The 57,671-nt window shown below is 65.6% G+C and carries 47 protein-coding genes (2 of these 47 cut by a window edge); 28 read left to right on the top strand and 19 right to left on the bottom strand.

Annotation, left to right across the window (positions count from 1 at the left end):
• From pabB to grpE, 4 genes are all read right to left on the bottom strand, one after another.
• A protein-coding gene (gene pabB / locus HDG32_RS12990; protein ID WP_184067313.1) for an aminodeoxychorismate synthase component I crosses the window boundary here: on the bottom strand, positions 1 to 897 show its 5' portion. 990 nt of this gene lie to the left of the window's left edge; the window shows 897 of its 1,887 coding nt (coding positions 1–897); its start codon is at positions 895 to 897; its stop codon lies off the left edge, out of view.
• Positions 898 to 915: 18 nt separating this feature from the next.
• Entirely contained in the window at positions 916 to 2,055 is a 1,140-nt protein-coding gene (gene dnaJ / locus HDG32_RS12985; protein WP_184067310.1) for a molecular chaperone DnaJ, read from the bottom strand.
• Between the two features lie 269 nt (positions 2,056 to 2,324).
• Positions 2,325 to 4,274 carry a molecular chaperone DnaK gene (gene dnaK / locus HDG32_RS12980; protein ID WP_184067307.1) on the bottom strand — a complete coding sequence of 650 codons (1,950 nt, stop codon included), beginning with the start codon at positions 4,272 to 4,274 and terminating at the stop codon, positions 2,325 to 2,327.
• 332 nt (positions 4,275 to 4,606) lie between these two features.
• Positions 4,607 to 5,194 (bottom strand): nucleotide exchange factor GrpE, encoded by a 588-nt coding sequence (gene grpE, locus HDG32_RS12975; protein ID WP_184067305.1) that lies wholly within the window; start codon positions 5,192 to 5,194, stop codon positions 4,607 to 4,609.
• 365 nt (positions 5,195 to 5,559) lie between these two features.
• Between grpE and HDG32_RS12970 the strand changes: the two genes are divergently transcribed.
• The gene (locus tag HDG32_RS12970) at positions 5,560 to 5,721 is read left to right on the top strand and encodes a hypothetical protein (protein ID WP_167368620.1); all 162 of its coding nucleotides are present in this window, start codon (positions 5,560 to 5,562) and stop codon (positions 5,719 to 5,721) included.
• Here HDG32_RS12970 and HDG32_RS12965 read toward each other — a convergent pair.
• From HDG32_RS12965 to hrcA, 3 genes are all read right to left on the bottom strand, one after another.
• The gene (locus HDG32_RS12965; protein ID WP_018419480.1) at positions 5,693 to 6,100 is read right to left on the bottom strand and encodes an RNA-binding S4 domain-containing protein; all 408 of its coding nucleotides are present in this window, start codon (positions 6,098 to 6,100) and stop codon (positions 5,693 to 5,695) included. The genes HDG32_RS12970 and HDG32_RS12965 overlap by 29 nt on opposite strands.
• An 8-nt stretch (positions 6,101 to 6,108) precedes the next feature.
• A complete protein-coding gene (gene hemH, locus HDG32_RS12960) occupies positions 6,109 to 7,179 on the bottom strand; it encodes a ferrochelatase (RefSeq protein WP_184067302.1) in 1,071 nt (356 codons plus the stop codon).
• Between the two features lie 181 nt (positions 7,180 to 7,360).
• Positions 7,361 to 8,380, bottom strand: coding sequence for a heat-inducible transcriptional repressor HrcA (gene hrcA, locus HDG32_RS12955; RefSeq protein ID WP_090803113.1), 1,020 nt, complete (start codon positions 8,378 to 8,380; stop codon positions 7,361 to 7,363).
• A 210-nt stretch (positions 8,381 to 8,590) separates the two neighbouring features.
• Here hrcA and HDG32_RS12950 point away from each other — a divergent pair, with 210 nt between their 5' ends.
• Both HDG32_RS12950 and recN read left to right on the top strand, forming a co-directional pair.
• On the top strand, positions 8,591 to 9,493 hold the full coding sequence (locus tag HDG32_RS12950; protein ID WP_184067299.1) for an NAD kinase: 903 nt from the start codon (positions 8,591 to 8,593) through the stop codon (positions 9,491 to 9,493).
• Between the two features lie 66 nt (positions 9,494 to 9,559).
• Positions 9,560 to 11,227, top strand: coding sequence for a DNA repair protein RecN (gene recN, locus HDG32_RS12945; protein ID WP_184067296.1), 1,668 nt, complete (start codon positions 9,560 to 9,562; stop codon positions 11,225 to 11,227).
• A 105-nt stretch (positions 11,228 to 11,332) separates the two neighbouring features.
• Here the strand turns inward: recN and glnE are convergent, their stop codons facing one another.
• Positions 11,333 to 14,128 (bottom strand): bifunctional [glutamate--ammonia ligase]-adenylyl-L-tyrosine phosphorylase/[glutamate--ammonia-ligase] adenylyltransferase, encoded by a 2,796-nt coding sequence (gene glnE / locus HDG32_RS12940; RefSeq protein WP_409340026.1) that lies wholly within the window; start codon positions 14,126 to 14,128, stop codon positions 11,333 to 11,335.
• Between the two features lie 263 nt (positions 14,129 to 14,391).
• Here glnE and HDG32_RS12935 point away from each other — a divergent pair, with 263 nt between their 5' ends.
• The 6 genes from HDG32_RS12935 (at position 14,392) to HDG32_RS12910 (ending at position 23,593) form a co-directional block, all read left to right on the top strand.
• On the top strand, positions 14,392 to 18,654 hold the full coding sequence (locus HDG32_RS12935) for a YhdP family protein (protein ID WP_184067290.1): 4,263 nt from the start codon (positions 14,392 to 14,394) through the stop codon (positions 18,652 to 18,654).
• 153 nt (positions 18,655 to 18,807) lie between these two features.
• Positions 18,808 to 19,671, top strand: a complete 864-nt coding sequence (locus HDG32_RS12930; protein WP_184067287.1) for a carbon-nitrogen hydrolase family protein — start codon at positions 18,808 to 18,810, stop codon at positions 19,669 to 19,671.
• Between the two features lie 87 nt (positions 19,672 to 19,758).
• Positions 19,759 to 21,225, top strand: a complete 1,467-nt coding sequence (gene tldD, locus HDG32_RS12925) for a metalloprotease TldD (RefSeq protein ID WP_018419472.1) — start codon at positions 19,759 to 19,761, stop codon at positions 21,223 to 21,225.
• 416 nt (positions 21,226 to 21,641) lie between these two features.
• A complete protein-coding gene (gene aroG / locus HDG32_RS12920) occupies positions 21,642 to 22,715 on the top strand; it encodes a 3-deoxy-7-phosphoheptulonate synthase AroG (protein WP_090805593.1) in 1,074 nt (357 codons plus the stop codon).
• A gap of 204 nt (positions 22,716 to 22,919) precedes the next feature.
• On the top strand, positions 22,920 to 23,264 hold the full coding sequence (locus HDG32_RS12915; RefSeq protein WP_184067284.1) for a type II toxin-antitoxin system RelE/ParE family toxin: 345 nt from the start codon (positions 22,920 to 22,922) through the stop codon (positions 23,262 to 23,264).
• The gene (locus HDG32_RS12910; protein WP_184067281.1) at positions 23,261 to 23,593 is read left to right on the top strand and encodes a helix-turn-helix domain-containing protein; all 333 of its coding nucleotides are present in this window, start codon (positions 23,261 to 23,263) and stop codon (positions 23,591 to 23,593) included. Before HDG32_RS12915 ends, HDG32_RS12910 begins: the two co-directional genes overlap by 4 nt.
• Positions 23,594 to 23,647: 54 nt before the next feature.
• On the opposite strand, the gene HDG32_RS12905 is transcribed toward HDG32_RS12910, so the two are convergent.
• The gene (locus HDG32_RS12905) at positions 23,648 to 24,202 is read right to left on the bottom strand and encodes a cob(I)yrinic acid a,c-diamide adenosyltransferase (RefSeq protein WP_184067278.1); all 555 of its coding nucleotides are present in this window, start codon (positions 24,200 to 24,202) and stop codon (positions 23,648 to 23,650) included.
• Between the two features lie 223 nt (positions 24,203 to 24,425).
• On the opposite strand from HDG32_RS12905, the gene HDG32_RS12900 reads away from it, so the two are divergent.
• The 6 genes from HDG32_RS12900 (at position 24,426) to proC (ending at position 31,624) form a co-directional block, all read left to right on the top strand.
• Positions 24,426 to 25,844: an FAD-linked oxidase C-terminal domain-containing protein gene (locus HDG32_RS12900; protein ID WP_184067275.1), complete on the top strand. Its 1,419-nt coding sequence runs from the start codon at positions 24,426 to 24,428 to the stop codon at positions 25,842 to 25,844.
• Positions 25,845 to 25,997: 153 nt separating this feature from the next.
• Entirely contained in the window at positions 25,998 to 27,491 is a 1,494-nt protein-coding gene (locus HDG32_RS12895; RefSeq protein WP_184067271.1) for an FAD-linked oxidase C-terminal domain-containing protein, read from the top strand.
• 182 nt (positions 27,492 to 27,673) lie between these two features.
• Positions 27,674 to 28,762 carry a glycolate oxidase subunit GlcE gene (gene glcE / locus HDG32_RS12890; RefSeq protein WP_184067268.1) on the top strand — a complete coding sequence of 363 codons (1,089 nt, stop codon included), beginning with the start codon at positions 27,674 to 27,676 and terminating at the stop codon, positions 28,760 to 28,762.
• An 8-nt stretch (positions 28,763 to 28,770) separates the two neighbouring features.
• Positions 28,771 to 29,997 carry a glycolate oxidase subunit GlcF gene (gene glcF, locus HDG32_RS12885; RefSeq protein WP_184067265.1) on the top strand — a complete coding sequence of 409 codons (1,227 nt, stop codon included), beginning with the start codon at positions 28,771 to 28,773 and terminating at the stop codon, positions 29,995 to 29,997.
• A gap of 36 nt (positions 29,998 to 30,033) precedes the next feature.
• Positions 30,034 to 30,732 carry a YggS family pyridoxal phosphate-dependent enzyme gene (locus tag HDG32_RS12880; RefSeq protein ID WP_184067262.1) on the top strand — a complete coding sequence of 233 codons (699 nt, stop codon included), beginning with the start codon at positions 30,034 to 30,036 and terminating at the stop codon, positions 30,730 to 30,732.
• 76 nt (positions 30,733 to 30,808) lie between these two features.
• The gene (proC, locus tag HDG32_RS12875; protein ID WP_184067259.1) at positions 30,809 to 31,624 is read left to right on the top strand and encodes a pyrroline-5-carboxylate reductase; all 816 of its coding nucleotides are present in this window, start codon (positions 30,809 to 30,811) and stop codon (positions 31,622 to 31,624) included.
• Positions 31,625 to 31,755: 131 nt separating this feature from the next.
• Here the strand turns inward: proC and ubiA are convergent, their stop codons facing one another.
• The 6 genes from ubiA to recG all read right to left on the bottom strand — a co-directional run bounded on the left by ubiA (position 31,756) and on the right by recG (position 39,028).
• On the bottom strand, positions 31,756 to 32,619 hold the full coding sequence (gene ubiA / locus HDG32_RS12870) for a 4-hydroxybenzoate octaprenyltransferase (RefSeq protein ID WP_184067256.1): 864 nt from the start codon (positions 32,617 to 32,619) through the stop codon (positions 31,756 to 31,758).
• 233 nt (positions 32,620 to 32,852) lie between these two features.
• Complete coding sequence (locus HDG32_RS12865; protein ID WP_184034504.1) at positions 32,853 to 33,350, bottom strand: Dps family protein; 498 nt, start codon at positions 33,348 to 33,350, stop codon at positions 32,853 to 32,855.
• A gap of 153 nt (positions 33,351 to 33,503) precedes the next feature.
• A complete protein-coding gene (locus tag HDG32_RS12860; RefSeq protein WP_184034506.1) occupies positions 33,504 to 33,668 on the bottom strand; it encodes a hypothetical protein in 165 nt (54 codons plus the stop codon).
• A gap of 96 nt (positions 33,669 to 33,764) precedes the next feature.
• Entirely contained in the window at positions 33,765 to 35,219 is a 1,455-nt protein-coding gene (locus HDG32_RS12855; RefSeq protein ID WP_184067253.1) for a catalase, read from the bottom strand.
• A gap of 410 nt (positions 35,220 to 35,629) precedes the next feature.
• Positions 35,630 to 36,589: a LysR substrate-binding domain-containing protein gene (locus HDG32_RS12850; RefSeq protein ID WP_184067250.1), complete on the bottom strand. Its 960-nt coding sequence runs from the start codon at positions 36,587 to 36,589 to the stop codon at positions 35,630 to 35,632.
• 102 nt (positions 36,590 to 36,691) lie between these two features.
• Complete coding sequence (gene recG / locus HDG32_RS12845; RefSeq protein ID WP_184067247.1) at positions 36,692 to 39,028, bottom strand: ATP-dependent DNA helicase RecG; 2,337 nt, start codon at positions 39,026 to 39,028, stop codon at positions 36,692 to 36,694.
• A 189-nt stretch (positions 39,029 to 39,217) separates the two neighbouring features.
• On the opposite strand from recG, the gene queA reads away from it, so the two are divergent.
• The 5 genes from queA to secF all read left to right on the top strand — a co-directional run bounded on the left by queA (position 39,218) and on the right by secF (position 45,285).
• Positions 39,218 to 40,276, top strand: a complete 1,059-nt coding sequence (gene queA / locus HDG32_RS12840; protein ID WP_184067244.1) for a tRNA preQ1(34) S-adenosylmethionine ribosyltransferase-isomerase QueA — start codon at positions 39,218 to 39,220, stop codon at positions 40,274 to 40,276.
• A 114-nt stretch (positions 40,277 to 40,390) separates the two neighbouring features.
• Entirely contained in the window at positions 40,391 to 41,581 is a 1,191-nt protein-coding gene (gene tgt, locus HDG32_RS12835) for a tRNA guanosine(34) transglycosylase Tgt (RefSeq protein WP_184067240.1), read from the top strand.
• Between the two features lie 195 nt (positions 41,582 to 41,776).
• The gene (gene yajC, locus HDG32_RS12830) at positions 41,777 to 42,106 is read left to right on the top strand and encodes a preprotein translocase subunit YajC (protein ID WP_184034524.1); all 330 of its coding nucleotides are present in this window, start codon (positions 41,777 to 41,779) and stop codon (positions 42,104 to 42,106) included.
• Between the two features lie 116 nt (positions 42,107 to 42,222).
• Positions 42,223 to 44,316 carry a protein translocase subunit SecD gene (gene secD, locus HDG32_RS12825; RefSeq protein WP_184067237.1) on the top strand — a complete coding sequence of 698 codons (2,094 nt, stop codon included), beginning with the start codon at positions 42,223 to 42,225 and terminating at the stop codon, positions 44,314 to 44,316.
• Positions 44,317 to 44,334: 18 nt separating this feature from the next.
• Positions 44,335 to 45,285 (top strand): protein translocase subunit SecF, encoded by a 951-nt coding sequence (gene secF / locus HDG32_RS12820; protein ID WP_184034530.1) that lies wholly within the window; start codon positions 44,335 to 44,337, stop codon positions 45,283 to 45,285.
• A 114-nt stretch (positions 45,286 to 45,399) separates the two neighbouring features.
• Here the strand turns inward: secF and HDG32_RS12815 are convergent, their stop codons facing one another.
• The 4 genes from HDG32_RS12815 to HDG32_RS12800 all read right to left on the bottom strand — a co-directional run bounded on the left by HDG32_RS12815 (position 45,400) and on the right by HDG32_RS12800 (position 48,760).
• Positions 45,400 to 46,677 carry an MFS transporter gene (locus HDG32_RS12815; protein WP_184067234.1) on the bottom strand — a complete coding sequence of 426 codons (1,278 nt, stop codon included), beginning with the start codon at positions 46,675 to 46,677 and terminating at the stop codon, positions 45,400 to 45,402.
• Between the two features lie 269 nt (positions 46,678 to 46,946).
• Positions 46,947 to 47,516 carry a YceI family protein gene (locus HDG32_RS12810; RefSeq protein WP_184034536.1) on the bottom strand — a complete coding sequence of 190 codons (570 nt, stop codon included), beginning with the start codon at positions 47,514 to 47,516 and terminating at the stop codon, positions 46,947 to 46,949.
• A gap of 111 nt (positions 47,517 to 47,627) precedes the next feature.
• A complete protein-coding gene (locus HDG32_RS12805; protein ID WP_184067231.1) occupies positions 47,628 to 48,191 on the bottom strand; it encodes a YceI family protein in 564 nt (187 codons plus the stop codon).
• A gap of 8 nt (positions 48,192 to 48,199) precedes the next feature.
• Positions 48,200 to 48,760, bottom strand: coding sequence for a cytochrome b (locus HDG32_RS12800; RefSeq protein WP_184067228.1), 561 nt, complete (start codon positions 48,758 to 48,760; stop codon positions 48,200 to 48,202).
• Between the two features lie 450 nt (positions 48,761 to 49,210).
• Between HDG32_RS12800 and HDG32_RS12795 the strand changes: the two genes are divergently transcribed.
• The 8 genes from HDG32_RS12795 to HDG32_RS12760 all read left to right on the top strand — a co-directional run.
• Positions 49,211 to 49,999 carry a paraquat-inducible protein A gene (locus tag HDG32_RS12795; RefSeq protein ID WP_184067225.1) on the top strand — a complete coding sequence of 263 codons (789 nt, stop codon included), beginning with the start codon at positions 49,211 to 49,213 and terminating at the stop codon, positions 49,997 to 49,999.
• 7 nt (positions 50,000 to 50,006) lie between these two features.
• Entirely contained in the window at positions 50,007 to 50,657 is a 651-nt protein-coding gene (locus tag HDG32_RS12790) for a paraquat-inducible protein A (protein WP_184034548.1), read from the top strand.
• The gene (locus HDG32_RS12785) at positions 50,650 to 52,311 is read left to right on the top strand and encodes an intermembrane transport protein PqiB (RefSeq protein WP_184067222.1); all 1,662 of its coding nucleotides are present in this window, start codon (positions 50,650 to 50,652) and stop codon (positions 52,309 to 52,311) included. The genes HDG32_RS12790 and HDG32_RS12785 overlap by 8 nt, the downstream gene beginning before the upstream one ends.
• A complete protein-coding gene (locus tag HDG32_RS12780; protein WP_184067219.1) occupies positions 52,308 to 53,081 on the top strand; it encodes a PqiC family protein in 774 nt (257 codons plus the stop codon). Before HDG32_RS12785 ends, HDG32_RS12780 begins: the two co-directional genes overlap by 4 nt.
• Before the next feature lie 145 nt (positions 53,082 to 53,226).
• Positions 53,227 to 55,401, top strand: coding sequence for a site-specific recombinase (locus HDG32_RS12775; protein WP_184067216.1), 2,175 nt, complete (start codon positions 53,227 to 53,229; stop codon positions 55,399 to 55,401).
• A gap of 97 nt (positions 55,402 to 55,498) precedes the next feature.
• Positions 55,499 to 56,785, top strand: a complete 1,287-nt coding sequence (locus tag HDG32_RS12770; RefSeq protein WP_184067212.1) for a class I SAM-dependent RNA methyltransferase — start codon at positions 55,499 to 55,501, stop codon at positions 56,783 to 56,785.
• A 228-nt stretch (positions 56,786 to 57,013) separates the two neighbouring features.
• The gene (locus tag HDG32_RS12765; RefSeq protein WP_184034560.1) at positions 57,014 to 57,397 is read left to right on the top strand and encodes a VOC family protein; all 384 of its coding nucleotides are present in this window, start codon (positions 57,014 to 57,016) and stop codon (positions 57,395 to 57,397) included.
• Between the two features lie 40 nt (positions 57,398 to 57,437).
• A protein-coding gene (locus tag HDG32_RS12760) for a YafY family protein (protein ID WP_184067209.1) crosses the window boundary here: on the top strand, positions 57,438 to 57,671 show its 5' end (the start). The gene runs 510 nt beyond the window's last position; the window shows 234 of its 744 coding nt (coding positions 1–234); it begins with the start codon at positions 57,438 to 57,440; its stop codon lies off the right edge, out of view.

Here is a 57,671-nt window from a genome sequence, read left to right as displayed (position 1 = left end):
GAAGGAGGTGCCGTCGAGCAACGTCGCCTCGACAGTCGACGTCATCTGCCACACCGACGCATACGGCTCGACCGAAAACAACGCCGGCACGCTGACCGAGCCGATCCGCGCGACTCGCGACAGATCGTTGCGCAACAGATCGACGATCATGACGTTCTCGGCGCGGTTCTTCGGATCGGTCGCGAGGAACTCGGCGTTACCCCGGTCGACGGCAGGATCTTGCGAGCGCGGCGCCGTGCCCTTCATCGGCCGCGCGCGCAACGTCGGGCCGTGCTTTTCGACGAATAGTTCGGGCGAACACGACAGCACCCACGCATCGTCCGGCAACGCGATCAGCGCGCCGAACGACACGGGCTGGCGCGCGCGCAACCGCCGATAGAACGCGAGCGGCGAGCCGAACACGTCGAAGCCGAGGCGGTACGTGTAGTTGACCTGATAGGAATCGCCCGCGCGCAGGGCGGCGTGAATCGCGTCGATCGCCGCGTCGAACTCGGCGCGATCGACGCTCTCGCGCACGTTCGCGGTGCCCGCGACCGACGGCTCGAAAGCGCCGTTGTCCCGCGCCGTCAGCCACGCGTCGACCTCGTCGCGCGAAAGCTTCGCACAACGTTCGAACAATAAAAAACGCAGCGTGGCATTGCCACGCTGCGTTTCAGAAGATCGGCGCGCATCGAAACCCATCAGCGCGCGGCCAAATTCATAATCGGCGAGCACGACCGCGTGCAAACCGCTCCGGGTATCCGCCGCGACGCTGTCGCACACGGCTTCGAGCTGCGCCGCCTCCGTGCAGACCCGCTCGCGCACGAAACCCGTGTACAAGCGGCTCGACGGAAGCGCCGCCGTTGCACCGCAATCGTCGAGCAGCGCGAACGCCGCGCCGCGACTGACCACCGTCATACTGACCGCCGAATCAAATCAATCGAAAAAGCTCTTTACCCGATCGAACCAGCTCTTGCTTTGCGGACTATGCCGCGAACCGCCTTCCACGAGCGCCTTTTCGAACTGCTTGAGCAGATCGCGCTGCGCTTCGGTGAGCTTGACCGGCGTTTCAACCTGCACGTGTACGTACAGATCGCCGGCGATGCTCGAACGCAGCCCCTTGATGCCCTTGCCGCGCAAACGGAACGTCTTGCCGGACTGCGTGCCTTCCGGCACCGTGAAGCTGGCGCGACCGGCGAGCGTCGGCACCTCGATATCGCCGCCGAGCGCCGCGGTAGTGAACGGGATCGGCATCTGGCAATGCAGATCGTCGCCGTCACGCTCGAACACCGAGTGCTGCTTGATATGAATCTCGACGTACAGATCGCCCGCCGGACCGCCGTTGATGCCCGGTTCGCCGTTGCCGGCCGAGCGGATGCGCATGCCGTCGTCGATACCGGCCGGGATCTTCACTTCGAGCGTCTTGGTTTCCTTCACCTTACCCGCGCCGTGGCAGTGATTGCACGGCTCGGGGATGTAGGTACCGGTGCCGTGGCACTTCGGGCAAGTCTGCTGGATGCTGAAGAAGCCCTGCGACATGCGCACCGAACCCGAGCCGCTACAGGTCGGGCAGGTTTCCGGCTTGGTGCCCGGCTTCGCGCCCGAGCCATGGCAGACTTCGCACGAAACCCAGCTCGGCACGCGAATCTGCGTGTCGTAGCCGTGTGCGGCCTGCTCGAGCGTGATTTCCATGCTGTAGCGCAGATCGGCGCCGCGATACACCTGCGGGCCCGCGCGGCCGCCTCCGCGTGCGCCGCCGCCGGCCGCCTGGCCGAAGATGTCGCCGAAGATGTCGCCGAATGCATCGGCAAAGCCGCCGAAACCTTGCGCGCCGGCCCCACCCATGTTCGGATCGACGCCCGCGTGACCGTACTGATCGTACGCGGCGCGCTTTTGCGAATCCGACAGCATTTCATAGGCTTCCTTCACTTCCTTGAAATGCTCTTCCGCATCCTTGTGACCCGGATTGCGGTCGGGGTGGTGCTTCATCGCGAGCTTGCGATAAGCCTTCTTGATTTCGTCGTCGCTCGCGTTCTTTGCGACGCCCAGAACCTCGTAGTAATCCCGTTTCGCCATATCGGTTCAACGCCGCCGCGCAAAGCGACGCGGTAGCTCCTTGTGAATGCTGTGGAGTCTCACGACTCGTCCGGCCGCTGTCTGCGCCGCGCCAGGGCACGGTTCAAAACAACGCCCTCCATAAAACGAACGTGCCCGGAGAGCCCCAAAAAGGCTCGCCAGGCGCGAAAACCGCTCTTGCACTTTGGGCGCCCCGGGGGCGCCGTTCTCGTGCAGCCGGGCCGCGCACATTGCTGTGCACGGCTTTACGGTCGGATGCCGACCTGGCTTTAGTCTTTCTTCACTTCCTTGAAGTCAGCGTCGACCACATCGTCGGCCTGCTGGCTCGCACCCGCCGATGCACCGGCACCGCCCGCCGCGCCCGCCGCCGCTTCGGCACCTTGCGCAGCCTGCATGTCGGCGTACATCTTCTCGCCCATCTTCTGCGAGGCCGTGGCCACCGCTTCGATCTTCGCTTCGATCGCGGCTTTGTCGCTCGAGTTGCTCTTCAGCGCGTCTTCGAGGTCCTTCAACGCGGCTTCGATCTTGTCCTTCTCGCCAGCTTCGAGCTTGTCGCCGTACTCGGTCAGCGCCTTCTTCGTGCTGTGGACGAGGGCGTCACCCTGGTTGCGGGCGTCGGCCAGCTCACGCAGCTTGTGATCTTCTTCCGCGTTCGCTTCGGCGTCCTTCACCATCTTCTCGATTTCGGCTTCGGACAGACCCGAGTTCGCCTTGATCGTGATGCGGTTCTCCTTGCCGGTCGCCTTGTCCTTCGCGCCGACGTGCAGAATGCCGTTCGCGTCGATGTCGAAGCTCACTTCGATCTGCGGCACGCCGCGCGGTGCCGGCGGAATGCCTTCGAGGTTGAACTCGCCGAGCAGCTTGTTGCCCGCTGCCATTTCGCGTTCGCCCTGGAACACCTTGATCGTCACGGCGCCTTGATTATCATCAGCCGTCGAGTAGACCTGCGCGTGCTTGGTCGGGATCGTCGTGTTCTTGTTGATCATCTTCGTCATCACGCCGCCGAGCGTTTCGATGCCGAGCGACAACGGGGTCACGTCGAGCAGCAGCACGTCCTTGCGGTCGCCCGACAGAACCTGGCCCTGGATCGCGGCACCAACGGCCACGGCTTCGTCCGGGTTCACGTCACGGCGCGGATCCTTGCCGAAGAACTCCTTCACCTTTTCCTGCACCTTCGGCATACGGGTCATACCGCCGACCAGGATCACGTCGTCGACTTCGCCGACCTTCACGCCCGCATCCTTGATCGCGACGCGGCACGGCTCGATGGTGCGTTCGATCAGGTCTTCGACCAGCGCTTCCAGCTTGGCGCGCGTGATCTTCAGGTTCAGGTGCTTCGGACCCGATGCGTCCGCCGTGATGTACGGCAGGTTGATTTCGGTCTGCTGGCTCGACGACAGCTCGATCTTGGCCTTTTCAGCCGATTCCTTCAGGCGCTGCAGCGCGAGCACGTCTTTCGACAGATCGACGCCCTGCTCCTTCTTGAACTCGCCGATGATGTAGTCGATGATGCGCTGGTCGAAGTCTTCGCCGCCGAGGAACGTATCGCCGTTCGTGGACAGCACTTCGAACTGCATTTCACCGTCGACGTCCGCGATTTCGATGATCGACACGTCGAACGTACCGCCGCCCAGGTCGTACACCGCGATCTTGCGATCGCCCTTTTCAGCTTTGTCCAGACCGAACGCGAGAGCCGCGGCGGTCGGTTCGTTGATGATCCGCTTGACTTCCAGACCGGCGATGCGGCCGGCGTCCTTGGTTGCCTGACGCTGGCTGTCGTTGAAGTACGCCGGCACCGTGATCACGGCTTCCGTGACGGTCTCGCCAAGGTAGTCCTCAGCGGTCTTCTTCATCTTGCGCAGGACTTCGGCGGAGATTTGCGGCGGCGCGAGCTTCTGGTCGCGCACTTCGACCCACGCGTCACCGTTGTCGGCCTTGATGATCTTGTAGGGCATCAGGCCGATGTCCTTCTGCACTTCCTTCTCTTCGAAGCGGCGGCCGATCAGGCGCTTGACCGCGAACAGCGTGTTCTTCGGGTTCGTGACCGACTGACGCTTGGCCGGCGCGCCGACCAGGATCTCGCTGTCATCCATGTAAGCGATGATCGACGGCGTGGTGCGCGCGCCTTCCGAGTTCTCGATGACCTTGACCGAGTTGCCTTCCATGATCGCCACGCACGAGTTGGTCGTGCCGAGGTCGATACCGATGATTTTGCCCATTTTTACAAATCTCCTGACTTTGATCGCTGCGGAAAGCGCCCGGTTGACCCATCTGGCGGCGGGACGATCCGCTCTCAATTCATACCTGCACTCAAAATAAGTGCGGCCACATCGTTTTCAAGACCTCTTTTGCGATGCGGTCTTTAATTTTTTTCAATCACGGGGCGAGGCGCCTGAATCTTCGCTGCGAGCCCGCTCCGTCAGTCTGCGCGGCGCCCCCGGCGTGGTTCGCCGGAGGTGCCTGAATCGATCGGACCTTTGCGGCACGTAGCGATGCGAAGCGACGCAGCAGACGCCACCGGCGCAAACGCCCTGAGCGAGTGTCGACGTGATTACTTCGGCGCCGCGACGGTCACGAGCGCGGGACGCAGTACGCGATCCGCGATCACAAAGCCCTTTTGCAGCACCGCGACGACGGTGTTCGGCTCCTGGTCGGCCGGCACCATCGAAATGGCCTGATGACGATGCGGATCGAACTTTTCGCCGACCGGATTGATCGCCACGACTCGACCCTTCTCGAGCGCGCCGCTCAACTGCCGCAGCGTGAGCTCGACGCCTTCGCGGACCTTCTGCAAGTCGTCGGACGAATGGGCGACGGCCGCCTCGAGACTGTCGACCACCGGCAGCAGATGCTCGGCGAAGCTCTCGATCGCAAACTTGTGCGCCTTGGCGACGTCTTCCTGAGCGCGCCGACGCACGTTTTCGGTTTCGGCCTTCGCGCGCAGGAAGCTTTCCTGCAACTCGGCGATCTTCGCCTGAGCGTCGGCCAGCGCCTGCTCGGCGGCACCCTGGGCCGGTTCCGGGGCGGCGCCGGTGTCCGGCTGTTGAGCAGCGGCCCCGGCCGCCTCGGCGGCCTGGCGCGCGGCTTCGTCGGCGGGCGTGGGATTCTGGCTCGTCGGGTTCTCTTGCGTGTTTTCCATGTCGCTGAAAGTCGTTAAAAAGTAAAAGCCAAAGGCGGTGCAAGCCGTTCCGACACAGTACGATTCATGCTTTGCAAAATCGCGACTCGCGTCTTCGCGCCGATCCGCCAGACCGGACCCCAGATGGGGCCTGAAAAAGCCGTTTCAAGCGGGTCGAGGGTTTTTTCGCACCACCGACGTGCAGGCGAAATGCGCCGTAACAAGCCTCAACGTGGCGCAATCAGATAGAGATTGAGTGCAGCCCGCAACTGACCTATTCTCCAGTCATGGAGCGGCAACGCCACGTTAACCCTAATCTGACGTAAGCGTTACCGACACCTGACAGTCGTTCCGATAGCCTGTTTCAGCCCATCAAGGGGAGTACCGTGAAACTGACCTTTGCAATCGGGGTGGTCGCACTGGTACTGATCGCGGGCACCACGACCATCTGCATGTCCGGTGCGGTCAACGACCACACCACCGAGTACGGCGGCGCACACGCCACCGTGGAGCAGTTTCTCAATCCCCACCTGAAAATCTGTCGATAGTGCGCCGGTCGCGTTTGGTCGGTCGGCCGTGCAGCGCGGCGGCCGGCTCGTGGTAGACCTTGCGCCGTTCCTGCTCGACCTGCCGCTTCGCCTTGCTCTGCGCGGTTTCCACATAAAGCGTCTGCGCGACGCTCGCCGGACCGCGTACGTCGCATACGCCCAGCACCTCCACCTGCCACACGTAGCGCTCGATCTCGATTTCGACCAGATCGCCGACACGCACGTCCTTCGCCGGCTTCACGGCGACGCCGCCGATACGCACCCGCCCCTTGTCGACCGCCTCCGCGGCCAGCGAACGCGTCTTGAAGAAGCGCGCGGCCCACAGCCATTTGTCGATGCGCAGTTTCGCGCCCGGTTCGGTTGAAATGCGGTAGTTCATCTGCGTATTCAAGCTCCTGTCGTGTGCGGCACCGGCACCGCCTGCACGGGCCAGCCCTGCAGATGCTGCGCAACGATTTCGCCAAGCGCGGCAACCCACGGCTGCGACGCGTTCAGACAGGCGATCCGGTGAAACTCCTTGCCACCCGCCTGCAGAAATTCGCCGCGCACTTCCATGCCGATTTCCTCGATCGTTTCGAGGCAGTCGGCGGTGAAACCCGGGCAAAACACGTCAGCACGCCGCACGCCTGCCGCGCCGAGTTCCTTCAACGTCGGCGCCGTGTAGGGCTGCAGCCATTCGGCATTGCCGAAGCGCGACTGGAACGTGATGCGGCATTCGACCGACGTCAAATCGAGCGCCTGCATCAGCAGCGCGCCGGTCTGCTGGCATTGCTCGTGGTACGGGTCGCCGAGGTCGAGCGTGCGCTTGGGCACGCCGTGGAAACTGAGCACGAGCTTGTCGCCCGCCGCGAAATCGGGGCGGCCGTGCAGATGCCAGTAGTGGTGCACCTGTGCGGCGAGCGCCGCGATGTACGCCGGATGATCGGCGTACTGGCGCACGGTGCGGATTTCCGGCTGGTTGCGCATGCGCTTGAGCGCGGAAAAGGCTTCGTCGAACGCGGTCGCAGTGGTCGACGCCGAATACTGCGGATACATCGGCATCAGCAACACGCGCTCGGCGCCCGCGAGCTTCAGCTGGTTCAGCATTGCCGGAATGCCGGGCGTGCCGTAGCGCATCGCGTAGTCGACCAGCACCGTGTAGTCGTTCAGTTGCAGCAGATGGCGCAGGCCCTCGACCTGCTTTTCGGTGTGGACGCGCAGCGGTGAGCCCTCGGGCATCCACACCGCCGCATACTTCTTCGCAGAGCTGCGGCCGCGAAACGGCAGAATCAGCAGACGCAGAATGAGCTGCCACAGCAGCGCCGGAATTTCGACCACGCGAGGATCGGACAGGAACTGCGCGAGGTAGCGGCGCACCGCGCGCGGCGTCGGCGCGTCGGGCGTGCCGAGATTGATCAGCAACACGGCGACGCGATGCGACGTGGCGTTCTGTGAAGGCCGCTCGAGGTCGAAGCGCATAGGTAGCAGAAATCACCGCATTTTGCGGCGAGTCGATTCAATGGAGATTCATTATAGCGGTGCGGGTTCTGCCCGGCGCCGCCAGAGACCCCTGGCCATTCGGACGATTGGCAGACACCGCGCGTTCGCGCATCATGATCGCCACGGACTGCGATGACGACAGTTCCGCGGAGCCCGAGGACTACTGCTGGCTGAGCGTCATGGACAACAGCCGCGCGGTGATGTCCACGATCGGAATCACGCGGTTGTAGGCCATGCGGGTCGGTCCGATCACACCGAGCGTGCCGACGATCTTGCCGTTCACCTCGTACGGCGCGGTGACGACGCTCATTTCCTCGATCGGTACCAGATTCGATTCGCCGCCAATGAATATTTGCACGCCCGCCGCGTGACTCGACACGTCGAGCAACTGAAGGAGGCTGGTCTTCTGGTCGAACACATCGAACAGCTTGCGCAGGCGCGCCATGTCCGACGAAAGATCGGCGACCTCGAGCAGATTGCGCTCGCCCGAGATCAACACGGTCTCGCCGGTGTCGGATTCGTCGGTGCTGGCGGTGACGGCCGCGTGCATCAGCGAGGTCATGTCGCCACGCAGCTCGTCGATTTCCTCGCGCAGGCGGCGGCGCACCTCGTCGAACGAGAGGCCCGCGAAGTGCGCGTTGATGTAATTGGAGGCTTCCACCAGCTGCGAAGGCGAAAAGTCGCGCTGGGTGGCGAGGATGCGGTTTTGCACGTCGCCTTCGGGCGTCACGATGATCAGCAGAATGCGCTGGTCGGACAGGCGCATGAATTCGATCTGCTTGAACACATGGCTGCGACGCGGCGTGAGCACGACGCCGGCGAACTGCGACAGATTTGAGAGCACGCTCGCCGCCGCGGCGACGATCTTCTGCGGCTCGCCCACCTGCAGCGTGGTCTTGACGGTGCGCGTCACCGCCTCCTCGTCGGCGGCGGATTCGACGGTCAGCATCGTGTCGACGAACAGGCGGTAGCCGCGTGGCGTCGGAATGCGCCCTGCCGACGTATGCGGACTGATCACGAGCCCCAGATCCTCGAGGTCCGACATCACGTTGCGGATCGTGGCCGGACTCAGTTCGAGGCCCGAATAACGTGACAGCGTGCGCGAGCCGACCGGCTGACCTTCGGCGATGTAGCGCTCAATCAGCGTTTTGAGGAGGGTTTGTGCGCGAGGATCTAGCATGACGAAAAATTTTAGCTCATTGGCATCGCAGCCGAGAGCGCCCGCGGCGCCCGCTCCCGGCGAATGCACCGCCGTCGGCGGGCTCGCATGTCATCGGGTCTTCACCATTCTAACGATAATCGCGACATACGCAGACGCCCTGCGTGCGCCGCCCCACAACCGGGTTGGTCTGCGGTTCTTTTCAGGCCCTACCTATGGTGTAATGCCGGCATGCAAGTGACCAGCCAGTTCAAGACCGTCGCGCTCGTCGGGCGCAGCAATACGCCAGGCATCGGCGAGCCGCTGACCGCGCTCGCCGCCTGCATCGCGAAGCTCGGCCTCGAAGTCGTGTTCGAAGCAGACACCGCCGCCGAAATCGGCGTGACCGACTATCCGGCGCTGCGTCTCGCCGAGATCGGCGCGCGCGCCGACGTCGCCGTGGTGCTCGGCGGCGACGGCACGATGCTCGGCATCGGCCGCCAGCTCGCGCCGTATCGCACGCCCTTGATCGGCATCAACCACGGGCGGCTCGGCTTCATCACGGACATTCCGATCTCCGACATGCGCGAGATCGTGCCGCAGATGCTGTCCGGCAATTTCGAGCGCGAGGAGCGCTTGCTGCTCGAAGCGCGCATCGTGCGCGACGGCACGCCGATCTACCACGCGCTCGCGTTCAACGACGTGGTGGTCAACCGCAGCGGCTTCTCGGGCATGGCGGAGTTGCGCGTGTCGGTCGATGGCCGCTTCATGTACAACCAGCGCTCGGACGGCCTGATCGTCGCGACGCCGACCGGCTCGACCGCGTATTCGCTGTCCTCGCAGGGGCCGATCCTGCATCCGCAACTACAGGGCATCGTGCTCGTGCCGATCGCGCCGCACGCGCTGTCGAACCGGCCGATCGTGCTGCCGGACGAATCGAAGGTCAGCATCCAGATCGTTTCCGGGCGCGAGGTGAACGTCAATTTCGACATGCAGTCGTTCACGTCGCTGGAGCTCGGTGACACGATCGAGGTGCGCCGTTCGCGTCACACGGTGCCGATGCTGCATCCGGTCGGCTACAGCTACTATGCGACGCTACGCAAGAAGCTGCACTGGCACGAGTACCCGTCGCACGAAGAAGACCCGAGGCCGTAAGCGGCACTTTGATTTCGCACGCCGCCGCGGCCGCCACCCGAATCCCAAGCTCACCCGACGACCTCCATGCTTCGCCACCTCTCGATACGCGACTTCGTCATCGTCGCCGCGCTCGACCTCGAATTCGACAGCGGCTTTACCGTTTTCTCGGGCGAAACCGGCGCCGGCAAATCGATCCTGATCGACGCGCTCGCGCTGGCACTAGGCGCGCGCGCCGAGGCGAGCGTCGTGCGCACCGGCGAGAGCCGCGCCGACATCACCGCGGAGTTCGAGACGCACGCACAGGTCGATCAATGGCTCGACACGCAGGCGCTCGGCGCGGCCGACAACGGCCAGCACGGCGGCACCGTGATGCTGCGGCGGGTGGTCGACGCGAACGGCCGCTCGCGCGCGTTCATCAACGGTACGGCGGCCACGCTCGCGCAGCTGCGCGAGGTCGGCGAGATGCTCGTCGATATTCACGGCCAGCACGCGCACCAGTTGCTGATGCGCCCCGACGCGCAGCGCGAGCTGTTCGACACGCACGCGGGCCTGTCCGACCTGGCCGCCGCCGTCACGCGCGCGTGGCGCACGTGGCGCGACAAGGCGCAGGTCGTCGAGCACGCGCAAACGCGCGATCGCGAGCTGCAACTCGAACGCGAGCGACTCGCGTGGCAACTCACCGAACTCGACAAGCTCGCGCCACAGCCGGGCGAATGGGAAGAAGTCAACACCGAGCATCGGCGGCTGTCGCATTCCGCGAATCTGATCGACGGCGTGCAGGGAGCGCTCGGCGCGCTGTCCGAATCGGACGACGCGATGATCACGCATCTCGGCTCGATCGTGTCGAAGGTGCGCGACCTCGCGGAGATCGACCCCGCGCTGAACGACGTGCTCGCCGCGCTCGAACCGGCCGAAATCCAGTTGCAGGAAGCCGCGTATTCGCTGAGCCACTACGCGCAGAAGCTCGAGCTCGATCCGGAGCGGCTCGCGCAGGTCGAAAAACGCCTCGACGCGCTGCACTCGGCCGCGCGCAAGTTCCGCCTGCGGCCTGAGACGCTGCCGGAAGAACACGCCGAGCGGCGCAAGCAACTGGCCGCGCTCGACGCCGCCGCCGACCTCGACGGCCTGCGCGCCGCCGAAGCGCAAGCGAAGGAAGTGTTCGTCGCCGAGGCGAAAAAGCTGTCGAAGGCACGCGCGAAAGCAGGCAAGGCGCTCGGCGAGGCGGTCACGACCGGCATGCAGGAACTGTCGATGAAAGGCGGCAGCTTCGACGTCGCGCTGGTGCCGCTGCCCGAAGGTGGCGCGCACGGGCTCGAGCAGATCGAGTTCCGCGTCGCCGGTCATGCCGGCGTGCCGCTGCGGCCGCTCGCGAAGGTTGCGTCAGGCGGCGAACTCGCGCGTATCAGTCTCGCGCTCGCAGTGATCGCGAGCGCGGCCAGCCCGACACCGACCCTGATCTTCGACGAAGTGGATACGGGCATCGGCGGCGGCGTGGCCGAAGTGGTCGGACGGCTATTGCATCAGCTCGGCGAGGCGCGCCAGGTGCTGTGCGTGACCCATCTGCCGCAGGTCGCCGCGCGCGGCGATCATCATTTCCAGGTCGCAAAGATGAGCAACGGCACCGGCGGCACGCTCAGCAGCGTGAGCGCGCTCGACAAGGCGAGCCGCATCGAGGAAGTCGCGCGCATGCTCGGCGGCCTCGAAATCACGGCGACCACGCGCAAGCACGCGAAGGAAATGCTGGCCGCCTGAAATTGCGCCGCGCATAGGCGGCCGCACACGGCAGAGTCGGCCTGGCCGGGACGTCACACCGATCCCGGCCGCGCATGATGCGCTACGCGAAGTGCATGAGCGCCCTTACCCAAACACCCTCTTCCACAACGCCAGCACCGCCTCGCGCTCGGCCGCGACCAGCGCCGGATCGACCCGCGCCTTCTCCATCCCATCGAGCCGCAGCGTGTGCTGCAGCTTGCGATAGCGCCGATAGGCGGCGCCGACCGTCTCCGCTTCCGCTTCGCTCATCAGCCCGAAACGCGACACCTCACGCAGCAGCGCGATATTGCCGGTATTGCGGATCAGCTCGGGATCGCGCGCCGCATGCAGCAGCACCCAGTACTGCACGGTGAACTCGATATCGACCATGCCGCCGCGGTCGTGCTTCAGGTCGAACAGCGCCGGCGTATGGTTCGGGTGTCCCGCCTCGACACGCGCGCGCATCTCGACGATCTCTTTCGCGAGCGGCGCCGCTTCGCGCGGCGTCGTCAGCACCTGTTCGCGGATCGCCTCGAACTTCCCGCCGATCTCCGGATCGCCCGCGCAGTAGCGCGCACGCGTCAGCGCCTGATGCTCCCACACCCACGCGGTATTCGCCGCGTCGCCCTCGCGCAGCTGGTAGCGACGGAACGCATCGAGGTCGGTGATGAGCAGGCCCGACTCGCCGTTGGGTCGCAGCCGCAGGTCGATGTCGAACAATGTGCCGGCGCCGGTCGCGGTGGTCAGCCATGTGATCAGACGCCGTGTGTAGGTTGCGTAGACGTCGGCGGCGGCATCGCCGGGATCGTCGTACAGAAAGATCACGTCGAGGTCCGACGCGTAGCCGAGCTCCTTGCCACCGAGCTTGCCGTAGGCGATCACCGCGAAGCGCGGCACGTCGCGATGACGTTTGGCCAACTGCTTCCACACGGCTTCGATCGTCACGTCGAGCACTGCGTCGGCGAGCTCGGACAGCCTGTCGCTGACGTGCTCGACGGACAGCTTGCCGGCAAGCTCGATCAGCAGAATGCGGAACACCTCGGCCTGATGCGCGTGACGCAGCAGATCCATCTGCTGCTCGACGCCATCGGCGGCGGCGAGCCGCAAACGCAACGTACGCTTGAATTCAGCCCAGTCGAACGGACTGTTGATCGCCTCGACGTCGAGCAGCTCGTCGAGCAGCTGCGGATGGCGGATCAGATAACCGGCCGCCCAGCGCGAGCCGCCCAGCACCGACAGCACCTGGTGCAGCGCCTGCGGATACTCGGTCAGAAGCGCCAGATACGCGCCGCGCCGGCTCACCGCTTCGAGCAGATCGAACAGGCGCGCGACCGTATCGCCGCGCCGCCCGGCCGGCTCCAGCGTGCGCGCGGCTTCGAGCGCGCGCTGCGCGACGATGTCGAAACGCTGCCGGCTGCGCTCGTTCAGGCCCGTGTAGCGCGACGAGCGCCACACCGCCTGCAGCCGGGCGAGCAGCTCACCGGGCTCGGCCACCCCCAGTTCGACGAGGCGCGCGCGCAGTGCGTCGTCGGCGCTATCGTCGGCGAGCGCGCTGCTCCACACCCACGCGGCCGCGCCGTCCTCGGGTGCGCCGCAACCGTCGCGGCCGCCCACCTTGTCGGCGAAAATCTGGTCGAACTGCTGTTCGACGAACTCGCGATGCGCGTCGAGCTTCGTCATCAATTGCGGGTAGTCGTCGCAGCCCATCACGCGCGCGAGCGCCATGCGGTCTTCGGCATCGACGGGCATCGCGTGGGTCTGCGCGTCGTTGCGATATTGCAAACGATGCTCGAGCTCCCGCAGAAAGCGATACGCCTGCGACAGCTTCACGCACACCGACGGGTCCATCAACCCATTCGTGGCCGCGTGGCGCAGCACGGCGAGCGTCGGCCGCACGCGAAAGCCGGCGTCCTGGCCGCCGCGGATCAGCTGGAACACCTGCGCGCTGAATTCGATTTCACGGATGCCGCCACGGCCGAGCTTGATGTCGTCGGCCTTGTCGGGGCGCATCGACGCGCGGCGCTGCGCCTCCTGGCGGATCTGCAGATGCAGCGCGCGAATCGCGCTGATCACGCCGAAATCCAGATAGCGTCGATAGACGAACGGCGTGACGATCGCCCCGAGCTGCTTCTGCAGCCGCTGCGCCGAGGCGCTCGCGCCCTCGGACACGAGCCGGCCCTTGATCCACGCGTAGCGCTCCCACTCGCGGCCCTGCACATAGAAATACTCTTCGAGCATGCCGAGGCTGCATACGAGCGGCCCCGAATCGCCGTTCGGCCGCAGACGCATATCGACGCGAAACACGTAGCCGTCGGCGGTGACTTCGGCGAGCGCGCCGATCAGCCGCTTGCCGAGCCGCGTGAAGAACTCCTGGGTCGCGAGCGGCGAGCGCTGGCCGCCGGCGGTCTCGCCGTCGTCCTCATAGACGAAGATCAGGTCGATATCCGACGACACGTTCAGCTCGCGCCCGCCGAGCTTGCCCATACCGACCACGCCGAGCGTGAGCCGTTCGCCCTGCTGGTCGCGCGGCTCGCCATACAGCGCTTCGAGCTCGGCGCTCAGCACCGTCAGCGCGCGCTGGATCGTCGTTTCCGCGAGATCGGTCATCGCGCCGGTGACTTCGGCGATATCGGCCTCACCGGCCAGGTCGCGCTCCATCACCGCGCAGAATACTTCGGTGCGCAGCTGGCGCAGCGCGCGCTTCAGCGCATCTTCGTTGACCGGCGCACCGGCTGGGCCCGCCGCCTCGGCGCACAGTTCGTCGAGACGCGCGTCGATGCGCTCGCGCGTCAGCGGTTCGTCGGCCAGCGCGCCGACATGCGCGACCAGTTGCGGGCGGGCCGCGGCGGCGCGCGCGGCATAGTGCGAATAGCTGGAACTCAGGAGGGTGGCGTCAGTCATCAAAAATCTGGCTCGCTCGTTGCTTGATCGAATTTGTCCGGCGGTATTCTGACGTTGTACGGTGTCGTTCCGGGGTCGTTGTCGTGTCGTTCCGTCGTGCCATCGGCATGCGGCGACAAGCGTGCCGGCCCCCGTGCCGGACGGCCTCGCCAATCGCCGTCACGGGCCGTCGGACAGGGTTTGCAGGAGGTCCGCCGACGCTTTCCCGTGTGATACATTTCGTCGTTAACACGCAAAACTACCATACGCCCAGCCGCCGCAGCATGTCCGAGCGAAACGAATCCGCCGACCCGCAAACCCCACCGCAGGTCCGGCATGTGAGCGGAAGCGACCACATCGTGCTGCGTCGGACGTTGCGCGTGCTCGCCGCGCTCGCGCTCGTCCTCTATTTCATCGCGGGCGGACTGTTTCTGGGTTTGCGCTACGTGGTGCTGCCGCGCGCCGACATGTTCCGGCCGCGCATCGAAGCCGCGGTCTCCGACAAGCTGCGCACCCAATTCACGATCGGCCGGCTCGCGCCGCACTGGAGCGGCTTCCAGCCAGGGCTCGATGTCACGAATCTCGTCATCCGCGATCACGACGGCCAACCCGCGCTGACGATTCCGCACGCCACCGCGTCGGTGTCCTGGCGCTCGCTGTGGGAGTTTCATCTGGCGCTGTCGAGCCTGATCGTCGATCAGCCGGACGTGCTGGTGTCGCGCAGCGAGGACGGCGTGCTGTCGGTCGCGGGCGTGCCGGTGCCGACGCGCCACAGCGGCAACGACGCGCTGTCCACCTGGTTGTTGCGTCAGCAGGCGATCGTCGTGCGCGGCGGCGTGCTGCGCTGGCGCGACGCGACGCGCAACGAACCCGAACTGGCGCTGCGCGACATCCGCATCGCGATCCTCAATGACGGCCGCGACCACCGCATGGCGCTGCAGGCGCCACCCGACGGCCAGGTGCTGAAAGGCCCGCTCGACTTCCGCACGCACTTCCGCCACGCGCCGCTCTCGGCGCTCGGCAAGCCGATCAACTGGAGCGGGCAGGTGTACATGTCGACGGGCCCGGTCGATCTGCCGACGCTCGCGCGCTACGTCCAGTTCCCGATCGAGACGTTCGCCGGCCGCATCGACAATGCAATCTGGATCGACTTCAGCGAAGGCCGCATGACCCAGGCGACCGGCCAGTTGAGCGGTTACGACGTCGCGATGCGCGTGCGCCCGACCCAGCCAAAGCTGCTCGTGCCGATCGCCCACTTTCTGTGGCGCGTCGAGGCAAACGAAGGCGAGTACCGGCTGCAGCTGTCGGACCTGCGTGCCGAGCTCGGCCAGCCGCCGCTCGAAGACGGCACGCCGCTCACGCGCATCCTGCGCTTCCGGACCCTCGACAGCCGCTACCGGATGGCGTCGCAGCAGCATGGGCAGCTTTTGAGCGTCAGCGGCGATCGCGTCGATCTCGGCATCCTCGCCGAATTCAGCCGCGCGCTGCCGCTGCCGCGGCACTTTCTCAATGAACTCGTACGCATCAATCCGCGCGGGCGCGTCGCGAACTACGTGATCGAGCTCGAGCGCGGCAAGCCGGAATCCGGAGAAGTGGGCAGCGACCATCGGCCGACGGGTGCCGAACCGATCGAGCGTTATCGCTTCAAGGGCGATTTGCAGGGCATCAGCTTTGCCGCCCAGGAGCCGGGGCCGGGCCTGACGCCGCGCGGCCACCCGCGCGCCGGCGTTCCCGGCATCGAAAACCTGTGGGGCAACGTCGACGCCGATGAAAAAGGCGGCCACGCGAACTTCGATACGACCAACGTGGCGATCACGCTGCCGGGCGTGTTCGACGATCCGCGTCTCACGCTTGCGCGTCTGCACGGCCGCGCCGACTGGACGATGGGCACGAAGGCACCGGGCGACACGCGTCCCGCGTTCGCGCTCAAGCTCAACGATTTCAGCGTATCGAACCCTGACGTCGAGGCGAGCGCGACTGCGAGCTACAGCAATCCCGGCCACGGCCGCGGCTCGCTCGACCTGAAAGCCGACTTCCAGCGCGCGCAGGTGACGCACATCGCCCGCTATCTGCCGACCGCGGTCAGCGAAAAGCTGCGCATTTACCTCGGCCACGGCTTGCAGGCTGGCGTGTCGCATGGCGGCACGATCGAAGTGCACGGCGACCTGACCAAGTTCCCCTACGCGCGCGACCCCGACGCCGGCATCTTCCACATCGTCGCGCCGTTCACGGGCGGCAAGTTCGATCCGACGCCGTTCCCGCCGCGCAACATGCGCAACGGCACGCCAAACGTTTGGCCGCCGCTCGACGGCATCGACGGCGTGTTCGAGCTCAAGCAGAACGTGCTGCGCTTCGACATCGACCGTGGCCGTTACAAGCGCGTCGCGCTGACCGGCGTGAACGGCCGCATCGACGACCTCGGCACCAAAGGCTCGAACCTCACCATAGAGGGCAACGGCCGCGGCCCGCTCGCCGATATGCTCGACTACGTGAACGGCAGCTCGCTCGGCATCATGGCCCGGCACCAGACCGAAAAGATTCGCGCGGAAGGGCCCGCGTCGCTCGCGTTGAAGCTGACGATCCCGCGTACGCCGAAGCCGCATATCGGCGTGGAAGGTGCACTCGGCTTCCGGAACAATCGCCTGAGCGTGAGCAATGCGCCGTCGCTGTCGCAGCTGAACGGCCGGGTGCGCTTCACCGAACGCACGGCCGAGGTCGAGCGGCTCTCCGGCCAGTTCCTCGGCGGTGACGTGCATGCGAACGGCGGCTTGCGGCAAGACGGCACGTACGCGCTCGCGCTCAACGGCCACATCGCCGTCGATGCCGCGCGCGAACTGCATCTGCATGGCCCGGCCGCACAGGTGCTCACGCATATGAGCGGCAGCGCGCCTTATGCATTGCGCGTCACCGGCGCGAAGGGCCGCCTGCCGGAGGTCAGCGCCAACTCTGATCTGAGCGGCCTCGGGCTCGATTTTCCAGCGCCGTTCAAAAAGACTGCCGGCACGCCGATGCCGCTGCACTTCTCGGTCAATCCGTCGACGTTGCCGGGCGAAGCCGGCCTCGAACGCGCCGACCTGACGTTGGGGCCGGTCGCCGCCGCGTATCTGCTGCGCTATCGGCCGAACGCGCAGCCGCGTACGTCACCGACCGTCGTGCGCGGCGCGATCGGCGTGAACCGGCCGGTCGACCTGCCGTCCGAGGGCGTGGTCGCCGCGGCGGACATCAAGGAGATCGATGCCGACGCCTGGCGCGCGCTCGCCGCGCAGCTGCGCGCGGGCGTGAGCGCGGGCGGGGCGAATGGCGTGAACGGCGGTGCGAACGGCGGCAATACCGCCAGCAGCGCGGCCACACCCGCGGCCGCGCCTACGGCCGTGCCGAATCCCATGCTCACGCAGTTCCTGCCGAACCGCTTCGCGCTGCACATCGACATGCTTACGCTGCTCAAGCGTCACTGGGACAACGTGATCGTCGGCGCATCGCACACGGACCGCACGTGGCAGGCGAACATCGCGTCGAATCAGGTGTCAGGCCACGTGTCGTGGCTGCCGGGAGCGACCCGCGAATCGCCGGGCGAACTGCAGGCGCGCTTCGCGCGCGTCGTGATTCCGTCGGTCGCGGACAAGGACCTGCTCGGTCCGGCGATGTCGGCGCCCGCGCTGAACATGCCGTCGATCGATCTGGTCGTCGACGAGCTGATCGTGCACGATCGCAACGTCGGCCGGCTCGAGGTCGACGCGCACAACTTCGAAGAAAACGGCGTGCCGGTCTGGCAGCTCGACAAGCTCGACGTGACGAACCCCACCGCGACGCTGACCGCGACCGCGAACTGGCGCACCTCGACCGAACTGCCCATCTCGGCCGACGAAGCCATGCCGCGCCGCACCGTGTTCGATTTCAAGCTCGACATCAAGGATGCCGGCGCGATGCTCGAGCGCTTCGGTCTGCCGAGGACGCTCAGGGGCGGCACCGGCTCGATTCAGGGCAAGGCCGTGTGGCAAGGCGGCCCGACCACGATCGACTATTCGACGCTGAACGGCAACCTCGCGCTGGATCTACGCCACGGTCAGATCCTGAAGGTCGATCCGGGCGTCGCGACGCTGCTCGGCGTGCTGAGCCTGCAAAGCCTCGCGCGCATCGCCACACTCAATTTCCGCGATGTGATCGGCGAGGGCCTGCCGTTCTCGAGCGTGACGGGTACCGCGCAGATTCATGACGGCATCGCCCGCACCGACAACTTCAGGATGGTGACCGCGCCGGCCCGCGCCGAGATGGTGGGCTCGGTCGACATCGCGCAGAAGAGCCAGGACCTGCACCTGCACGTAGTGCCGACCGTCAGCGCCGGCTCCGCGGTGATCGCCGCGACGGTCATCAATCCGCTGATCGGCCTCGGCGCACTGATCGCCGATATCGCGTTCACACATGGGGTGTCGCACGTATTCGCGCGCGACTACGCGATCACCGGCTCGTGGTCGAAACCGCACGTCGAGCGGGTGACGGGCGAAGGGGGTAAGATTGACGCTCCGGCTTCGACCGTGGAAGCGCACTGAGCTCCGGTTTCCCTGGCGCCGCCGTCTCGAACCACGCGGCCGCTCGTGCCGCTCTATCGACTCAATGCGCCAACGGGGCCGAGCCAGCCCAGAACCATGCATGCGGCGCCCGCGCTTCACGCCGCCGCCCGCCGGGAGTCTTTCGACACGCTCATGAGCGAAACACACGTCACTTCATCCGCATCCGCCGCAACGTCCAGCGGCCTTGTAGCCAGCCCCTTCCGGGTCGCCGCGCTGCAGATGGTCAGCTCGCCGGATCGCGATCGCAATCTCGCCGACGCAGAGCACCTGATCGCCGAAGCCGCCGCCGACGGCGCGCAACTCGTGCTGCTCCCCGAGTATTTCTGTTTCATGGGCTTCAAGGACACCGACAAGCTCGCCGTGCGCGAGCCACATCAGGACGGCCCGATCCAACGCTTTCTCGCCGACGCCGCGCGCCGCCACCAGATCTGGGTGATCGGCGGCACCCTGCCGCTGAACGCACCGGAGCCGTCGCGCGTACTGAACACGACGCTGGTGTTCGACCCGAACGGCAACGAGGCCGCGCGCTACGACAAGATCCACCTGTTCAACTTCGAAAAGGGCGAAGAATCGTTCGACGAAGCGCGCACGATTCGACCCGGCACCTCGGTGCAAAGCTTCGAGGCGCCATTCGGCCGGGTCGGCCTATCGGTCTGCTACGATCTGCGCTTTCCCGAGCTGTACCGGCGCATGGGCGACTGCGCGCTGATCGTGGTGCCGTCGGCGTTTACCTACACGACCGGCCGCGCGCATTGGGAGCTGCTGCTGCGCACTCGCGCGATCGAAAACCAGTGCTATGTGCTCGCCGCGGCGCAAGGCGGCAAACATGAAAACGGCCGCCGCACCTGGGGCCACAGCATGCTGATCGACCCGTGGGGCGAGATCGTCGCGGTGCGCGACGAGGGCGCCGGCGTGGTCGCGGGCAACCTCGAACGCGCGCGCATCGACGAAGTGCGGCAGAGCCTGCCGGCATGGCGTCATCGCGTGCTGACCTGAAACCGACATTGAAACTGCGGCGCCTGCCACGCATATAGCGACGCAGGCGCTCCCCGACCCCTTCGTATCGAGCAGAACATACTTCGCATGAACATCATCGAACCCGGTATCCGTAATCTCGCCGCCGCCAAGGACATCCTCCTCACGCCCTATGGTCTCGACGAATCGCTGCTCACGCGCACGCTCGCCGAAATCTTCACGCACCGCGTCGACTACGCGGACCTGTACTTCCAGACCACCCGCAGCGAAGCGTGGAGTCTCGAGGAAGGCATCGTAAAGTCGGGCAGCTTCAGCATCGATCAGGGTGTCGGCGTGCGCGCCGTGTCGGGCGACCGCACCGCGTTCGCCTACTCGGACGACCTGTCGCCCGAAGCGATCCGCCAGGCGGCCATCGCCACGCGCGCGATCGCCAAGGCAGGCGGCGGCAAGCAGAAGATCAAGGTGGCGTCGTCGCTGACCGGCATCGCCGGGCGCGATCTGTACCTGCCGTCCGACCCGCTGCATTCGCTCGACGCCACCGCCAAGGTCAAGCTGCTCGAGCGCATCGAGCAGATGGCGCGCGGCCGCGACCCGCGCATCCAGCAGGTGATGGCGGGCCTCGCCGGCGAATACGACGTGGTGCTGGTCGCGCGCAGCGACGGCGGCTTCGCGGCCGACATCCGGCCGCTCGTGCGTGTCTCGGTGACGGTGATCGCCGAGCAGAACGGCCGCCGCGAAATCGGCAGCGGCGGCGGCGGCGGGCGTTTCGACTACGGCTATTTCACCGATGAAGTGCTGTCGCGCTATGTCGACGACGCGGTGCACGCCGCTCTCGTCAATCTCGACGCGCGTCCGGCGCCGGCCGGCGCGATGACCGTCGTGCTCGGGCCGGGCTGGCCCGGCGTGCTGCTGCACGAGGCGATCGGCCACGGGCTCGAGGGCGACTTCAACCGCAAAGGGTCGTCGGCATTCGCGGGACGCATCGGCGAGCAGGTCGCCGCGAAGGGCGTCACCGTGGTCGACGACGGCACGCTGCCGAATCGTCGCGGCTCGCTCAATATCGACGACGAAGGTAATCCGACCCAGTGCACGACGCTGATCGAGGACGGCATCCTGAAGGGCTACATCCAGGACACCCTGAACGCGCGTCTGATGAAGATGCCGGTCACCGGCAACGCACGGCGCGAATCGTACGCGGCGCTGCCGATGCCGCGCATGACCAACACGTACATGCTGAACGGCGACAAGGACCCGCAAGAAATCCTCGCATCCGTGAAGAACGGCCTGTATGCGGTGAACTTCGGCGGCGGTCAGGTCGACATCACGAACGGCAAATTCGTGTTCTCGGCCTCCGAGGCGTACATGATCGAGAACGGCAAGATCACGTATCCGGTCAAGGGCGCGACGCTGATCGGCAGCGGACCGGAATCGCTGAAGTACGTCACGATGATCGGCAACGACATGAAGCTCGATTCGGGCGTGGGCGTGTGCGGCAAGGAAGGCCAGAGCGTGCCGGTGGGCGTCGGTCAACCGACGCTGCGCATCGAGCGGATGACGGTCGGCGGCACGGCCTGATTTCGTCACGGATGCACGCTTCGCGCACGCAAGGCGCGAAGTGTGCGGGTTTTCCGCATTTTTCGACGCCCCAGCTTGTCAGCCGAGCCTGTACCGGGTTATAAACTCACTCACCCTTTTTGACCAGCGACGCATTCACTTCGCCATGTCCGCCAAGTTTTATTTTTACTTTTTTTGGTATCTCAGACCGCTGGCGGATCGAGAGGGGTGTTAGTGCACGCAGGACACCGAGAATTCCCGAAAAACCGCCAGCTAGCCTGGCGGTTTTTTTTCGTCTCACGCTTTTCGATACCTGACTGACATTTTGTCGTTGACCATTTTTTGATCGTCGTCCGCTCTGGCCTCGCTGTTTGATCACTGACTGATCGCCCCCGTTGCCCGCGCGAACACGCTACGAACCGATTCAGGAGAACAACATGCCCCCGCACAATACCGATGATGTCCGCATCCGCGAATTGAAAGAACTCACGCCGCCCGCTCACCTGATCCGCGAATTTGCCTGCGACGAGACGGTTTCCAACGTGATCTACGACTCGCGCACCGCGATGCATCGCATTCTGCACGGCATGGACGATCGTCTGATCGTCGTGATCGGCCCGTGCTCGATTCACGATCCGAAGGCCGCGATCGAATACGCGGGGCGTCTGATCGAGCAGCGCAAGCGCTTTGCCGGCGAACTCGAAGTCGTGATGCGCGTGTACTTCGAAAAGCCGCGTACGACGGTGGGGTGGAAGGGTCTCATCAACGACCCGCATATGGACAACAGCTTCAAGATCAACGAAGGTCTGCGCACCGCGCGCGAGTTGCTTCTGCGCATCAACGAACTCGGCCTGCCGGCCGGCACCGAGTACCTCGACATGATCAGCCCGCAGTACATCGCGGATCTGATCTCCTGGGGTGCCATCGGCGCGCGCACGACCGAATCGCAGGTGCACCGGGAACTGGCTTCGGGACTGTCGTGCCCGGTCGGCTTCAAGAACGGCACGGACGGCAACGTGAAGATCGCCGTCGACGCGATCAAGGCCGCCTCGCAGCCGCACCATTTCCTGTCGGTCACGAAGGGCGGCCACTCGGCGATCGTATCGACCGCGGGCAACGAGGACTGCCACGTGATTCTGCGCGGCGGCAAAACGCCGAACTACGACGCCGACAACGTCAACGCGGCCTGCGCGGACATCGGCAAGGCGGGTCTCGCCGCGCGTCTGATGATCGATGCGAGCCACGCGAACAGTTCGAAGAAGCACGAAAACCAGATTCCGGTGTGCGCGGACATCGGCCGTCAGATCGCCGCGGGTGACGAGCGGATCGTCGGCGTGATGGTGGAGTCGCACCTCGTCGCGGGTCGCCAGGATCTGCAGGAAGGCTGCGAGCTCACGTACGGCCAGAGCATTACCGATGCGTGTATCGGCTGGGACGAAAGCGTCGCGGTGCTCGAAGGCCTTGCCGAAGCGGTCAGGCAGCGCCGCGTCGCGCGCGGCAGCGGCAACTGAACGCCTGCCCCGCCACCACGGCGGGGGCTTGTCAGCCGTCCGTAGAAAAAACCCCGGTTCAATTTCGAACCGGGGTTTTTTATTGGCCATTCGGACGAATGGTACTCAGCCTGCCGCCTCGATATCGTCATAGCTCGTTGCCTGGTCGCTTACACGCTTGACCAGGCTGGAGAATGCGTATAAGATTTTATACATGAGGTGGCGATGGAGCAGGAAAAAGAAATTCGCTGGTTAGGCTCCAGCTACCGTGATTTGCTCGCTTTTCCCAACGAAGCGCGTCGTCTCGCAGGGTTTCAGCTTCACAAGATTCAGTCAGGACTCGACCCTGACGACTGGAAACCGTTCGAGTCTATCGGCGCGGGAACGCGCGAAATTCGCATCAGAGACGAAAACGGCATTTTTCGCGTGATGTACGTCACCAAATACGCCGAAGCGCTGTACGTGCTGCATTGCTTTCAGAAGAAAACGCAGAGGCTCGGACCGCGCGACAGAAGAATTGCCGAAACGCGCTACCGCGCCATCACCCATTACAGGACCACCCAGCCATGACGATCGACACCAACATTCGTCACGTAACGCGAGCCGGCGCGAACGTGTTCCTCGAACTCGGTTTTTCCGCCGATGAAGCGAAGCGCCTTCACGCGGCGTCGCAAAAGCAGATCAACGACACGCGGCTGCTCAAGGAACAGCTGATGACCGAGCTGTCCACGTGGATCGAACAGCATCATCTGAAGCAGGCCGAGGCGGCCGAAATCCTGATGGTGTCGCGCCCGCGCGTGTCCGACGTCGTCAACAAGAAAACCACCAGGTTCACGATCGACACGCTCGTGGAAATGCTGAGCCGCATCGGCAAGCCGGTCACGCTCGCCGTCGGTTGAGCCTCGGCTCGTGCGAAGCACCGTGCGTGTCCATGCGCACATGTGCGTCGCCATTCACGGCGCGCCGCGATCGTGCTGCCACAGCACGTCGGTGCCGCCGTCCGCGCGATTGAGCACGCGCGCCAGCACGAACAGCAGATCGGACAGCCGGTTCACGTACTGACGTGGCGCCGTGTTCAGCGCCTCGTGTTCGCCAAGCGCGACGATCGCCCGCTCCGCGCGGCGGCAAACGGTACGGCACACATGCGCGAGCGCGGCCGCGCGCGAACCGCCCGGCAGAATGAATTCCTTCAGCGGCGGCAGCGTGGCGTTGTAGTCGGCGAGCCAGCCGTCGAGCTGCGCGAGATGCTGTTCGGTAATCATCGTGTGACCGGGAATGCACAGCTCGCCGCCCAGATCGAACAGGTCGTGCTGGATTGCGACCAGCGCCGCGCGTACGTTCTCGGGCAGGTTCTCGCACAACAGCACGCCGAGATTCGAATTGAGTTCGTCGACGTCGCCAATCGCGGCGATACGCGCGCTGTCCTTGCGCACGCGGCGGCCGTCGCCGAGACCGGTGGTGCCGTCGTCGCCGGTGCGAGTGGCGATCTTGCTGAGGCGATTGCCCATGACGTCTCCCATGTATTAGTGACGATGCTGCCAGCTGGTTTGTCCATATTGCACGCATCGCGAAATCGCCGCCATTATATGAGCGGAAGCCGGCCCAGCGCTGCCTGGCGGGCGAACGGCGTAAAATGAAACACGTGCTGCAAACAGACCGTTATCTAAAGAAACTTTCATGAGACCGGAGTAAGCGCTGTGCCGCTAACTCCGGTCGACACAGGAGACATGCGTGAACCATCCCGTGCCGCCGGCGCCGCTACGCCGGCCGTTTCCCGCCGAATTGCTGAACCAGCTCAAAGCCGCTTTCGGCGATCGGGTTTCCGTTGCCGAAGCCGTGCGTGCGCACCACGGCCGCGACGAATCACCGTTCGATCCGCAACTGCCTGACGCCGTCGTGTTCGCGCGTACAAGCGAAGACGTGCAAACCGCCGTCAAGCTGTGCGGCCAGTACGACGTGCCGATCATTCCGTACGGCAATGGCTCGTCGCTCGAAGGACATCTGCTTGCCGTGCAAGGCGGCGTGTCGATCGATCTGTCGGAAATGAACCGGGTGTTGTCGATCAACGCCGAAGACCTGACCGTCACCGTCGAGCCCGGCATCTCGCGCAAGCAACTGAACGAAGCGCTGCGCGACACCGGTCTGTTCTTCCCGATCGACCCCGGCGCGGACGCGAGCATCGGCGGGATGTCGGCAACCCGCGCGTCGGGTACCAACGCCGTGCGCTACGGCACGATGCGCGAGAACGTGCTCGGCCTGACGGTCGTGCTCGCCGATGGCCGCGTGATCAAGACCGGCTCGCGCGCACGCAAATCGTCGGCGGGGTACGACCTCACGCGCCTGTTCGTCGGCTCGGAAGGCACGCTCGGCGTGATAACGGAAATCACGCTGCGCCTCTATCCGCAGCCGGAGGCGGTGTCGGCCGCGGTGTGCAGGTTCCCGTCGATGGGCGATGCGGTGCGCGCGGTCATCGAGACGATCCAGATCGGCGTGCCGATCGCGCGTGTCGAGTTCGTCGATTCACTTGCGATCCGCTCGATCAATCGCCATTCGAATCTGACACTGCGCGAAGCGCCCACATTGTTCTTCGAATTTCACGGCACCGAGGCCGGCGTCAAGGAACAGGCCGAACTCGTGGAGGAAATCGCCGCACAGAATGCCGGTGAAGGCTTCGAATGGGCGACGCGCCCCGAAGACCGCAGCCGTCTGTGGACCGCGCGTCACAACGCCTATTTCGCGATGCTGCAACTGAAGCCCGGCTCGCGCGCGGTCACCACCGACGTCTGCGTGCCGATCTCGCGTCTCGCGGAGTGTGTGGTCGAAACGGAGCAGGATCTGTTGGCGTCGCCGCTGCCCTGCCCGATCGTCGGCCATGTCGGCGACGGAAACTTCCACGTCGCGATCCTGATCGACCCGGACAAGCCCGAAGAGCTCGAGGAGGCCGAGCGCCTGAACCATCGCATCGTGCAGCGCGCGCTGCGGATGGACGGCACCTGCACCGGCGAGCATGGCATCGGCCTGCACAAGATGGGCTTTCTGCTCGAGGAGCACGGCGACGTCGCGGTCGACACGATGCGCTCCATCAAGCACGCGCTAGACCCTCGCAATCTGATGAACCCGGGCAAGATTTTCGCCTGGGCGGCGGCCTGATCGACACTGCGCATGCCGGCCGCGGCAAACCGCTGACACGCCCGGCGGCAACCGCGCCAAGCTGAACACGCAAGTGATGCGAAGCAGGCAGCACGAAACAGCCGGCTCGAACCAGCAAGCCGGACCGGCGCAAGCCACGAGGAGACAACTCACATGAACGCCCCCGCTGAACTGTCGGCCGAAGTCCTCGCGCAGCGTCAGCGCGAAGTCGTGCAGGCGCTGATGGCCGTGCTGCCGACCCACTGTCTGCTGTATCGCGAAGAAGACACCGTCGCGTACGAATGCGACGGACTCGCCGCGTACCGGCGTTTGCCGCTCGCGGTCGTGTTGCCGGAAACCGAATCGCAGGTGCAGCGCATCGTGCAGATCTGCCATCGCCTCGAGGTGCCCATCGTGCCGCGCGGCGCGGGCACCGGGCTGTCCGGCGGCGCGATGCCGATTCGGCACGGCGTGGTGGTATCGCTCGCGCGCTTTCGCAACATCGTCGAAGTCGACTCGTACGCGCGCATCGCGACCGTGCAGCCGGGCGTGCGCAATCTGGCGATCTCCGAAGCCGCGGCGCCGTATGGTCTTTACTATGCGCCGGATCCGTCGTCGCAGATTGCCTGCACGATCGGTGGCAACGTGTCGGAGAATTCGGGCGGCGTGCATTGCCTGAAGTACGGCCTCACCGTGCACAACGTGCTGCGCGTGCGCGCGGTCACGATGGAAGGCGAGATCGTCGAATTCGGCTCGCTCGCGCCTGACGCGCCGGGGCTCGATCTGCTCGCGGTGCTGATTGGCAGCGAGGGCATGTTCGCGATCGTCACCGAGGTCACCGTCAAGCTGATCCCGAAGCCGCAAACCGCGCAGGTCATCATGGCCAGCTTCGACGACGTCGTCAAAGGCGGCGACGCCGTTGCGGGCATCATCGCGGCGGGCATCATTCCGGCCGGCCTCGAGATGATGGACAAGCCCGCCACGCGCGCGGTCGAGGAGTTCGTCAACGCCGGCTACGACCTCGACGCGGCGGCGATCCTGCTGTGCGAATCGGACGGCACGCCCGAGGAAGTCGCGGCCGAGATCGTGCGCATGACCGCGGTGCTGCGCGAGCACGGCGCGACCCGTATCCAGATTTCACGCACGGAAGCCGAGCGCCTGCGCTTCTGGTCCGGGCGCAAGAACGCGTTTCCGGCCGCCGGCCGCATTTCGCCGGACTACTACTGCATGGACGGTACCGTGCCGCGCCGCAGTATCGGGCCGCTGCTCGCGCGCATCGAGGAGATGGAGAAGACCTACCAGTTGCGCTGCATCAACGTATTCCATGCCGGCGACGGCAACATGCACCCGCTGATCCTGTTCAACGGCAACGACCAGGACGAGTGGCATCGCGCCGAGTTGTTCGGTTGCGACATCCTCGAAGCTTGCGTCGAGCTGGGCGGCACGGTGACGGGCGAGCATGGCGTCGGCATCGAGAAGATCAATTCGATGTGCGTGCAGTTCTCGCCCGAAGAGCGCGACACATTCCACGCAGTCAAGCGAGCATTCGACGCGCCCGGCCTGTTGAACCCCGACAAGGGCATCCCGACGCGGGCGCGCTGTGCCGAATACGGCAAGATGCACGTGCGCGGCGGCCTGCTGCCTCATCCCGAGCTGCCGCGCTTCTAGCGGCTGGCGTTTGCAGCGCGCATCCACCGTTCGCCGCGCCCGCGCTGATGCTGGCGCGGCCTGCGCGGCGCTTTGCGCCCTCCCCTCCAGACCGATGCCGCGCCCCGTCATGCGGGTGCGCTCCGGCTTGCCAGCGAGCCGCCGCCCGGTACAATCAAACGAAACACAACGAGCAGGACACCATGGAAGAGGACGACATCGTCGCCGTATGGTCCGAACGCGTGCGTTCGGCCAGCGCCGAGGGACGCGCGGTGCGCATCCGCGGCGGCGGCACCAAAGACTGGTATGGCCAGACGCTGGAAGGTGAGATCCTCGACACGCGCGCTTATCGCGGCATCATCGCGTACGATCCGGCCGAGCTCGTGATCACCGCGCGCGCGGGGACACCGCTGCTGGAAATCGAAGCCGCGCTCGCCGAGCACAACCAGATGCTGCCGTTCGAGCCGCCGCACTTCGGGCCGCAGGCCACCTTCGGCGGCTGCATCGCCGCTGGCATTTCGGGGCCGCGCAGGCCGGCCGTCGGCGCCGCGCGCGACTTCGTGCTCGGCGCCGTCGTGATGAACGGCCAGGGGCAGGTGCTGCACTTCGGCGGCCAGGTCGTCAAGAACGTCGCGGGTTACGACGTGTCGCGGCTGCTCGCGGGCTCGCTCGGCACGCTCGGGCTGATCCTCGAGCTGTCGGTCAAAGTGCTGCCGCGGCCGCAGGTCGAAGCCACGCTGAAGTTCGACATGAACGGCACCGACGCGGTACGCAAGCTCAACGAATGGGGCGGCCGGCCCCTGCCGATCACCGCGAGCGCATGGCGCAACGGCACGCTCGCGGTGCGCCTGGGCGGCGCGGAAGCCGCGGTCAAGGCAGCGCGCACCGGGCTCGGCGGCGAAGTCGTCGATGCGGTTGAAGCTGAACGCTTCTGGGCCGGCCTGCGCGAACAGACTGATTCGTTTTTCGCGGGCATTCCACCGAAGGCCGCGCTGTGGCGTCTCGCGCTACCGTCGATCACCGAGCCGCTGCAGCTGCCCGGCGCGCAACTGATGGAATGGGGCGGCGGCCAGCGCTGGTGGATCACCGACACCGACGCGCAAACCGTGCGCATCAGCGCGAAACAGGCCGGCGGCCACGCGACCATCTTCCGCAGCGGCCACGGCTACGACCGCAGCGCCGGCGTATTCACACCGCTGCCCGCGCCGCTGATGAAAATCCATCGCGGCCTCAAACATGCATTCGACCCGGCCCGCATCTTCAACCGCGGCCGTCTCTACTCCGACTTCTGAGCGACGCGATGCAAACCAACCTCGCGGACTTCATTCGTAATACGCCCGATGGCAACGAGGCGGACGCCATCCTGCGCAAATGCGTGCATTGCGGTTTTTGCACCGCCACCTGCCCAACCTACCAACTGCTTGGCGACGAGCTCGACGGCCCGCGCGGGCGCATCTATCTGATCAAGCAGATGGTCGAAGGCGCGCCGGTCACGCGCAGCACGCAGGTTCACCTCGACCGCTGCCTGACCTGCCGCAATTGCGAATCGACCTGCCCGTCGGGCGTGCAATATGGACGGCTCGTCGAAATCGGCCGCAAGCTCACCGAAGAGAAAGTCACGCGTCCGCTCAATCAGCGGCTGATGCGACGCCTGCTCGCGAGCGTGCTGCCGAACAGCGCGATCTTCACGCCGGCGATGCGGTTGGGTCAGCACGTGCGCGGCCTGCTGCCGAAGAAGCTGCGCGACAAGGTGCCCGCGCGCCAACACCCGCTCGAATGGCCGAGCGCAAAACACGAACGCAAGGTGCTGATGCTGGCGGGCTGCGTGCAACCGTCGATGATGCCGAACGTCAACATCGCGACCGCGCGCGTGTTCGATGCGCTCGGCATCGAAACGCTGATCGCACCCGACGCCGGCTGCTGCGGCGCGATCCGCCTGCACCTCGGCTACCACGACGAAGCGCTCGACGACCTGCGCGCGAACATCGACGCATGGTGGCCCTACGTCGAACAGGGCGTTGAAGCGATCGTGATGAACGCGTCGGGCTGCGGCGCGACGGTCAAGGAATACGCGCACCTGCTGCGCCTCGATCCGAACTATGCCGAGAAGGCGCGCCGCATCGTCGAATTGACGCGCGACGTCTCCGAGATCCTGCCCGAGTTCGAAGAACAGCTCGTCGCCATCACGCGCCGCCGCTCGGTACACACGGTCGCGTTTCATCCACCCTGCACGCTGCAGCATGGCCAGCAGATCCGCGGCAAGGTCGAGCAACTGCTCAGCGCCCTCGGCGTCGAAGTGCGCCTGCCCGCCGACAGCCATCTGTGCTGCGGCTCGGCCGGCGCCTACTCGCTGCTGCAGCCGCGCCTGTCGTACGCGCTGCGCGACCAGAAGCTCGAGCGTTTGCAGGCGCAGGAGCCGCAGGTGATCGTGTCGGCGAACGTCGGTTGCATCGCGCATCTGCAAAGCGGTACGTCGACGCCCGTCGCGCACTGGATCGAACTGGTTGAGCACATGCTGTCCGTATAATCGGGGCATCGTCTTCGCTGAACACCGGTTCGTTCCATGTCCGATCTGCCTCACAATCTCGCCGACGTGCACGAGCGCATCGCCAGGGCCGCGCAAGCGGCCCACCGCGACGCGCAGTTTGTGACGCTGCTCGCGGTCTCCAAGACGTTTCCCGCCGATGCCGTGCGCGCCGCTCATGCGGCCGGTCAGCGCGCATTCGGCGAGAACTACGTGCAGGAAGCGCTCGACAAGATCCAGACACTTGCCGATCTGCGCGCGTCGCTCGAATGGCATTTCATCGGGCCGCTGCAATCGAACAAGACGCGGCCCGTCGCCGAGCATTTCGACTGGGTACATTCGGTCGATCGGCTGAAGATCGCGCAGCGGCTGTCGGAGCAGCGCCCGGACAACCTGCCGCCGCTCAACGTGTGCCTGCAGGTCAACGTCAGCGGTGAGGCGTCGAAGAGTGGCGTCGCCATCGCCGAGGCGGCCGCTATCGCGCAGCAGATCGCCGCGCTGCCGAAGCTGAAGCTGCGCGGACTGATGTCGATTCCCGAACCGGGCGGCGATCTCGCAGAACAACGCGCGCCGCATCGCCAATTGCGCGAGCTGTTCGAGCGCTTGCGTAACGACGGGCTCGCGCTCGATACGCTGTCGATGGGCATGTCGGCCGATCTTGAAGCAGCCGTGCTCGAAGGCGCGACGATCGTGCGCGTCGGCACCGCGATCTTCGGCGCACGCGATTATTTGCGCTGAGCATTTCCACGGGCCTTGCGCGAACCTGGCTGCGCGAAGCCCTCACCGCATCTCATCTGAACCTACCCGGACCATCATGAAAATTGCGTTTATCGGCGGCGGCAACATGGCCGCGGCGTTGATCGGCGGCCTCATCAAGCGGGGCGTCGCGCCCGCGGACCTGTACGCGGTCGATCCGAACGAAGACGCGCGCCAGCGCAACGAGCAGCAATTCGGCATCCGCACCGGCGCGGCCGCCGACGTCACGCTCGCCGACTACGACGCGGTCGTGCTCGCGGTGAAGCCGCAGATCCTGAAGAGCGTCGCCGGGACGCTGGCGCCGCATCTGCGCGCGTCGCAACTCGTCGTCAGCATCGTCGCGGGCATTCGGATCGGCGACATGTCGCGCTGGCTCGCTGGCCACAACCGCGTCGTGCGCGTGATGCCGAATACGCCGGCGCTGATCGGCATGGGCGTCACGGGTCTCGTCGCCAGCGGCAGCGTCGACGAAGCGGGCCGCGCGCTCGCGTCGCAGGTGCTCGGCGCGGTCGGCGAAACCGTCTGGTTCGACGACGAAGCGAAGATCGACGCGGTCACCGCGATCTCGGGCAGCGGGCCGGCCTACGTGTTCTATTTCATTGAAGCGCTGCAGGAAGCCGCGCGCCAGCTTGGTATGGACGAAGCGCAGGGCCGCGCGCTGGCGGTCGCGACCTTCACGGGCGCCGCGCAACTCGCGGCCAACTCCGACGAGCCGCCGAGCGTGCTGCGCGAGCGCGTGACATCCAAAGGCGGCACGACCGCGGCAGCACTCGCCTCGTTCGAAGCGAGCGGCATCAAGGACGCGATCGTGCGCGGCGCACTGGCCGCCGACGCGCGGGCGCGCGAGATGGGCGACGAGTTCGGCAAGCAGTAACGCGAACCGGCGTCGAAAAGAAAGAGCGGAAACAGACACGCCGTAGCGCGACTGTCCTTCTTCTCATCAGGGCAGGCGCCTACGGCGTGTAGAAACGCAGCGGTCTGAAGCCAGAAAAGCGCTGACGCGAATTAAAACGAAGCCACCACGTAATGCGCGGCGATCCCCGCGAACAACGCGCCGCCGAGCCAGTTGTTGTGACGGAACGCGGCAAAGCACGGCATGCGCTCGCGATGGCGGATCAGCGTGTAGTGATAGATCGCGCAACCCACCGCGACCGCCCAGCCGAGCCAGTACAGCGGACCAAACCCGAGCGTCACGCCGATGCCGACGTAAATCCCGAGCGTCACCGCATAGCACAGCATGACCGCGGCCACGTCGAAACGGCCGAACGTCAGCGCCGACGTCCGGATGCCGATCTTGATGTCGTCGTCGCGATCGACCATCGCGTATTCGGTGTCGTACGCAACGGCCCAGAAGATATTCGCGACCAGCATCACCCACGCGAGCAGCGGCACGTGATCCTGCACAGCGGCGAACGCCATCGGAATACCGAAGCCGAACGCGATGCCCAGATACGCCTGCGGAATCGCGAAGAAGCGCTTCATGAACGGATACGTGCCGGCGACGAACAGCGCGACCACCGACAACTCCCTGGTCAATGCATTGAGCGGCTGAATCAGTAGAAACGCGACCAGCGACAGCACGGTTGCCAACCCGACCGCTTCCCACGCATTGATCTTGCCGGACGTGATCGGCCGGTTCTCGGTGCGCTTCACGTGACGGTCGAAATCGCGGTCCGCGTAGTCGTTGATCGCGCAGCCGGCCGAGCGCATCAGCACCGTGCCGAGCGTGAAGATCACCATCAATTGCCACGACGGATGACCGCCGGACGCGATCCACAGTGCGTTGAGCGTCGGCCACAGCAGCAGCAGGCTGCCGATCGGCTTGTCCATGCGCACGAGGCGCAGATACAGGGGAAGTCGGGCGAACATGGGACGAATTCGGTGAAGTGCGAACACGGTGCGCCTATTTTACGGGAAGCACACGGCGGCCCAGGATTCGCGCGGTCGCGTATCGAAGTGCCACGCGCTCGAATCTGTGCGTCGTGCGGCAGCGGCGCAAAAAACAAAGCCTCCCGTGCAGGGAGGCTTGTGCGTTTTTAGCACGGCGCGGGCGATGCCGGCGCCGGCATCGGACTCGACTCGACCGGCTCAGTTGCGCCAAATCAGGCGAGCAGCGAGCGCAGCATCCATGCGGTCTTTTCGTGTGTCTGCATGCGTTGCGTGAGCAGGTCGGCGGTCGGCTCGTCGTTGGCGGCTTCCGTCGACGGGAAAATCGCGCGCGCGGTGCGCACCACCGCTTCCTGACCTTCGACCAGCTGACGGATCATGTCTTCCGCGGCCGGCACGCCGTCCGCTTCGGGGATCGACGACAGCTTCGCGAAATCCTTGTAGCTGCCCGGCGCATGCACACCCAATGCACGGATGCGTTCGGCGATCGAGTCGACCGCGAGCGCGAGTTCGTTGTACTGCGTTTCGAACATCAGGTGCAGCGTATTGAACATCGGACCCGTGACGTTCCAGTGGAAGTTGTGGGTCTTCAGGTACAGCGTGTAGGTGTCGGCGAGCAGACGCGACAGCCCTTCGGCGATCTTCTTGCGATCCTTGTCGCTGATCCCGATGTTGACGTGCTGTACTGCTGCGGCGGCTTCTTTCTTGGCCATGATGACTCCTTTGAAGAGTGATACGAACCGGTCGGCAGATGACGGTCAGCGAAAACACGAATAAAACGTTCGACAGTGTAGCGTGAATGCCGCAAGGGTTGCGCAACGCGTGCCCGAGAGCCTTGCTGCACAGCCATTCTGGCGGTACTGCGCTCAGCCGCCCAGCGCGTGTTGCAACGCCTGCGCGGCGATTACCGCAAAGCCGCTCGCGACGATCGCAAAACCCAGCGCCTTGCGAAACATCAACGCCTGCCATTGCGCCTGCATGCTCGGCGCGGCGGCCCGACCGCCAATGCTCGCCATCATCATCCGAATCATGATCGTACTCCGGGTTCGCCTCGTGACGGACCGCAGCAATGCGCCGCGCCGTCGATTACTTTGCCACTGCTTTACCATCCGCCGCGTATATGACGCCTAGCGGTTCCTGCCTTCCCGCAACGCGGCGAGCGCCGCGATCACACCTTCCGCGTAAGCCGGATCGGCGCGGCGGAAATGCTCGATCTGACGCGCGACGATCTCCCGCGGCACGCCGTCGATATGTCGCGCGATATTGCCGAATAGACGCTCACGTTGCGCGTCGTCGAACAGCGCGAACAACATGCGCGGCTGCGTGTAGTAGTCGTCGTCCTCGCGATGCTCGTAACGCGCGACCGCGCCCGCCGCGAGCGGCGGCTCGGACGCGTTCGCGTCCTGCACGAAGTCGCCGAAGCGATTCGGCTCGTAATTCACGTTGCCGCCGCGATTGCCGTCGGTGCGCAGCGCGCCATCGCGATGAAACGAATGCGGGTTCGGCACGCGCGGCGCATTCACCGGAATCTGGTGATGATTGATGCCGAGCCGGTAACGCTGCGTATCGCCGTACGAGAACAGCCGCCCCTGCAATAGACGGTCCGGCGAAAATCCGATGCCCGGCACCACGTTCGCCGGCGTGAACGCCGCCTGCTCGACGTCCGCGAAATAGTTCGCCGCGTTGCGATTCAGTTCGAGCGTGCCGACGTCGATCAACGGATAGTCCTTCTGCGACCACACCTTCGTGATGTCGAACGGATTGAAGCGGTAGTTCGCCGCATCCGCTTCCGGCATCACCTGAATTGCGAAGCGCCACTTCGGAAAGTTGCCCGCGTCGATGCTGTTCACCAGATCGCGCTGCGCGCTTTCGCGGTCATTGGCGACTACCTGCGCGGCATCGGCGTCGGTGAAGTTCTCGATGCCTTGCAGCGACTTGAAGTGGAACTTGACCCAGAAACGCTCGTTGCTCGCGTTGATGAACGAGTACGTGTGCGAGCCGAAGCCGTGCATCTGCCGGTAGTTCTTCGGAATGCCGCGATCGCTCATCAGAATCGTCACCTGATGCAGCGACTCCGGATGACTCGACCAGAAGTCCCACGCGGCGACGTTGCTGCGCAGATTCGTGTACGGATCACGCTTCTGCGTATGAATGAAGTCCGGAAACTTGAGCGGATCGCGAATGAAGAACACCGGCGTGTTGTTGCCGACCACGTCCCAGTTGCCTTCCCCGGTGTAGAACTTGATCGAGAAGCCGCGCACGTCGCGCTCGGCGTCGGCCGCGCCACGCTCGCCGGCCACCGTCGAAAAGCGCATGAAAAGCGGCGTTTCCTGGCCGACCTGCGCGAACACCTTCGCCTTCGTGTAGCGCGAAATGTCGTGCGTCACCGTCAGCGTGCCGAACGCGCCCGAACCCTTCGCGTGAACGCGCCGCTCGGGAATCACTTCGCGATCGAAGTGCGCGAGCTTTTCGAGCAGCCAGACGTCCTGCAGCACCACGGGGCCACGCGGGCCGGCGGTCATCGAGTTCTGGTTATCGGCGACGGGCGCGCCGGCGGCATTGGTGAGCTTACGTTCGGACATGGGCACTCCTGCGTGGTTTCTATCGAATCGGGGAAAAGCATGCGGCATCCATGCGCGACGGACGCCGTCACGGGTAGGCGCGTCAGGCGGCCAGCACCCGGTCGGCCAGCAACGACACGGCGACCGTACGGATACTCGGCGCGGCGGCCGTCGTGGCCGGTTGCGCGGGAAAAGCGTGGATGGGCTGTGAAGGCGCTTGCATGGTGTTTTCCTCCTGGCTTGTCTCGCGCCCCGACTCGGAGTCTGGGCGCTGAGCCTTATCGAATAAGGGGATCGGGCGATCCCTTGAGGAAACTATAGCAACATCTATCGAATATTCTTATTTGATTAATTTAATCTATTCGATAGGGCTTGCGCCCTTTTTGCGGCAGGCCGCACCGGTGTCCGGCGCGGCTGCGGATGATGGCGAGTCAGTTGACGGCGGCGGGCAGATCGAGCTTTTTGACGCCCGGCAGGTCGCACGCGGCGACTGCGTCGCAGATCGCGTCGATCGCGGGCATGCGCGTGAAGCTCTTGCGCCATGCCAGCACGACGCGGCGATCGGGCACCGGCTCGTCGAACGCGACATAGCTGAGCAGGCCCGCGTCGATACCGCCCGCATGTGGCTTGACCTCGTGCACCGACATGCGCGGCAGCACGGTAATGCCGACGCCGCTTGCGACCATATGACGAATCGTTTCGAGCGACGAGCCCTCGAAGGTCTTCTGGATGCCGTCGGCGTTCTGCGAAAAGCGCATCAGCTCGGGACACACGCCGAGCACGTGATCGCGGAAGCAGTGACCGCTGCCGAGCAGCAGCATGGTTTCCTGCTTCAGGTCGTCGGGGTCGATCTTCGGGCGGCTTTCCCATGCGTGGCCGGACGGCAGCGCGACGACGAACGGCTCGTCGTACAGCGGACGCAACATCAGCCCGGTTTCGGGAAACGGCAGCGCCATGATCGCCACGTCGATTTCGCCCTGCTTGAGCAGCTCGATCAGCTTCAGCGTGTAGTTTTCCTGCAGCATCAGCGGCATTTGCGGCACGCGCTGGATCATCTGCTTGACGAGCGTCGGCAGCAGGTACGGCCCGATGGTGTAAATCACGCCGAGGCGCAGCGGACCGAGCAGCGGGTCCTTGCCCTGCTTGGCGATTTCCTTGATCGCGAGCGTCTGCTCGAGCACGCGTTGCGCCTGCGTAACGATCTGTTCGCCGATCGGCGTCACGCTGACCTCGCTGGTGCCGCGCTCGAAAATCTGCACGTTCAGCTCGTCTTCGAGCTTCTTGATGGCGACGGACAGCGTGGGCTGGCTGACGAAACACGCTTCGGCGGCACGGCCGAAGTGCCGCTCGCGGGCCACCGCCACGATGTATTTCAATTCGGTGAGCGTCATTCGGGGATCAATCAGTCCGATGGATTCGATAGGTTCTAGTTATACACCTATAGGGTCGGTTCGCCAACTTTTTAGCCGTTGTGCTTGCGGCGGGGACGGCGCTCAGGCCTTCAGATACTGCTCGCGCGCGCCGAGCCAGCGCGCCAGATGCTGAATGACCACGTCCGGATATTGGTCGAGCAGCGTCGCGGCGGCTTCGCGCGCCGGCTCGATGAGGTGCTGATCGTTCTGCAGGTCGGCGAAACGCAGCATCGCGGCGCCTGACTGCCGCGCGCCGAGGAACTCGCCAGGCCCGCGGATTTCGAGGTCGCGGCGGGCAATCTCGAAGCCGTCGGTGGTTTCGCGCATCGTTTGCAGGCGCGCGCGGGCGGTCATCGACAGCGGTCCGGTGTAGAGCAGCACGCAGACCGACGCGGCGCTGCCGCGCCCCACGCGTCCGCGCAACTGATGCAGCTGCGCGAGACCGAAGCGCTCCGCATGCTCGATCACCATCAACGATGCGTTCGGCACGTCGACGCCGACTTCGATCACCGTGGTCGCGACCAGCAGCTGGATCTCGTTGCGCGAGAACGCGTCCATCACCGTGGCCTTTTCGGCGGGCGCGAGGCGCCCGTGCACCAGCCCGACCTTCAGCTCGGGCAGCGCGGCCACCAGCGTCTCGTAGGTCTCGACCGCGGTTTGCAACTGCAGGGTCTCGCTTTCCTCGATCAGCGGACACACCCAGTACACCTGGCGCCCCGTCAACGCCGCCTCGCGCACGCGGCCGATCACCTCTTCGCGGCGCGCGTCGGACACGAGCTTCGTGAGGATCGGGGTGCGGCCGGGCGGCAGTTCGTCGATCGTGGAGACGTCGAGGTCCGCGTAGTAGGTCATGGCGAGTGTGCGCGGAATCGGCGTCGCGGACATCATGAGTTGATGCGGCTGGAAGTCGGCCGCGCCGTCGGCGGCGCCCTGCGCCTTCGCGCGCAACGCGAGCCGTTGCGCGACGCCGAAGCGATGCTGCTCGTCCACGATCACGAGTCCGAGGCGCGCGAACTCGACCGCGTCCTGGATGATCGCGTGCGTGCCGATCACGAGCTGCGCGGTGCCGAGCGCGGCCGCTTCGATCGCGGCGCGCTTCTCCTTCGTCTTCAGACTGCCCGCGAGCCACGCGACATTCACGCCGAGCGGCTCGAGCCAGCCGCGCAATTTGCGCGCGTGCTGCTCGGCGAGAATTTCGGTCGGCGCCATCAGCGCGGCCTGGTAGCCGGCGTCGATCGCCTGCGCGGCGGCGAGCGCCGCGACGATCGTCTTGCCGCTGCCGACGTCGCCCTGCAACAGCCGCTGCATCGGATGCGGCTGCGTCAGGTCGAGCGCGATCTCGCCGCCGACGCGCTGCTGCGCGGTCGTCAGCGAAAACGGCAGCGCCTTCAGCAGCCGCGCGACCAGCGCCGATTCGTCGCCGAGCTTGCGGCGCGGCATGGCCGGCGCGGCGCGCGTGCGCCGCTCGTCGTGCGCGCGCTTCAGCGACATCTGCTGCGCGAGCAGCTCCTCGAACTTGATGCGCACCCAGGCCGGATGCGTGCCGTCGATCAGCGCCGTTTCGTCCGACTGCGGGCCCGGATGATGCAGCGTGCGCACCGCGTCCATCAGCGCCGGCACGCCGAGCGGTTCGAGAAACGCGCGCGCGACCGGCGCGGGCAGCAACTCCGGCAGCGACGTGCGCGCGAGCGCGTTGTCGATCGCCTTGCGCAGATACGCCTGCGACACGCCCGCGGTGCTCGGATAGACCGGCGTCAGCGCCTGCGGCAGCGGCGTGTCTTCATCGACGACGCGCACGGTCGGATGCACCATCTCCATGCCGAAGAAGCCGCCCCGCACGTCGCCGCGCACGCGCAGGCGCGCGCCGGGCGCCATCTGCTTGACCTGCGAGCCGTAGAAATTCAGAAAGCGCAGCACGAGTTCGTCGCCGTCGGCGTCGCGCAGCTTCACGAGCAGCTGCCGGCGCGGGCGATAGGCGATCTCATTGTCGAACACCACGCCTTCGGCTTGCGCGATGCCGCCGGGCAGCAAGTGACCGATCGGCGTCAGCGAGGTTTCGTCTTCGTAGCGCATCGGCAGATGCAGCACGAGGTCGATGTCGCGTGTGAGGCCGAGTTTGGCGAGCTTGTCGGCGGTTTTGACCGGGGCTTTGGCGGCAGCTTTTGCCGCGCCTTTGGTTTTGGCGGCGGGTTTGTCGTCGCTCGCGCGGTCGGCGGCGAATTGATCCGGCGGGTCGCCCGCGTGGCCGCCGGGCTTGTCGCCGTCGCGCCCGGCATCGTGGCCGGCGGACATCATGCCGCCTTGCGCGCCATCTTCCGCCGCATCCCGCTCCCCCGCCTCCGCCCGCGCACCGCGGCGCCGCGGTTCGGCGCCCGCTTCGAGGGTGGCAACGGACGATCGGCGGTCGGACAAAGGCATAGGCTGCTTCGCAAGTACAATATCGGGTGCTGTCGAAAAGAAGTCGTGCCGCCCTTCGCGCGTCCAGCGTAGGCAGGATGCGGCACAAAGCGCGCGGGCCGCTTCGGCGTCCCGCCATCATAGCCGCCCGGCTCCGGCTTCGGCTCAATTCAGTCCCAAATCAGTCCCAACCCGCTTCCAGTCGTTCGCATGTTTACGCTTTCCGATTTCGATTTCGATCTGCCGCCCGAGCTGATCGCGCAAGTCGCGCTGCCCGAGCGCAGCGCAAGCCGTCTGCTCGACGTGGACGCCGCAGGCGCCGCCGACGGCGCCGCGCGCCTGCTCGACCGCCGCTTCACCGAACTGCCCGAGTGCCTCGCGCCGGGCGATCTGCTCGTCTTCAACGATACCAAAGTGCTGAAGGCGCGCTTCTTCGGCCAGAAGTCGAGCGGCGGCAAGATCGAAGTGCTGGTCGAGCGCCTGACTGGCGAGCGCAGCGCGCTCGCGCAGATCCGGGCGAGCAAGAGCCCGCAGGCGGGCACGACGATCCGTCTCGCGGATGCGTTCGACGTCACCGTCGGCGAGCGCGTCGATCAGTTCTACACGCTGCGTTTCCCCGACGACTGCCTGACGCTGATCGAGCAGTACGGCCGTCTGCCGCTACCGCCGTACATCGAGCACGCCCCCGACGCGACCGACGAAACCCGCTATCAGACCGTATTCGCGCAGAACCCGGGCGCGGTCGCCGCGCCGACCGCCGGCCTGCACTTCGACGACACGCTGCTCGCCCGGCTCGACGCCCTCGGCATCGACCGCGCGACGCTGACGCTGCACGTCGGCGCGGGCACGTTTCAGCCGGTGCGCGTCGAAAACATCGCCGAGCACAAGATGCACAGCGAGTGGTATCACCTGCCGCAAGCGCTCGCGGACAAGATCGCCGCGACCAATGCGCGCGGCAACCGCGTGATCGCGGTCGGCACAACGTCGATGCGCGCGCTCGAAGCCGCCGCGCGCGACGCCGAAGCCGCCGGCCATCCGCTCGGCGCGGCGAGCGCGGAAACCGACATCTTCATCACGCCGGGCTACCGGTTCCGCGTGGTCGACCGGCTGGTCACGAACTTCCATTTGCCGAAATCTACGCTGCTGATGCTGGTGTCGGCGTTCGCGGGCGTCGAGACGATTCGCGCCGCGTACCGTCATGCGATCGACGAGCGCTATCGTTTTTTCAGCTACGGTGACGCGATGCTGCTCACGCGGCGCGATGCATGAGCCGGTTCGCGCACTGCTTCAGCGTATTGGCAGTTTTCCTAGTCGCCGCGATCCCTCGTGGCGGTTTTCATTGATTGCGCCGGACTGTTTTCCGGTAGCCCAGGAGTGATCCCCATGACCCTTGGTCATCCCTCGCAACAGTCTGCCCACGAGCGCCCCGAGAACGGCCTCAAATTCGAACTGCTCGGCACCGACGGCCTCGCGCGCCGCGGCCGCGTCACGCTCAATCACGGCGTGGTGGAGACGCCGATCTTCATGCCGGTCGGCACCTACGGCACCGTGAAGGCGGTCCAGCCGCGCGAGCTCGACGAAATGCACGCGCAGATCATCCTCGGCAATACGTTTCACCTGTGGCTGCGACCCGGCCTCGAAACCATCGAGGCGCACGGCGGCCTGCACGGCTTCATGGGCTGGAAGAAGCCGATCCTGACCGACTCGGGCGGCTTCCAGGTGTTCTCGCTCGGCGACCTGCGCAAGATCACCGAGGACGGCGTCACGTTCGCGTCGCCGATCAACGGCGACCGGCTGTTCCTGTCGCCGGAAGTGTCGATGCAGATCCAGAAGCTGCTGAACTCGGACATCGTGATGCAGTTCGACGAATGCACGCCGTACGCGACCGACAACATCCCGACCTCGCACACGGAAGCCGCCGAATCGATGCGCATGTCGATGCGCTGGGCGCAACGCTCGATCGACGAATTCGAGCGCCTCGGCAATCCGAATGCACTGTTCGGCATCGTGCAGGGCGGCATGTTCGAGGATCTGCGCGACGAGTCGCTCGCCGGCCTCGCGGAGAAGAACTTCCACGGCCTCGCGATCGGCGGTCTGTCGGTCGGCGAGCCGAAGGAAGACATGATGCGGATCCTGAACCACATCGGCCCGAAGCTGCCGGCCGACAAGCCGCACTACCTGATGGGCGTCGGCACGCCGGAAGACCTGGTGGCCGGCGTCGCGGCCGGCATCGACATGTTCGACTGCGTGATGCCCACGCGCAACGCGCGCAACGGCTGGCTCTTCACGCGTTTCGGCGACATCAAGATCCGCAACGCGACGCACAGGAACTCGCTGCGCCCGCTCGACGAGCAATGCGGCTGCTACACCTGCCGCAACTTCACGCGCGGCTATCTGCACCACCTGCATCGCGTCGGCGAAATTCTCGGCGCGCAGCTGAACACGATCCACAACCTGCATTACTACCTGGAACTGATGCAGGAAATGCGCGATGCGATCGAGGCGAAACTGTTCGAGACATTCCGCAAGCGTTTCCACGAAGACCGCGCGCGCGGCGTCGAACCGTCGTCCTGACCGCCCGCCACATGGATTGCGCATGCCGCACGCGGACAACTTACAATTTACTTTCGCCGGCCGCTGAATTTGCCCCGAATCGGACCTTTAAACGGTTGATCCCAAAGCCGATTCGCCGCGCCGGCGCGCGTGTGGCCGGTGGTAGAATAATCGGCTGATTTTTTTGATCGTTTGACTGATAACGGAGAGACCAACGTGTCGTTCATTTCCAATGCCTTCGCGCAAGGCGCAGCAGCAGGTGGTATCGAATCGAACCTGATGAGCTTCCTGCCGCTGATCCTGATGTTCGGCGTGCTGTACTTCATCATGATTCGCCCGCAAATGAAGCGTCAGAAGGAACATCGCAACATGCTCGCAGCGATGGCCAGGGGCGATGAAGTCGTGACGAACGGCGGTATCGTCGGCAAGGTGACGAAGGTGGGCGAAGCCTACGTCGGCATCGAAATCTCGGAAGGCACGGAAGTCACCGTGCAAAAGGCGTCGGTCACGACAATTCTCCCGAAGGGCACGATCAAGTCGCTGTAAGGCCTGCACTCCCCGCGTCCGGTGCGGCCTCGCCGGCGGTTCAGGCAGTTCGCTGAACGGCCCGCGCTCATCGCCGGACGCATCGCATCCAAGCCAACCTTCCCGTTGGACCACTCATGAATCGCTACCCCCTCTGGAAATACGCCGTGATGCTGGTGGCTCTGGTCATCGGCCTCGTGTACACGCTGCCCAATCTGTACGGCGAAGCGCCGGCGGTGCAGGTGTCGAGCGGCAAGGCCACGGTCAGACTCGACGCCGCCACGCTAGCGTCGATCGAAGCCGCGCTCGCGGCCAATCACATCAAGCCGACCGCAATCACGTTCGACAACTCGCAGAACAACGCGAACATCCGCGTGCGCCTGACGGACACGGACACGCAGTTGCGCGTGAAAGACCTGCTGCAGAAGTCGCTCAATAGCGACCCGAACGATCCGCAGTACGTCGTCGCACTGAACCTGCAAAGCGCGTCGCCGACCTGGATGACCGCGCTGCGCGCGCTGCCGATGTACCTCGGTCTCGACCTGCGCGGCGGTGTGCACTTCCTGCTGCAGGTCGACATGGCCGGCGCGCTGAACAAGAAGCTCGACTCGGACGCCTCGGACGTGCGCACGCTGCTGCGCGACAACAACGTGCGCGACGGCGGCGTGAATCGCGTGAACCAGTCGGTGGTGGTGAATCTGGCCGACCAGGCCACGGCGGACGCGGCACTCAAGCTGCTCGGCCGCAGCGTCAGCGAACTGCAGTGGGCGTCGCAGCCGAACACCGGCGCGGACGGCGGCGTGCAGCTCGTCGGCACCTTCACGCCGGCCGTGCAGCGCGCGGTGCAGGAAGCCGCGCTCAAGCAGAACATCACGACGCTGCATAACCGCGTGAACGAACTCGGCGTGGCCGAGCCGGTGATCCAGCAACAGGGCACGGACCGCATCGTCGTCGAGCTGCCGGGCGTGCAGGACACCGCGAAGGCGAAGGACATCATCGGCCGTACGGCGACGCTCGAAGCGCGCCTCGCCGATCCGGTCAACACGCATCCGAACCCGAACGAGCCGGTGCCGCCGGGCGATGAACTCTTCACGCAAGGCAACCAGACGCCGGTGCTGCTGCGCAAGCAGGTGATCTTCACCGGCGACCGCATCATCGACGCGTCGGCGGGCTTCGACGAGCATCAGCGTCCGTCGGTCAATATCCGTCTCGACTCGGCCGGCGGCCGCGCGGTGCGCGCGGTATCGCGTGACAACATCGGCAAGCCAATGGCGATGGTGCTGTTCGAGCGCGGCAAGGGCGAAGTGCTGACCGTCGCGACCATTCAGTCGGAACTGGGCGACCGCTTCCAGATCACCGGCCAGCCGACCCCGCAAGCGGCCGCCGACCTCGCGCTGCTGCTGCGCGCCGGTTCGCTCGCCGCGCCGATGGAAATCATCGAGGAACGCACGATCGGCCCGAGCCTCGGCGCCGACAATATCAAGAAGGGCTTCCACTCGGTCGTGTGGGGCTTCGCGGCCATCGCCGTATTCATGAGCGCGTACTACATGCTGTTCGGCGTGATCTCGATGGTCGGCCTGTCCGTGAACCTGCTGCTGCTGGTCGCGGTGCTGTCGATGCTGCAGGCCACGCTCACGCTGCCGGGGATCGCCGCTATCGCGCTCGCGCTCGGTATGGCGATCGACGCGAACGTGCTGATCAACGAGCGCGTGCGCGAGGAACTGCGCCACGGCGCGCCGCCGCAACTGGCCATCCAGAACGGCTACGCGCATGCATGGGCGACGATTCTCGACTCGAACGTGACCACGCTGATCGCCGGCCTCGCGCTGCTCGCGTTCGGCTCCGGTCCGGTGCGCGGCTTCGCGATCGTCCACTGTATCGGCATTCTGACGTCGATGTTCTCGGCGGTGTTCTTCTCGCGCGGCCTGGTCAACTTCTGGTACGGCGGCAAGAAGAAGCTGAAGTCGCTGTCCATCGGCCAGGTGTGGCGTCCGCAAACGGCGGCGGCAGGCTCGGCCGCATATGCCGGCAACACCCTCGGCGGCAGCGACGCCGCGACCGACACCGCGCAGGCCATCGCCACGGCGAAGGCGAGCGCGAAGGCAAGCTCGAAGGCACCGGCCGCGGCCGGCGCGAAGGGTCGCGCGAAGCCGACCGTGCGCCGCCGCAATGCGCCGGGCACGCCGACGTCGAATGACTCGACGCGGCATAAACCGGGTTCATCCCGCTGAGTCCCGGAGAACAAGACCATGGAATTTTTCCGTTTCCGTAAAGACATTCCGTTCATGCAGCGCGCGTTGATCTTCAACGCGATCTCGCTGATCACCTTCCTCGCCGCCGTGTTCTTCCTCGTGCATCGCGGGCTGCATCTGTCGGTGGAATTCACCGGCGGTACCGTGATCGAGGTGCAGTATCCGGGCGCGGTGCCGCTCGACCCGGTGCGTAACACGCTCGGCAAGCTCGGCTATGCCGACGCGCAGGTGCAGAACTTCGGCTCCTCGCGCGACGTACTGATCCGTCTGCCGCTGAAGACGGGCTACACGTCCGCGCAGCAGAGCGACCAGGTGATGGGCGCGCTGAAGGCCGACACGCCGGAAGTGCAGTTGCAGCGCGTCGAGTTCGTCGGTCCACAGGTCGGCAAGGAGCTCGCCACCGACGGTCTGCTCGCGCTCGCCTGCGTGGTGGCCGGCATCGTGATCTACCTGTCGTTCCGCTTCGAATGGAAGTACGCGATCGCCGGCGTGATCGCCAACCTGCACGACGTCGTCATCATTCTCGGCTTCTTCGCGTTCTTCCAGTGGGAGTTCTCGCTGTCGGTGCTGGCCGCGGTGCTCGCGGTGCTCGGCTATTCGGTCAACGAGTCGGTCGTTATCTTCGACCGGATTCGCGAAACCTTCCGCCGCGAACGCAAGATGACCGTGATCGAAGTGATCAACCACGCAATCACCAGCACGATGTCGCGAACCGTCATCACGCACGGCTGTACGCAGATGATGGTGCTGTCGATGTTCCTGTTCGGCGGCCCGACGCTGCACTACTTCGCGCTCGCGCTGACGGTCGGTATTCTGTTCGGTATCTACTCGTCGGTGTTCGTCGCCGCGGCTCTTGCCATGTGGTTCGGCGTCAAGCGCGAAGACCTGATCAAGGACAAGAAGGAACGCGTCGATCCGGACGATCCGAACGCGGGCGCCCAGGTTTGATGCGCGCGTAACCGCTGAGGATGCGCACAATAAAAAAGGCCGGTTCTGTCGAACCGGCCTTTTGCGTTTACGTACGCCGTCGTTACCGCCTCGTTCCCAGGGCCTGTTCAGGCCCTAGCGGAACCCCAGCTTGCGCCGTGCGCCGATCAGCGCCGCGATGCTCAGCAGCGCGGCAAACATCACGTAGTAGCTCGGCGCTGCCTTCGAACCGGTCGCGCTGATCAGCCACGCGATGATGAACGGCCCGAAGCCGCCGAAGATCGTCACCGCGATGTTATACGCGAGCGACATGCCGGTCGTGCGCGTCTGCACCGGGAATATCTCCGACAGCAGTCCCGGCGTCGCGCCGAAGTAGCCGCTGACGAGAAAACCGAACACGATCTGCCACACGATCAGCGTGCCGAAGCTCGGATGCGCGATCAGGAACGCGAACGCCGGATAGACGAGCACGAACAGCAGCACGGCCGCGCCCAGCATGATGCGTGTGCGTCCATGCAGGTCCGACCAATGCCCGGCCACGGGCGAGAACACCATCTGGATCAGACCCGTCACCGCGATCGCCGAGAACGCGACCGACGGCGCGAGCCCCAGTTGCCGCACGCCATAGGTCGGCATGAACAGCATCAGATACGCGGACACGGTCCCGAGGATCACCACGCCCATCGCGATCACGAGCCGCAGCTTTTGCGTCGCGAACGTATCGCGCAGCGGCGTCTGCGTCGTTTCGGCGGCGAGGAATTCGGGCGTCTCGTCGAGCCTGGTGCGGATGTAGAACGCAACGGGCCCAATCAGCAGACCGAAAAAGAACGGCACGCGCCAGCCCCACGATGCCATCTGTTCCGGCGACAGCTGGCCGGTCAGCAACGCGCCGAAACCGGCCGCGAGCAGCGTCGTCAGACCCTGGCTCGCCATCTGCCAGCTCGCGTAGAAGCCGCGCCGGCCCGGCACGTGCTCGGCGAGAAACGCAGTCGCGCTGCCGAATTCGCCGCCGGCCGAGAAGCCTTGCATCAGCCGCGCGAGCACGAGGATCAGCGGCGCGGCGAGACCGATGCTCTGGTAGGTCGGCAAAATCGCGATGATCAGCGTGCCGCTCATCATCAGCAGGATGGAAAGCGTGAGCGCCGCCTTGCGCCCGGCGCGGTCCGAGTACGCGCCGATCACGATCGCGCCGAGCGGCCGCATGAAGAATGACACGCCGAACGTGCCGAGCGTGAGCAGCAGCGATACGGTGTCGTTGCCGGCCGGAAAAAACAGCTTGGAGATGGTCACGGCGAAAAAGCCGTACACCACGAGATCGAACCATTCGAGCGCGTTGCCGATCGAGGCGGCCACCACCGCGCGCCACGAATTCTGCCGGCTTCCCGCGACGCTTGCTGCTGTCGTTGCATTCATCCAGATCTCCTGTACTGCGCGAAATATTTATCGACACGAACGCATAACGTCCGCCCAGGCCATCCCGGCAACGCGCAGCACCGGCATGACTGCTTGCGCTCTATTTAACTGAAAAAATAAAAGTGATGCGAGCGACAAATGGCCGAGGCGCGCCACCATGGCCGCGGCGTTCGCAACGGGCGACAAAAAACCGCTTCGTCGGTGAACGACCGAAGCGGTTTTCGTATTGCGGCGCAGCGCGGATCGAATCGCAACAACTGCCGGCGCCCCTACTGCTGCTTGATACCTTCCGACTGGATATGCAGGCGCGTCTGCATGCTGAAGCCGTACTTCGCGCCGAACTCCATGCCGTAATCGGCGCGATTGAATTCGGTGCTCGCCTCGACGCCGCAGACTTCGCGCTTGAGGACCGGGTGCTGCATGCACTTGAACGAATCGATCTTCAGATTCACCGGCTTCGTGATGCCGCGAATCGTCAGCGTGCCGATCACCTCGACGGGCTTGTCGCCGTCGAACTTGATCTCGGTGCCCTTGTAGGTCACGGTCGGATACTTCTCGACGTCGAAGAACTCGGCGGCCCTCAGGTGATCGTCGAGCTTCGGGTTGCCGGTCTGCACCGAAGCGGGATCGACGGTGACGTCGACGGTGCCGGTTTTGGCCGCGCGATCGAGCGTCACCGTTCCCGTGGTCTTCGTGAATTTGCCGCGCCAGATCGACAGACCGCCAAAGTGGTCGGCCTCGAAGCTCGGAAACGTATGCATCGGATCAAGCAGATAGGTATCGGCGGCGAAGGCGCCGAGCGACAGCGACGAAGCCAGCGCGCCAACAGCGATCAATATGGACGTTTTCAATTCGTGCTCCTGTTTTGCGTTGAAAATCGCGGTGCAACCTGCGGTGGGAAAGCGGCCGCGCCCCACGTGGCGCGGCGGACCTCGCGCACGCCGTGCGCGTTACTTGCGCGCGGCGACGATATGAAACTTGATCACGACCTCGTCGGCGACGACCGATGTGTCCTTCCATTCGCCGGTGCCGATGTCGAATTGCGAGCGCTTGATCGGCAGCGCGCCGTCGAAAGTCTGCATCGCGCCCTGCTGGCCGACCGTGACCGGCACCACGACCGTCTCCGACTTGCCCTTGATGGTCAGCTTACCGGTCACCTTGAACTGGCTGCCGCCGGCCGGCGCGATCGCGCTCGACACGAACGTCGCGCTCGGAAAGGTCTTCGCGTCGAACCATTCCTTGCCGCGCACCTGCTCGTTGTAGCTCTCGTCGCCGAGATCGTAGCTGGCGACGTCGATGTCGAGCTGCGCGCTGCCGGCCGTCGGTTTGGCCGGATCGAAGCTGACCTGCGCCGTGAACTTGTTGAACTTGCCTTCGACCGGCACGTTCATCTGCTTCGAGGTAGCCGTCACCGAACTCTTCGCGACGTCGACCTGCGCGAGCGCCGCGCCCGCGGCGCTCAGCGACGCCGCTGCGAACGCGGCCAGCATGTAGCGATAAAACGAACCCTTCATGGTTGTCCTTATTTGAGGAAGGGGAGCATGCGCGACAGCAGGCCGTCGCGATCGAGCCATTGATGCTTGAGCGCCGCCGCGGTGTGTAGCGCGACCAGCACGAGCAACGTGTAATTCAACGCGATGTGCAGGTTCTTCAGCACTTCCTTCAGGTGCGGATCGGGCGCGATGATTCGCGGCAGCGGAATCAGCCCGAGGTAGACGACCGGCACGTTCGCCGCCGAGCTATACAGATAGCCGGACACGGGAATCACGATCATCAGCACGTACAGCAACAGATGTGTGACATGCGCGGCGCCACGCTGCCAGGTGGGCATGCGGCGCGGCATCGGCGGCGAGGCGTGGGTCGCGCGCCACAGGATGCGCACGATCGCGAGCGCGAACACGGTCACGCCGATCCATTTGTGCCACGAGAAATAGCGCAGCTTGGTGGGCGTGAAGCCCGGGATGTCGGTCATCACCCAGCCGAGCGCAAAGCCGCAGACGATCAGCAGTGCGATCAGCCAGTGAAACGCGATGGCGGTCCGCGTGTACGACTCCCGGGTACCGAACGATGGATTGAGTGTCATGACAGATCAACGCAGGCAGTTAGAAGTTAACGGCGCGCCGCGGCCAGCTATTCCGCGATCACCGCCGCGCATCGGCGCGGCACGCGCGGCCGATGCGGCGGACATCATCGCCACAAAAGGCCGCCGGGCATGCCACGGGCGCCATGCTACCCCAAGCGCGAAAAGCTGGCTGGAGCGCGTCGGCGGAACGGGCCCGAATTTTGCGCTGCAATGGCCCCAAGGCGCCGCGTCACCGCCCTTGCGTTGAACGATTCGGGGACGGAAGTCCCCGAAGCGACGCCATCTCAGGCCCGGACCAGCGCGCGCGAGGGACGGCGCCACGCCCCGCGCCGCGCGCGGCTCGCGTCGGTCGCGAGGCCGCGTTTGGTACTATTGCTGCTCACCGCCGTCCGACCCCTCGAAACGAGCAGGCCTTGCACGCCGCCACTACGTCGTTAGCCCATCTGCCGCATGGAACATGACAACCTGATCGCGTGCCATGAATGCGATACGCTGTTCCGCAAGCCACGGCTTGTCGGGCGCGTCGCCGCGCGTTGTCCGCGCTGCGGCGCGACGCTCTATCGCGGCGTCTCGCGCAAGCTCGACGCGATCTGCGCACTGACGCTCGCCGCGCTGATCACGTTCGTGATCGCGCAGGGCTTTCCGATCGTCGAACTCGAAACCAACGGCATCACGTCACAGACTACGCTGTTCGGCGCGCTCGTCGCGCTGTGGGGCGAGGACATGGAGATCGTCGCCGTGATGGTGTTCTGCTCGACGATCCTCTTTCCGTTCACCGAACTCGTCGCGCTGCTGTACGTGCTGGTGCCGCTACGCGCCGGCTACGTGCCCGCGCACTTCAATCGCGTGCTGCGCGCGATCCAGTTCGTGCGGCCGTGGGGCATGATCGAAGTGTTCATGCTCGGCGTGCTGATCACGATCGTGAAGATGGTGAGCCTCGCGCGCGTGATTCCCGAGGCGGCGCTGTTCGCGTTCGGCGCGCTGACGCTGATGTTCGCGGTCGTCGTCACATTCGATCCGCGCGTGCTGTGGGATGTCGCCGACGAGATCGACGCGAGCGGCGATCGGCCGTTGCCGCGCACGTCGGACGACAGCGCGGCGGTCGCGGTCGGCTCGCTCGCCGGTCCGCCGGCGCCGTCCGCGCTCGCGGGCTCGACCAGCGGCAGCGCTGGTGGCACAACCAACAGCACGGCGGACGGCACCCCGCCCGGCTTGCCGCCCACGCCGCGCGAAGGATGAGCCCACGATGAAATACGTCACCGCGAAACGCGCGGGCCTGCTGTCCTGCCATTCGTGCGGGCGCGTCGAACCGCGCATCCGCTCGGTCACGCCGCAGCACTGCGGCCGCTGCGGCGCGCATCTGCACTCGCGCAACCCCGACAGCCTGATGCGCACATGGGCACTGCTGATCGCCGCGGCGCTGCTGTATATCCCGGCGAATCTGCTGCCGGTGATGCATACGTCGTCGCTGCTCGGCTCCGAGGACGACACCATCATGAGCGGCGTCGTCTATTTCTGGACTTCCGGCGACTGGCCGCTCGCGATGATCGTGTTCATCGCCAGCATCCTGGTGCCGATGCTGAAGCTCTCGGTGCTCGTGCTGCTCACCGTCACCGCTCAGCGCCGCTCGCGCTGGCGTCCGCAACAGCGCACGACGCTGTACCGGATGGTCGAGCGGATCGGCCGCTGGTCGATGCTCGACGTGTTCGTCGTCACGCTCACCGTGGCGCTCGTGCGTTTCAAATCGCTGGCCGTGATCACGGCCGGGCCGGGCGCGATCGCGTTCGGCTCGGTCGTGATCCTGACGATGCTGGCCTCCATGCAATTCGATCCACGACTCATCTGGGACCCCGTGGAAAGCCGTACCCCAACACCTCAGGATCTCGACCATGACTAGCCCGCAAGGACCGACGCCCGCTTCCGATGACGCGCCGCGCAACGATTCGAACGGACCCAGACTGCCGCCCCAACTGCCCGACCCCGAGATCGAGCCACGCAGCCGCTGGCTGCCGTCGCTCGTCTGGGTGATTCCGCTGATTGCCGCGCTGATCGGCATCGCGCTCGTGATCAGGTCGGTGACCGAGCGCGGGCCCGTGATCACGATCAGCTTCATCAGCGCGGAAGGGCTCGAGCCGGGCAAGACCAAGGTCAAGTACAAGGACGTCGACGTGGGCGCGGTGAAGACGATCACGCTGTCGCAGGATCTGTCGCACGTGCTCGTGCAGGTGCAGTTGACCAAGGAAGGCGGAAAGTTCGCGGTCAAGGACTCGCGCTTCTGGGTGGTGCGTCCGCGCGTCGGCGCGAGCGGCGTGTCGGGTCTGACCACGCTGCTGTCGGGTTCGTACATCGGCGCCGACGCGGGCCGCTCGACCGAAAGCGAGAGCAACTTCGTCGGCCTCGAAACGCCGCCGCCCATCACCGGCGACCAGAAAGGCCACCAGTACACGCTGCACGGCGATTCGCTCGGCTCGATCGACATCGGCTCGCCGATCTTCTACCGGCGCGTGCAGGTCGGTCAGGTGGTCGGCTTCTCGCTCGACAGGGACGGCACCGGCGTGACGATGCGGGTGTTCGTGTCGGCGCCGTTCGACCAGTACGTCGGCACCAACACGCGCTGGTGGCATGCGAGCGGCGTCGATCTGCGGCTCGATTCGAGCGGCTTCAAGCTGAATACGCAGTCGCTCGCGACAGTGATCGTCGGCGGTCTGTCTTTCCAGTCGCCGCCCGGCCAGAACATGGGCCCGCAGGCGCCGAACAACCAGACCTTCCGCCTCGGCTCGGACGAAGCGGACGCGATGCGCGAACCAGACGGCGTGCCCTTGCGCGTCGTGATGAACTTCAACCAGTCGCTGCGCGGGCTGTCGATCGGCGCGCCGGTCGATTTCCGCGGCATCGTGCTCGGCCAGGTGACCAATATCGGCATCGACTACGATCCGAAGACGCAGAGCTTCACGATGCCGGTCACGATGAACCTGTACCCGGACCGCCTCGGCAAGCGCTTCCGCGAGAGCTCGCCGCAGCCGGGCACGCTCGCCGGCGAGAACCTGCTGCAGGAACTCGTCAGGCACGGCCTGCGCGGCCAGTTGCGCACCGGCAACCTGATCACGAGCCAGCTGTACGTGGCGCTCGATATCTTCCCGAAAGCGCCGCCGGCCAAGGTCGACGTGACGACCGATCCGTTCGAGCTGCCGACCATTCCGAACACGCTCGACGAATTGCAGCTGCAGGTCGCCGACATCGCGAAGAAGCTCGACAAGGTGCCGTTCGACCAGATCGGCGCGAATCTGAACACCGCGCTGAAGAACGCCGACCAGCTGTTCTCGCGTCTCGACAACGAAGTCGTGCCGCAGGCGCGCGACACGCTGACGGCCGCGAAGCAGACCTTCAGTTCGGCCCAGGCAACCTTGCAGCAGGATTCGCCGATGCAGTCCGACGTTCATCAGGCGTTGCAGGAACTGACGCGCACGTTGCAGTCGCTGAACGCGCTGTCGGACTACCTCGAGCGTCATCCCGAATCGCTGTTGCGCGGTAAATCAGGAGATAAACCATGATGTTTGCCCGGCTCCCCCGTCCGCCGCGCTCGCTCGTGCGCGGTGCCGTACGCGGCGTCGCGTACGGCACCGCACTGGCTGCGGCTCTCGCCATCGCGGCGTGCTCGTCGCCGTCGAGCCGTTTCTATACGCTGGGTGGCGCGGATAGCGCAAGCACCGCCGCGCATGGCACCGCGCCGGCCGTCGCGCGCACGAGCGCCGCGCCTGCCTGGCTGATCGAAGTCGCGCCGGTCAACGTGCCGCCGCAGGTGGCGAGAAATCAGCTGGTCGTGCAGACCGGGCCGACTCAGGTGCAGTTGCTCGAACAGGAGCGTTGGGCGTCGCTGCCCGGCGATGAAATCCGCCGCGCGCTGTCGACGAATCTGACGCAGCAGCTCGGCACCATCGATACGTTCGGCACCGCGCACCCCGACGACGCGGCCGTGTACCGGATCGCCATGAACGTGCAGCGCTTCGAGTCGTGGCCCGGCTCGCATGCGTTGATCGATGCGGTGTGGAGCGTGCGGGCCGTGCGCAGCAATGCGGTGATGACCTGTCGCAGCGTGGTCAGCGAGACGGTTGGCGGCGGGTACGACGCGCTCGTCGATGGACATCGGCGCGCGCTCGCGGAAGTGTCGACACAGATCGCGATGGGCGTGCGCGCGATGGCGGCAACGGCCGTTGCTTCCACGAACACGACGGGCCGGCCTTCGTCTTCGGCCAGACCCGCCGCGGCGCCGGCCGTGCCGCCCTGTCCTTCGGCGGGAACGGCCGCGGGAGCCGGCGCCTGACAGGCCCGGCTGGCGCGAGCCCGGTGCCCGCGTGCACACGCGTGTTGAGCCGGGCCGCACCCACTTCAGCGCACACCTTCAGCAGACGCGCATCCGCAATACCTGCTTGCCCCTCCGATTCCGCGCGTCTCTGCACGAAAACACCATGTTCGACTCCATCACACGGTTGATAAAAAAATGGCGCGCGTCGCGCGACGGCGGCCATCAACTCGATGTCCTGCTCGCGATCGCCGACAAGAGCGCACCGTATGCGGAACGCAGCGAGTGGCTGATCGAACTCGCGCACTGGATTCGCCGCGACCGTACGATGCGGCCCGTCACGACGGATACCGACGACACCGCCGCCCCACAGTCCAACCCCGCCCATACGCGCATCCGCTACCTGCTGCGCGTGCTCGATCGCAACCCCGCGTGGAAGGCGAACGTCGCCGGCATCCTGCGCGCGCTGCTGCGCGAAAGCGATGGCCTCTCGCTGCTGTGCGACGCCGGCATGCCGGTGCATTCGGGCTTCTTCGGCGCGGTGTTCGAACGCATCGAGGCGTCGCTGATTCCGCCCGCGCCGAACCGCCGCGACCTCACCGCGATCGTCACGCTGATGTTCGGCTCCGAGCCCGACGCCGAATGGATCGACACGCTGCCCACCGATCTGCTGGTGCGTATCCACGCGCTATTCGACTACGCGCCCGACGACGACGAAGACGGACGCGACAGCACGCCCTTCTCGCTCGACCTGCTGGCCGCGCTGCACAACCTGACCTGCCAGATCAGCTCGACCGGACTGTCGCAAACGGTGCGCAGCCGGCTGGGCGGTGTCGCGCCACCTGGCGATCGCATCGACGACCGCGTCGACCGCGTAATCGACGCACGAACCACCGACGTCAACGGCGTGCGCGTCGCCATGGAAAGCCAACCGTTCTACCGCCTCACCCGCGCGATGCTCGCGGTCGAAGCCGCTCACGACGCGTACGCGGCGGGCGCCCCGCAGGAGCCGCTGCTACGCGAGGTCAACTATCTGCGGCTGCTGCTCGACGAATGCCGCGGCGCAACCGACAACGTGTTCGCGCATCTGTACCGCAACGGCGTGAGTGTCGACATCGTGTTCCAGGTCGAGCGGATGCGCATGCGCATCGAGCGCGCCGAGCATCTGCTCGATGCCTGGATGGCGCAGGACGATCTGCACGCGGCCGCGCGCCTGACCGCCGAACTCGTGCGCGCCAATCACGCGAGCCAGAGCGTCGCGCATCTCGCGCGCAGCAATTCATCGCTGCTCGCGCGCAAGATCGTCGAGTACAGCGCGGACACCGGCGAACACTACATCACGCGCGATCGCGCCGAGTATCTGAAGATGATGCGCATGGCGGCCGGCGGCGGACTCGTGACCGTCGTCACCGTGTGCGTGAAGTTCGCGATCACCGGCGCCCATCTGCACGCGATGCTCGAAGGCGTGCTCGCCGGCATCAACTACGCGGCGAGCTTTCTGCTGATCCACTTCCTGCACTTCTCGCTCGCGACCAAACAGCCCGCGATGACCGCGCCGACGCTCGCGCGCGAACTCGACGGCGTCGGCACGCCGGCCGGCGTCGACAGTTTCGTGAGTTCGGTGACCGCACTGATGCGCACGCAGGCCGCGGCGGTGCTCGGCAACGTGCTGCTGGTGTTTCCCGTCAGTCTGTGCGTGGATCTGCTGTACCACGCGCTGTTCAACACCGACCTCATTTCGGCCGACAAGGCGATCGCGACGCTGCAGTCGTTCTCGCTGATCGGGCCGACGCCGTTCTATGCGGCGTTGACGGGCGTGCTGCTGTGGTCGTCCAGCCTGCTCGCGGGCTGGGCGGACAACTGGTTCATCCTGCATCGCGTCGCCGACGCGCTCGCCTACAACCGGCGCCTGCGCATGACGCTCGGCGTGGCCGGCGCCGACCGTCTCGCGCGCTTGTGCCGCGCGAACGTCGCGGGCGTGGTCGGCAATATCACGCTCGGCCTGATGCTCGGGCTCGTGCCGGCGATCCTCACCGCCTTCACGTTCAAGTTCGACGTGCGTCACGTGACGCTGTCTGCCGGCTCGATCGGCGTGGCGCTCGGCGTGCTCGGCGAAAGCGCGCTGAAGCTGCCGACTCTGTGGTGGGCGGTGGCGGGCGTCGGCAGCATGGCGATTCTCAATGTCGCGGTGAGTTTTGCGCTGGCGTTCTACATGGCGGTGAAATCGCGCGATTTGCGGCGCAATGCGGTGCGCTCGCTGCGCGGGGCGATCTGGCAGCGGGTCAGGCGGCATCCGCTGGAACTCGTGTGGCCGGCCAAAGCGGGACGCGAGGCGAGATAGCGCGAGGACAGACGACGGGCCGGCGCGCCAATCGCGCCGGCCCGCCGACCCCGACCGCGTACAATAGCGCCTTATCCAACGCCTTGCGGCAACCTCAATGTCCTTCGATTTCTTCCTTCCTTGCCCGCGCGGGCTCGAAGCTCCGCTCGCGGCCGAACTCGCCGAAATTGCCGCCAAACATCTGAACGGCGCCCCCTTCACGGCCGGCGCCCAGGTACCGGGCGGCGTGCATTTTCGCGGCGGCTGGGCCGCCGGTATGGCCGCCAATCTGCACTCGCGTCTCGCGAGCCGCGTGCTGCTGAAAATCGCGGAGCGGCCCTACCGCAGCGAGCAGGACATCTACGCGCTCGCGCTCGAGCAGCGCTGGGAGCAGTGGTTCTCCGCGCACGAGACGTTGCGCGTCGACGTCACCGCGATCAAGTCGCCGCTGCGCAGTCTCGAGTTCACGACGCTGCGCGTGAAGGACGCGATCTGCGATCGTCTGCGCGAAAAAAGCGGCGTGCGGCCGAGCATCGACACCGCGATGCCCGACGTGCGCGTGTTCGCGTTCCTGAGCGCGACCGACTGCACGCTGTACCTCGACACGTCCGGCGATCCGCTATTCAAGCGCGGCTGGCGTCTCGACAAGGGCGCGGCGCCGCTGCGCGAAAACCTCGCGGCTGGCATTTTGCGTCTGACTGGCTGGCAGGCCGGCACGCCGCTCTACGATCCGATGTGCGGTAGCGGCACGTTCCTCGCGGAAGCGGCGCAGCTCGCGTTGAACATCGCGCCGGGCGTCGAGCGGCGCTTCGGCTTCGAGAAGCTCAAACAGTTCGACGCGCGGAGCTGGCAAGCGCTGAAGGGCGCCGCGCTCGAGGCGAAAAATGCGGCGCGCGGCTCGCGCGGCGCGGATCTGGAGATTTTCGGCAGCGACATCTCCGGCGACATGCTCGAAAAAGCACGCGCGAACTTCGAGCGCGCCGGCTTGCCGGCCATTTCGCTCAAGCAGCTCGATGCGCGCGACATGACCCCGCCTGGCTCGGCGCCGGGCATCCTCGTCGCGAATCCGCCGTATGGCGAGCGGATCGAAGTGCGCGGCCGCAATGCGCGCGGCGAGCTTCGCGAAGGCCGCGGCAATCGCGACGACGACGGCTTCCGCCGCATTCAGGAAGAAGCGCCGGACAGCGAGTTTTTCCAGTTGCTCGGCAATGCGTTGAAGCAGCGCTTTGCCGGATGGCATGCGTTCATCCTGACGTCGGATCGCAAGCTTCCGGGGCAACTGCGGCTGCGCGAATCGACGAAGACGCCGCTGTTCAACGGTGCGCTCGAATGCCGGCTGTTCCGCTTCGATCTGATCGCGGGCAGCGTGCGGCAGCGTCCGCAGGGCGATACGCCGGCGGCTTGAGGCTGTTTCTAGCGGGGCGGCGCGCTGTCGTCGCCCTGTCGTCATCGCGTCGCTCGAAAAGCAGGCCACGCGCATGAGCGATGTGGTCGGCGTGTTTCAGTTGCTGGTGGGGTGAAGCGGTCGCGTCTTCGCACCCTACTGCCACCACGCTGTCAGCAGCCCCCCCGCACACTCCTTCTCACGCCATCCGGCGCTTGAACGGCCTACTGCCAACCGAAGGAGAGTGTCATGTCCGCATTGCCCAAACTCGTTGCCTGGTTCGAAATCCCGTCCGTCGATTTCGATCGCGCGGTGCGCTTCTACGAAGCCGCGCTCGACGCCCCGCTGAATCGCCAGGAGATCGGCGGCCAGCCGATCGCCGTGTTCAGCTACGAGGAGCCCGCGACCGGCGGCGCGATCGTCCACAATCCGTCGATGACGCCCGGCGTCGACGGCGTCACCGTCTACCTGAACGCGCTGCCCACCGTCGACGCGGCGCTTGCGCGCATCGAACGGGCGGGCGGCAAGACCGACGGCCCGGTGATCAAGCTGCCGCAGGACATCGGCTATATCGCGTTCTTCACCGATACCGAAGGCAACCGCCTCGGCCTGCATTCGCGCACCAACGGCTAAGCGCGCACCTGAAGCCGCTGCGCCCCGACCGAAGGCCGCCATGCGGCGCTATCATCGCGGGACCGTCGCCTTCCTCCTCTACCCGACGCCCACGATGACGCGCCGCGCCGACCGCCTGTTCCAGATCGCCGAGCTGCTGCGCGGCCGGCGCCTGACCACCGCGCAGCAACTAGCCGACTGGCTGAACATCTCGCCGCGCACGGTCTATCGCGACGTGCGCGATCTGCAATTGTCGGGGGTGCCGATCGAAGGCGAAGCGGGCATCGGTTATCGG

The sequence above is a fragment of the Paraburkholderia sp. CI2 genome, assembly GCF_014201055.1.
Taxonomy (GTDB): Bacteria; Pseudomonadota; Gammaproteobacteria; order Burkholderiales; family Burkholderiaceae; genus Paraburkholderia; species Paraburkholderia tuberum.
Note: the sequence above shows the minus strand (reverse complement) of the source record. Positions and strands in the feature narration are given on the sequence as shown.

Bases quoted from the DNA above. Each gene is read 5' to 3' on its own strand.
- HDG32_RS12930 (WP_184067287.1), top strand. From the start codon at position 18,808: ATGAGCGAAACACACGTCACTTCATCCGCATCCGCCGCAACGTCCAGC.
- HDG32_RS12770 (WP_184067212.1), top strand. From the start codon at position 55,499: ATGTCCTTCGATTTCTTCCTTCCTTGCCCGCGCGGGCTCGAAGCTCCG.
- HDG32_RS12855 (WP_184067253.1), bottom strand. From the start codon at position 35,219: ATGTCCGAACGTAAGCTCACCAATGCCGCCGGCGCGCCCGTCGCCGAT.
- recG (WP_184067247.1), bottom strand. From the start codon at position 39,028: ATGCCTTTGTCCGACCGCCGATCGTCCGTTGCCACCCTCGAAGCGGGC.
- grpE (WP_184067305.1), bottom strand. From the start codon at position 5,194: ATGGAAAACACGCAAGAGAACCCGACGAGCCAGAATCCCACGCCCGCC.
- HDG32_RS12815 (WP_184067234.1), bottom strand. From the start codon at position 46,677: ATGAATGCAACGACAGCAGCAAGCGTCGCGGGAAGCCGGCAGAATTCG.
- HDG32_RS12860 (WP_184034506.1), bottom strand. From the start codon at position 33,668: ATGATTCGGATGATGATGGCGAGCATTGGCGGTCGGGCCGCCGCGCCG.
- glnE (WP_409340026.1), bottom strand. From the start codon at position 14,128: ATGACTGACGCCACCCTCCTGAGTTCCAGCTATTCGCACTATGCCGCG.
- HDG32_RS12910 (WP_184067281.1), top strand. From the start codon at position 23,261: ATGACGATCGACACCAACATTCGTCACGTAACGCGAGCCGGCGCGAAC.
- HDG32_RS12950 (WP_184067299.1), top strand. From the start codon at position 8,591: ATGCAAGTGACCAGCCAGTTCAAGACCGTCGCGCTCGTCGGGCGCAGC.
- dnaK (WP_184067307.1), bottom strand. From the start codon at position 4,274: ATGGGCAAAATCATCGGTATCGACCTCGGCACGACCAACTCGTGCGTG.
- aroG (WP_090805593.1), top strand. From the start codon at position 21,642: ATGCCCCCGCACAATACCGATGATGTCCGCATCCGCGAATTGAAAGAA.
- HDG32_RS12865 (WP_184034504.1), bottom strand. From the start codon at position 33,350: ATGGCCAAGAAAGAAGCCGCCGCAGCAGTACAGCACGTCAACATCGGG.
- HDG32_RS12850 (WP_184067250.1), bottom strand. From the start codon at position 36,589: ATGACGCTCACCGAATTGAAATACATCGTGGCGGTGGCCCGCGAGCGG.
- tgt (WP_184067240.1), top strand. From the start codon at position 40,391: ATGACCCTTGGTCATCCCTCGCAACAGTCTGCCCACGAGCGCCCCGAG.
- ubiA (WP_184067256.1), bottom strand. From the start codon at position 32,619: ATGTTCGCCCGACTTCCCCTGTATCTGCGCCTCGTGCGCATGGACAAG.
- glcF (WP_184067265.1), top strand. From the start codon at position 28,771: ATGCAAACCAACCTCGCGGACTTCATTCGTAATACGCCCGATGGCAAC.
- glcE (WP_184067268.1), top strand. From the start codon at position 27,674: ATGGAAGAGGACGACATCGTCGCCGTATGGTCCGAACGCGTGCGTTCG.
- proC (WP_184067259.1), top strand. From the start codon at position 30,809: ATGAAAATTGCGTTTATCGGCGGCGGCAACATGGCCGCGGCGTTGATC.
- HDG32_RS12805 (WP_184067231.1), bottom strand. From the start codon at position 48,191: ATGAAGGGTTCGTTTTATCGCTACATGCTGGCCGCGTTCGCAGCGGCG.
- HDG32_RS12775 (WP_184067216.1), top strand. From the start codon at position 53,227: ATGTTCGACTCCATCACACGGTTGATAAAAAAATGGCGCGCGTCGCGC.
- HDG32_RS12765 (WP_184034560.1), top strand. From the start codon at position 57,014: ATGTCCGCATTGCCCAAACTCGTTGCCTGGTTCGAAATCCCGTCCGTC.
- HDG32_RS12780 (WP_184067219.1), top strand. From the start codon at position 52,308: ATGATGTTTGCCCGGCTCCCCCGTCCGCCGCGCTCGCTCGTGCGCGGT.
- HDG32_RS12905 (WP_184067278.1), bottom strand. From the start codon at position 24,202: ATGGGCAATCGCCTCAGCAAGATCGCCACTCGCACCGGCGACGACGGC.
- HDG32_RS12795 (WP_184067225.1), top strand. From the start codon at position 49,211: ATGGAACATGACAACCTGATCGCGTGCCATGAATGCGATACGCTGTTC.
- secF (WP_184034530.1), top strand. From the start codon at position 44,335: ATGGAATTTTTCCGTTTCCGTAAAGACATTCCGTTCATGCAGCGCGCG.
- tldD (WP_018419472.1), top strand. From the start codon at position 19,759: ATGAACATCATCGAACCCGGTATCCGTAATCTCGCCGCCGCCAAGGAC.
- secD (WP_184067237.1), top strand. From the start codon at position 42,223: ATGAATCGCTACCCCCTCTGGAAATACGCCGTGATGCTGGTGGCTCTG.
- HDG32_RS12935 (WP_184067290.1), top strand. From the start codon at position 14,392: ATGTCCGAGCGAAACGAATCCGCCGACCCGCAAACCCCACCGCAGGTC.
- hemH (WP_184067302.1), bottom strand. From the start codon at position 7,179: ATGCGCTTCGACCTCGAGCGGCCTTCACAGAACGCCACGTCGCATCGC.
- HDG32_RS12800 (WP_184067228.1), bottom strand. From the start codon at position 48,760: ATGACACTCAATCCATCGTTCGGTACCCGGGAGTCGTACACGCGGACC.
- HDG32_RS12965 (WP_018419480.1), bottom strand. From the start codon at position 6,100: ATGAACTACCGCATTTCAACCGAACCGGGCGCGAAACTGCGCATCGAC.
- HDG32_RS12915 (WP_184067284.1), top strand. From the start codon at position 22,920: ATGGAGCAGGAAAAAGAAATTCGCTGGTTAGGCTCCAGCTACCGTGAT.
- dnaJ (WP_184067310.1), bottom strand. From the start codon at position 2,055: ATGGCGAAACGGGATTACTACGAGGTTCTGGGCGTCGCAAAGAACGCG.
- HDG32_RS12785 (WP_184067222.1), top strand. From the start codon at position 50,650: ATGACTAGCCCGCAAGGACCGACGCCCGCTTCCGATGACGCGCCGCGC.
- recN (WP_184067296.1), top strand. From the start codon at position 9,560: ATGCTTCGCCACCTCTCGATACGCGACTTCGTCATCGTCGCCGCGCTC.
- queA (WP_184067244.1), top strand. From the start codon at position 39,218: ATGTTTACGCTTTCCGATTTCGATTTCGATCTGCCGCCCGAGCTGATC.
- hrcA (WP_090803113.1), bottom strand. From the start codon at position 8,380: ATGCTAGATCCTCGCGCACAAACCCTCCTCAAAACGCTGATTGAGCGC.
- HDG32_RS12880 (WP_184067262.1), top strand. From the start codon at position 30,034: ATGTCCGATCTGCCTCACAATCTCGCCGACGTGCACGAGCGCATCGCC.
- HDG32_RS12895 (WP_184067271.1), top strand. From the start codon at position 25,998: ATGAACGCCCCCGCTGAACTGTCGGCCGAAGTCCTCGCGCAGCGTCAG.
- HDG32_RS12790 (WP_184034548.1), top strand. From the start codon at position 50,007: ATGAAATACGTCACCGCGAAACGCGCGGGCCTGCTGTCCTGCCATTCG.